The sequence below is a fragment of the Psychroserpens sp. genome, from assembly GCF_036960315.1.
GTDB lineage: Bacteria > Bacteroidota > Bacteroidia > Flavobacteriales > Flavobacteriaceae > Psychroserpens.
This window is the reverse complement of sequence record NZ_JBALVR010000005.1, coordinates 115,344-173,014: the sequence shown is the minus strand read 5'-3', so window position 1 is coordinate 173,014 and position 57,671 is coordinate 115,344. Positions and strand designations below refer to the sequence as shown.

Annotated in this window: 49 protein-coding genes (1 of these 49 only partly in view); 35 read left to right on the top strand and 14 right to left on the bottom strand. The window is 33.1% G+C overall.

What is annotated here, in order from left to right; all coding sequences use genetic code 11:
• Positions 1–116 precede the first annotated feature (116 nt).
• A complete protein-coding gene (locus V7719_RS10480) occupies positions 117–2,954 on the top strand; it encodes a triple tyrosine motif-containing protein (RefSeq protein ID WP_335729856.1) in 2,838 nt (945 codons plus the stop codon).
• A 236-nt stretch (positions 2,955–3,190) separates the two neighbouring features.
• On the opposite strand, the gene V7719_RS10475 is transcribed toward V7719_RS10480, so the two are convergent.
• Both V7719_RS10475 and V7719_RS10470 read right to left on the bottom strand, forming a co-directional pair.
• Positions 3,191–3,712 (bottom strand): DinB family protein, encoded by a 522-nt coding sequence (locus V7719_RS10475; protein ID WP_335729855.1) that lies wholly within the window; start codon positions 3,710–3,712, stop codon positions 3,191–3,193.
• 30 nt (positions 3,713–3,742) lie between these two features.
• Positions 3,743–4,579, bottom strand: a complete 837-nt coding sequence (locus tag V7719_RS10470) for a hypothetical protein (protein WP_335729854.1) — start codon at positions 4,577–4,579, stop codon at positions 3,743–3,745.
• Positions 4,580–4,774: 195 nt separating this feature from the next.
• Here V7719_RS10470 and V7719_RS10465 point away from each other — a divergent pair, with 195 nt between their 5' ends.
• Positions 4,775–5,761: a helix-turn-helix domain-containing protein gene (locus V7719_RS10465; protein WP_335729853.1), complete on the top strand. Its 987-nt coding sequence runs from the start codon at positions 4,775–4,777 to the stop codon at positions 5,759–5,761.
• Between the two features lie 318 nt (positions 5,762–6,079).
• On the opposite strand, the gene V7719_RS10460 is transcribed toward V7719_RS10465, so the two are convergent.
• The 6 genes from V7719_RS10460 to V7719_RS10435 form a co-directional block, all read right to left on the bottom strand.
• Complete coding sequence (locus V7719_RS10460; protein ID WP_335729852.1) at positions 6,080–7,819, bottom strand: amidohydrolase family protein; 1,740 nt, start codon at positions 7,817–7,819, stop codon at positions 6,080–6,082.
• A 110-nt stretch (positions 7,820–7,929) separates the two neighbouring features.
• Positions 7,930–9,183 carry a ComEC/Rec2 family competence protein gene (locus V7719_RS10455; protein WP_335729851.1) on the bottom strand — a complete coding sequence of 418 codons (1,254 nt, stop codon included), beginning with the start codon at positions 9,181–9,183 and terminating at the stop codon, positions 7,930–7,932.
• 249 nt (positions 9,184–9,432) lie between these two features.
• Complete coding sequence (locus V7719_RS10450; RefSeq protein ID WP_335729850.1) at positions 9,433–10,857, bottom strand: TolC family protein; 1,425 nt, start codon at positions 10,855–10,857, stop codon at positions 9,433–9,435.
• A gap of 26 nt (positions 10,858–10,883) precedes the next feature.
• Positions 10,884–13,226: an ABC transporter permease gene (locus V7719_RS10445; protein WP_335729849.1), complete on the bottom strand. Its 2,343-nt coding sequence runs from the start codon at positions 13,224–13,226 to the stop codon at positions 10,884–10,886.
• Between the two features lie 11 nt (positions 13,227–13,237).
• Positions 13,238–13,921: an ABC transporter ATP-binding protein gene (locus V7719_RS10440; protein WP_335729848.1), complete on the bottom strand. Its 684-nt coding sequence runs from the start codon at positions 13,919–13,921 to the stop codon at positions 13,238–13,240.
• Positions 13,922–13,926: 5 nt separating this feature from the next.
• The gene (locus V7719_RS10435; RefSeq protein WP_335729847.1) at positions 13,927–15,183 is read right to left on the bottom strand and encodes an efflux RND transporter periplasmic adaptor subunit; all 1,257 of its coding nucleotides are present in this window, start codon (positions 15,181–15,183) and stop codon (positions 13,927–13,929) included.
• 202 nt (positions 15,184–15,385) lie between these two features.
• Here V7719_RS10435 and V7719_RS10430 point away from each other — a divergent pair, with 202 nt between their 5' ends.
• Positions 15,386–16,732 (top strand): sigma-54-dependent transcriptional regulator, encoded by a 1,347-nt coding sequence (locus V7719_RS10430; protein ID WP_335729846.1) that lies wholly within the window; start codon positions 15,386–15,388, stop codon positions 16,730–16,732.
• Here the strand turns inward: V7719_RS10430 and V7719_RS10425 are convergent.
• The gene (locus tag V7719_RS10425; protein ID WP_335729845.1) at positions 16,727–16,885 is read right to left on the bottom strand and encodes a hypothetical protein; all 159 of its coding nucleotides are present in this window, start codon (positions 16,883–16,885) and stop codon (positions 16,727–16,729) included. The genes V7719_RS10430 and V7719_RS10425 overlap by 6 nt on opposite strands.
• 40 nt (positions 16,886–16,925) lie before the next feature.
• Between V7719_RS10425 and V7719_RS10420 the strand changes: the two genes are divergently transcribed.
• The gene (locus V7719_RS10420; protein ID WP_335729844.1) at positions 16,926–18,089 is read left to right on the top strand and encodes a sensor histidine kinase; all 1,164 of its coding nucleotides are present in this window, start codon (positions 16,926–16,928) and stop codon (positions 18,087–18,089) included.
• Between the two features lie 112 nt (positions 18,090–18,201).
• On the opposite strand, the gene V7719_RS10415 is transcribed toward V7719_RS10420, so the two are convergent.
• The gene (locus V7719_RS10415) at positions 18,202–18,657 is read right to left on the bottom strand and encodes a GNAT family N-acetyltransferase (protein WP_335729843.1); all 456 of its coding nucleotides are present in this window, start codon (positions 18,655–18,657) and stop codon (positions 18,202–18,204) included.
• 707 nt (positions 18,658–19,364) lie between these two features.
• On the opposite strand from V7719_RS10415, the gene V7719_RS10410 reads away from it, so the two are divergent.
• The 13 genes from V7719_RS10410 to V7719_RS10350 all read left to right on the top strand — a co-directional run bounded on the left by V7719_RS10410 (position 19,365) and on the right by V7719_RS10350 (position 29,244).
• Positions 19,365–19,586, top strand: coding sequence for a hypothetical protein (locus tag V7719_RS10410; protein ID WP_335729842.1), 222 nt, complete (start codon positions 19,365–19,367; stop codon positions 19,584–19,586).
• Positions 19,587–19,597: 11 nt separating this feature from the next.
• Positions 19,598–20,167, top strand: coding sequence for a Crp/Fnr family transcriptional regulator (locus tag V7719_RS10405; protein WP_335729841.1), 570 nt, complete (start codon positions 19,598–19,600; stop codon positions 20,165–20,167).
• Between the two features lie 101 nt (positions 20,168–20,268).
• Positions 20,269–21,180, top strand: a complete 912-nt coding sequence (locus V7719_RS10400; protein WP_335729840.1) for a DMT family transporter — start codon at positions 20,269–20,271, stop codon at positions 21,178–21,180.
• A 114-nt stretch (positions 21,181–21,294) separates the two neighbouring features.
• Positions 21,295–21,711 (top strand): hypothetical protein, encoded by a 417-nt coding sequence (locus tag V7719_RS10395; RefSeq protein WP_335729839.1) that lies wholly within the window; start codon positions 21,295–21,297, stop codon positions 21,709–21,711.
• 74 nt (positions 21,712–21,785) lie between these two features.
• Entirely contained in the window at positions 21,786–22,148 is a 363-nt protein-coding gene (locus tag V7719_RS10390; RefSeq protein ID WP_335729838.1) for a carboxymuconolactone decarboxylase family protein, read from the top strand.
• Positions 22,149–22,256: 108 nt separating this feature from the next.
• On the top strand, positions 22,257–22,577 hold the full coding sequence (locus V7719_RS10385) for a YdhR family protein (RefSeq protein WP_335729837.1): 321 nt from the start codon (positions 22,257–22,259) through the stop codon (positions 22,575–22,577).
• A 77-nt stretch (positions 22,578–22,654) separates the two neighbouring features.
• Positions 22,655–23,407 (top strand): alpha/beta fold hydrolase, encoded by a 753-nt coding sequence (locus V7719_RS10380; protein ID WP_335729836.1) that lies wholly within the window; start codon positions 22,655–22,657, stop codon positions 23,405–23,407.
• A 67-nt stretch (positions 23,408–23,474) separates the two neighbouring features.
• Entirely contained in the window at positions 23,475–24,167 is a 693-nt protein-coding gene (locus V7719_RS10375; RefSeq protein ID WP_335729835.1) for a type 1 glutamine amidotransferase domain-containing protein, read from the top strand.
• A gap of 106 nt (positions 24,168–24,273) precedes the next feature.
• The gene (locus tag V7719_RS10370) at positions 24,274–25,431 is read left to right on the top strand and encodes a helix-turn-helix domain-containing protein (protein ID WP_335729834.1); all 1,158 of its coding nucleotides are present in this window, start codon (positions 24,274–24,276) and stop codon (positions 25,429–25,431) included.
• Positions 25,432–25,552: 121 nt separating this feature from the next.
• On the top strand, positions 25,553–26,773 hold the full coding sequence (locus V7719_RS10365; RefSeq protein ID WP_335729833.1) for an acyltransferase family protein: 1,221 nt from the start codon (positions 25,553–25,555) through the stop codon (positions 26,771–26,773).
• A 31-nt stretch (positions 26,774–26,804) separates the two neighbouring features.
• Positions 26,805–28,049: an acyltransferase family protein gene (locus tag V7719_RS10360; protein ID WP_335729832.1), complete on the top strand. Its 1,245-nt coding sequence runs from the start codon at positions 26,805–26,807 to the stop codon at positions 28,047–28,049.
• Positions 28,036–28,746 carry a DUF6090 family protein gene (locus tag V7719_RS10355; RefSeq protein WP_335729831.1) on the top strand — a complete coding sequence of 237 codons (711 nt, stop codon included), beginning with the start codon at positions 28,036–28,038 and terminating at the stop codon, positions 28,744–28,746. Before V7719_RS10360 ends, V7719_RS10355 begins: the two co-directional genes overlap by 14 nt.
• A 48-nt stretch (positions 28,747–28,794) precedes the next feature.
• The gene (locus V7719_RS10350; protein ID WP_335729830.1) at positions 28,795–29,244 is read left to right on the top strand and encodes a hypothetical protein; all 450 of its coding nucleotides are present in this window, start codon (positions 28,795–28,797) and stop codon (positions 29,242–29,244) included.
• A 177-nt stretch (positions 29,245–29,421) separates the two neighbouring features.
• Here the strand turns inward: V7719_RS10350 and V7719_RS10345 are convergent, their stop codons facing one another.
• The gene (locus V7719_RS10345; protein ID WP_335729829.1) at positions 29,422–30,525 is read right to left on the bottom strand and encodes an adenylate/guanylate cyclase domain-containing protein; all 1,104 of its coding nucleotides are present in this window, start codon (positions 30,523–30,525) and stop codon (positions 29,422–29,424) included.
• Positions 30,526–30,650: 125 nt separating this feature from the next.
• Between V7719_RS10345 and V7719_RS10340 the strand changes: the two genes are divergently transcribed.
• From V7719_RS10340 to V7719_RS10305, 8 genes are all read left to right on the top strand, one after another.
• Positions 30,651–31,775, top strand: a complete 1,125-nt coding sequence (locus tag V7719_RS10340) for a helix-turn-helix domain-containing protein (protein ID WP_335729828.1) — start codon at positions 30,651–30,653, stop codon at positions 31,773–31,775.
• 235 nt (positions 31,776–32,010) lie between these two features.
• The gene (locus V7719_RS10335; protein ID WP_335729827.1) at positions 32,011–32,568 is read left to right on the top strand and encodes a YSC84-related protein; all 558 of its coding nucleotides are present in this window, start codon (positions 32,011–32,013) and stop codon (positions 32,566–32,568) included.
• 93 nt (positions 32,569–32,661) lie between these two features.
• A complete protein-coding gene (locus V7719_RS10330; RefSeq protein ID WP_335729826.1) occupies positions 32,662–34,131 on the top strand; it encodes an amidase in 1,470 nt (489 codons plus the stop codon).
• Between the two features lie 2 nt (positions 34,132–34,133).
• Positions 34,134–34,262, top strand: coding sequence for a hypothetical protein (locus V7719_RS10325; RefSeq protein WP_335729825.1), 129 nt, complete (start codon positions 34,134–34,136; stop codon positions 34,260–34,262).
• Positions 34,259–36,625 (top strand): TonB-dependent receptor, encoded by a 2,367-nt coding sequence (locus V7719_RS10320; RefSeq protein ID WP_335729824.1) that lies wholly within the window; start codon positions 34,259–34,261, stop codon positions 36,623–36,625. Before V7719_RS10325 ends, V7719_RS10320 begins: the two co-directional genes overlap by 4 nt.
• A gap of 4 nt (positions 36,626–36,629) precedes the next feature.
• On the top strand, positions 36,630–37,475 hold the full coding sequence (locus V7719_RS10315; protein WP_335729823.1) for a DUF4249 domain-containing protein: 846 nt from the start codon (positions 36,630–36,632) through the stop codon (positions 37,473–37,475).
• 131 nt (positions 37,476–37,606) lie between these two features.
• Complete coding sequence (locus V7719_RS10310) at positions 37,607–37,795, top strand: hypothetical protein (RefSeq protein ID WP_335729822.1); 189 nt, start codon at positions 37,607–37,609, stop codon at positions 37,793–37,795.
• Between the two features lie 42 nt (positions 37,796–37,837).
• Positions 37,838–38,401, top strand: a complete 564-nt coding sequence (locus V7719_RS10305; protein WP_335729821.1) for a hypothetical protein — start codon at positions 37,838–37,840, stop codon at positions 38,399–38,401.
• A 55-nt stretch (positions 38,402–38,456) separates the two neighbouring features.
• On the opposite strand, the gene V7719_RS10300 is transcribed toward V7719_RS10305, so the two are convergent.
• Entirely contained in the window at positions 38,457–40,493 is a 2,037-nt protein-coding gene (locus tag V7719_RS10300; RefSeq protein ID WP_335729820.1) for an adenylate/guanylate cyclase domain-containing protein, read from the bottom strand.
• 114 nt (positions 40,494–40,607) lie between these two features.
• On the opposite strand from V7719_RS10300, the gene V7719_RS10295 reads away from it, so the two are divergent.
• The 4 genes from V7719_RS10295 (at position 40,608) to V7719_RS10280 (ending at position 46,871) form a co-directional block, all read left to right on the top strand.
• The gene (locus tag V7719_RS10295) at positions 40,608–42,458 is read left to right on the top strand and encodes a sigma 54-interacting transcriptional regulator (protein WP_335729819.1); all 1,851 of its coding nucleotides are present in this window, start codon (positions 40,608–40,610) and stop codon (positions 42,456–42,458) included.
• A 174-nt stretch (positions 42,459–42,632) separates the two neighbouring features.
• Positions 42,633–43,184, top strand: coding sequence for an OsmC family protein (locus V7719_RS10290; protein WP_335729818.1), 552 nt, complete (start codon positions 42,633–42,635; stop codon positions 43,182–43,184).
• 61 nt (positions 43,185–43,245) lie between these two features.
• The gene (locus V7719_RS10285; protein WP_335729817.1) at positions 43,246–43,374 is read left to right on the top strand and encodes a hypothetical protein; all 129 of its coding nucleotides are present in this window, start codon (positions 43,246–43,248) and stop codon (positions 43,372–43,374) included.
• A 26-nt stretch (positions 43,375–43,400) separates the two neighbouring features.
• Positions 43,401–46,871 carry a thiamine pyrophosphate-dependent enzyme gene (locus tag V7719_RS10280; RefSeq protein ID WP_335729816.1) on the top strand — a complete coding sequence of 1,157 codons (3,471 nt, stop codon included), beginning with the start codon at positions 43,401–43,403 and terminating at the stop codon, positions 46,869–46,871.
• A gap of 46 nt (positions 46,872–46,917) precedes the next feature.
• Here the strand turns inward: V7719_RS10280 and V7719_RS10275 are convergent, their stop codons facing one another.
• A complete protein-coding gene (locus tag V7719_RS10275; protein ID WP_335729815.1) occupies positions 46,918–50,058 on the bottom strand; it encodes a VPS10 domain-containing protein in 3,141 nt (1,046 codons plus the stop codon).
• Positions 50,059–50,318: 260 nt separating this feature from the next.
• Between V7719_RS10275 and V7719_RS10270 the strand changes: the two genes are divergently transcribed.
• The 4 genes from V7719_RS10270 (at position 50,319) to V7719_RS10255 (ending at position 55,461) form a co-directional block, all read left to right on the top strand.
• Positions 50,319–51,062, top strand: coding sequence for a hypothetical protein (locus tag V7719_RS10270; RefSeq protein WP_335729814.1), 744 nt, complete (start codon positions 50,319–50,321; stop codon positions 51,060–51,062).
• Positions 51,063–51,220: 158 nt separating this feature from the next.
• A complete protein-coding gene (locus tag V7719_RS10265) occupies positions 51,221–54,244 on the top strand; it encodes a sensor histidine kinase (RefSeq protein ID WP_335729813.1) in 3,024 nt (1,007 codons plus the stop codon).
• Positions 54,245–54,246: 2 nt separating this feature from the next.
• Positions 54,247–54,996 (top strand): LytR/AlgR family response regulator transcription factor, encoded by a 750-nt coding sequence (locus V7719_RS10260; RefSeq protein WP_335729812.1) that lies wholly within the window; start codon positions 54,247–54,249, stop codon positions 54,994–54,996.
• A 264-nt stretch (positions 54,997–55,260) separates the two neighbouring features.
• The gene (locus tag V7719_RS10255; protein WP_335729811.1) at positions 55,261–55,461 is read left to right on the top strand and encodes a hypothetical protein; all 201 of its coding nucleotides are present in this window, start codon (positions 55,261–55,263) and stop codon (positions 55,459–55,461) included.
• Here V7719_RS10255 and V7719_RS10250 read toward each other — a convergent pair whose 3' ends face one another.
• Positions 55,462–56,052 carry a riboflavin synthase gene (locus V7719_RS10250; protein WP_335729810.1) on the bottom strand — a complete coding sequence of 197 codons (591 nt, stop codon included), beginning with the start codon at positions 56,050–56,052 and terminating at the stop codon, positions 55,462–55,464.
• 60 nt (positions 56,053–56,112) lie between these two features.
• Here V7719_RS10250 and pdxA point away from each other — a divergent pair, with 60 nt between their 5' ends.
• Positions 56,113–57,162 carry a 4-hydroxythreonine-4-phosphate dehydrogenase PdxA gene (gene pdxA, locus V7719_RS10245; RefSeq protein WP_335729809.1) on the top strand — a complete coding sequence of 350 codons (1,050 nt, stop codon included), beginning with the start codon at positions 56,113–56,115 and terminating at the stop codon, positions 57,160–57,162.
• Positions 57,163–57,243: 81 nt separating this feature from the next.
• Positions 57,244–57,671, top strand: partial view of a YceD family protein gene (locus V7719_RS10240; protein ID WP_335729995.1) — the 5' portion only. 115 nt of this gene lie beyond the right edge of the window; the window shows 428 of its 543 coding nt (coding positions 1–428); the start codon lies at positions 57,244–57,246; its stop codon lies beyond the right edge, outside the window.

Sequence of the window (57,671 nt, the reverse complement as noted above, 5' to 3'; positions counted from 1 at the left end):
TCATCAGTAATTAAAATAAAACTCATCAAAACCTCTCATAAAATCAATTTCACATCGATTTTACAAGCATTAGTTAATTTTATTAATACATTAGATTAATTAATAAAACTCACGATATGTATTTTCGAATACTGAATTTGATTTTAATGCTTTTGTTTACCAGTGAAATTTTTTCACAAGCAAATGATTTTATTAACTTGAATAGAATACCCCTGAAATCACATTTTGATTCAGAGGATTATAAGGGAAGTATTCAAAACTGGAGTTTTGATCAGGATGAGAATGGCATTTTGTATGCTGCAAATAATGAAGGTCTTTTAGAATTTGATGGAAACAAATGGAATAAATACAGGGTTCCTTTGGCAACAAAAATTCGAGTAGTTAAAGTAGATAGTAAAAACAGGGTTTTTATTGGTGGTCAAAATCAAATAGGCTATTTTAATAACACTACAAATGGCTTTGAGTTTACCTCATTAGTTGATAATCTCGAGGCTAGTTCTAGGTCGATATCAGAAATCTGGAAAATTATTGAAGTTGATGAGAGTATATTTTTTAATACAGAAAGTAAACTCTTAGTTTTTAATGGTTCTGAAATAAAAGAATTGGAAACACCAGGTGTTTTGCATGCTTCGTTTAAATATAAAAATAAGCTAATTGTTCAATTTCATGAAGAAGGTTTATTTGAGTTTGTTAATGACGAGTTTCAACCAATCTCAGGGACAAATTTATTACCAGAACTAGTTGGTATATTAGAAAAAGATGATGATGATTTTTATTTCAGCAGAATAGGAATTATCTACAAGTATGGTAAATCGAATGTGCCTTTTAAAGATTATTCAAAGGAATTTGGATCTATTAATTCAGTTATAAAGCTTAACAACGGGGGTTGTGCTATAGGCACTCAAAATAATGGCTTGTTTATTCTTAATTCTAACTATACTATAAAGCAACACTTAACGAAAAATAATGGTTTATCTGACAGAACAGTAAATTCGGTTTATGAAGACAACTATAATAATTTATGGATTGCATTAAATAATGGGATTGATTACTTAAAAATGAGTTTACCTTTTTCTTTTATAAATGAAGAAGTAGGTGTTGAAGGTACAGGGTATGCCTCTCATAACTTTAAAGAAACGATTTATTTAGGCACAAGTAATGGTGTTTTTACACAAAACCATAAAGAGGAGCCTAAAAACTCTATTAAATACCAGTTTGTTTCCGGTAGTGAAGGTCAGGTTTATAATTTTTCGCAAATTGATAATGAACTTATTTTAAATCACCACCAAGGTGCTTTTAAAATTAATGGTAATAGTTTAGACAAATTTCATGATATTGGAAGTTGGAAATTTATTAGAACAAGTGATCCAAATCTCATAATGGGTGGAGACTATCAAGGCATTAGATATTTTAAGAAACTAAATGGTAAATGGAATAGAATAGGAGAAATCCCTAACCTAACAGAATCTTCAAGAATATTAGAATTTGAAAATGACTCTACGCTTTGGATGACTCACGGTTATAAAGGCGCATATAAATTAGAGTTAGATAGGAACATGCAACTTAAAAATGAGATTCAACATTTTGGTAAACATAGCGGGTTTCCGTCTAACATTTTAATAAGCTCATACAAACTGAAAGGAAAATTAATCTTTACATCTGAACAAGGGATTTATGATTTCGACCCTAACACTTTAAAATTTTCTTCTAACACCTTTTTTAATGAGATGCTTGGCAAAGACCATGTAAGTAAATTAGTAACTGCTGAAGATAATTCTATTTACTATATTCAAAATCTAGAGCTCGGTGTTCTTAAAGAGGAGAGTTATGGTAAATTTCAAAAAGAAACCTCAGTATTCAAGCATATTAATAAATTTATAAATGATGACCTTCAAAGTATTTCTATTATTAATGAGAAGAATATTCTAATTGGTGCTAAAGAAGGTTTTATCCATTACAATCCTTTAAAAAAGCATCATATAAATAAAGATTTTTCCGTACTGATCAGGTCTATTGAAGTTACTAAAAGTAAGGATTCAACTTCAACCATTAATCCATCATTTACAAAGGCCTTAGAAATAAACACAAACCAAACCATCAAAATAGAATATACTTCCCCATATTTTGATGGCTTTGAAGACCTAGAGTATAGCTATAGATTGACACCATTAGATGATAACTGGTCTAAATGGTCTCCAATGAGCGAAAAAGGTTACGAACACTTACCATATGGTCAATATACTTTTGAGGTTAAAGCACTTAATTTATATGGTTTAGAAAGTGAAATATCCACTTTTTCATTTGAAGTTTTAACACCATGGTACGCTACTCAAACAGCTAAGTTGGGATACTTTGGTATTGGTTTACTCACCTTTATTTTAATACCAGTAATTCAACGTAAAAAGTATAAAACAGAAAAATCAGTTATTACCGAGGAGAAGGAAAAAGAACTTAAGATTAAAGATGAAGAAATAGACCAATTACATACCGAAAAGTTACAAACAGAACTCGATCTTAAAAATGGACAATTGACATCTATTACTATGCAATTACTAAAGAACAAGGAATTTATACAAAATGTTCAAGATAAAATTGGCTCAACATTAGATGAAGGTGGCTCTAAACAAGAACTAAGACGACTAATTAAAACTATTGATCAAGAATTATCCGACAATGATTCTTGGGATCAATTTGCTTATCATTTTGATCAAGTGCATGGCAATTATTTAGAGAAATTATCAAGAAATAATATTCATCTTTCACCTAGAGAAATAAAACTAGCAGCTTTCTTAAGAATGAACATGAGTTCTAAAGAAATATCAAAACTTTTAAATATAACTACAAGAGGAGTTGAACTCGCTAGATATAGACTCAGAAAAAAACTCAAACTCAAACGCGAGCAAAATTTAGTTGAATTTTTAATTGATTTGGATAATAACTCGTTGGGTAATTAATATTTGAAAGCAATAAAAGATGGATAAATCAATGCTCAAACCTTTATGCATCCATACTACTCCATATCACTATTTTGAGATAGCTATAGTATATTGAAAACTCCGTATTACTCCACAACACTATACATTACTATAATATATAGTATTCCAAGTGGGACCACACTTAAAGCCCTTCTTTTTAGAAGGGCTTTTGCTTACGTCTTATTTCGTGCATTTATTCAGCATTTTAAGCTGGATTAGTTATAACCATATTGTGGAGGTTTTATATTATTTAAGCGCAAATAAAGCACAGCTTTTGCTCTATGGTTTGTAATATGATCTCCCATAAACAAAAGGGACTGCCATTTTGTTAATGAAAAAACACCTCCAGATTTCCCTATGGATTGTAAGTCTGAATCTTTTAAAGATTTTAATGATTCTAAAACGGTATTAAAGCTTTTTTCTAAATCATTAATAATCTGAGTTTTTGTCATTCCTGAAGCCCTTTTCTCTTTACCAATATAGCTTTCTTTTAGAATAAACCGTGTATGCATAGATAGCAAGCTATTGCTAATGTGAGTCATCTGTTGACCAAAACTCTTTACACCTTCTACAGGTGTATACTTATAATTATTTTCTGGCATTGCTCTAGCAACAGCAATAGTGTTTTCTTTTGCAAGTTCCCATACAGGGATTTGTTTTTTTGAAAAATCAAAATTCTCCTGTGCCCTTACATTAAGGCTCAACAGGCATAGTGTAAATAAAATAATGTGTTTCATCTGTTTGTGTTTATTGTTTTTAATTAATTTCTAAAATCCTAATTCGTACTGAGAAAATAATAAGTAAAGTGAAATTATAATTGTAATACATAATACCAAAGTGCCAATTACAAAATAACGTTTCATTTTATACCACATGATAAGGCCGGAAATAGCCCAAACTATCAGTAAGAATGCTAAACAATCTGCAAAAAATACCCACATCCACTTGACAGAGAATCCATTAGTTGGATATCCATGTACCTGATGAAGGTTTACAAGGAAATAATTCATTTTAAATTCTCGATTATTCAGATTTCTTACCCGATAATTACCATTTGTTAAATTGTACTCGACCTTATAATCTTTATCATTATGGCTTACATTGAATGTCAAATTGGGAATACGTTGAACTCTCGATTTACCAGGAATTAATTGCTTTTCCCTCAGAATATTTTCCATGTTTTCGAATAAATCATATGTCGAAACTAAGCTATCTAGCTTTATATGACCTCTTGACACCGTTGTATTATCAACAAAATCTGGAAGACTCATAATTTCTATTCGAGATGAAGGAATATCAACTTTAACGCGATAGTCTTCAAGGTCATTGATGTTTCTTAAAATCATAAGGTTGTCATAGTCAACATCAGTTATTTTTCCTTTAAACAGCTCCCCTTTATCAACCAAAGAGTCCTTCACCGAATTTGCTAATATGTCCAGATTTGGAAACATATTATTAAAACTATGTTCTTCGTTTAAAGTAAATGTTTCTGAATTCCGATTAATGAGCCATGTAGGATGATTAAATAAAAGGGCCGAAAGACCAAAAACAAAAAGGTATGGAATCATGATAAGACCTGCGTACATATGAACCCTTCTATTCATAACATGGAATTTATACTTCTTTTTAGTCATAGTTTCTTAGGCTGTTTTTCTATTATCTTTTTAGGTTTATTGTTCAAAACTAAAGTTTCAACATCAAGATAATCTCCATATTACAGGAATGTGGAAATAGATTTAAGAACATTTTAACAGATAACTGCTAGTGATAATAAATATCTTTGTACAAAGTTTAAACCGATGGATATTGCTTTAACGATTTTCTCAAGTATTGCAGTTGTGAGTTGCTTATTTATGACGACCTATTTTTTAATCGTTAGGAAGGAACATAAGATTAGAGACTTTAGTTTAGGGTTTTTATTTTTAGCTATAGCAATTAGAATATCAAAGTCAATTTTTTCAGATATTTTACTAGACATTTCATATTTAGTAATTGCTCTAGGTCTATTGGGAATAGCGGTTATGGGGCCTTTAATCTTGCTCTATTTTAAGCATTCAATTGTAAACACAAAGACTTTAAGTCCTAAATACTTATTGCACCTCATCTTTCCAATTGTTGGTTTTATAATTATGATATTACCCAATCGGAAAGCTCGAGATATTTATTTTATGGCGACTATTGGCTTAGGTATGTACCTAGCTGTTGTGGGATATAAATTTATTTATAACAGGAATGTTTCGTCATTATTAACGAAATGGCACAATGCTTTATACTATGCAATGTTTGGGTTATTCTCTTTGTTTTTGCTTCAAATAATTATTGGAACTGCACAATTTTACACTGTGAGTATCGCTTTAATGTCCTTAACTATTTATATACTGTTTTTTATAGCCATAAAATCTCCTGTTTTAACCCGAAAGGTGACGCCTGTTCAGTTTCCAAAGGGTTTATTGGACAATATTGTTAAGGCAATCGAAAAAGATAAAATTTATATACAGCCAGCTATAACATTAGCACAATTTTCTGAAGCTATTAACACACCTAGTTATTTGGTTTCAAAAGCCATAAAATCAATATATAGAAAAAATTTCCCTGAGGTTATTAATAGCTTTAGAATACAAGACATAAAAGCAAAACTATCTCATATTGATTATGCTAACGAAAAGATTGAAATTTTAGCTTACGACGTAGGATTTAATACGTCGTCAGCTTTTTATCTTGCTTTTAAAAAAGAGACCTCGATGTCACCAAGGGCATATCAAAAGGAATGTCGGATGAATTACTAGAAAGTCAATATTTTGATCGATGCTCAAACCTTTATACATCTATACTACTCCATATTACTATTTCGGCACTCAAAATATTACTCGATTACTCCGTATTACTCCACATTACTCTTTCTTACTATATTATAACGTAGAACAAGTGGGACCACAAGTAAAATTAAGCCTTGCAGAGATGTGGGGCTTTTTTATTTTGTTTGGGTCGAACAAATTGAGTTGTTTAGTGTTTTTATCTCATTCTCTTCTTTTATGTTTTTTGGAAGTGTTGAGTGAGTTCTGTTAAATATCTGTTTATGAAAAGTTGAGTTTTCAGAAGAGTATTTATTGAATAAAATACACCTTTTTAATTTTACTATTTTTAATATGGTAAATAGCAACTGCTTCAATTATTCTATCTCCCAATTGAACACGCTCTTTGTCTATGACAATGTTGCCTTGAACAATTCTTTCTTTTAATTCACAATGCAAATTAGGCGTGTCCTTAAACATCTTAGCATATTGTTTTCTCATCGTGTCTTTGCCTTTATAAAGCAACTTGTCAGGATATGAATAAACTTCAACATCCTCTGCATAGGCTTCTAAAAAAGCATCAAGATTTCTAAAGTTATAGGCATTTAGTTGTCTTTGTGCCAAATCTCCAGGAGTGTCTTTTCGCAATTCATGCGGATTAAAAACGATACCTTTATTTATGATAAGGTTAATTTTTGTAATATTTTCAATGTCGTCAATAGGGTTCGCGTCTAAAATAATGAGATTCGCTTTTTTGCCGATGCTAACTGTACCAAATTCATTTTCCTTGTTAAGGATTTTAGCACCATTAATAGTAGAAGCTGTTATAATCTGCCAGTTACTCATGCCGCTTTTATGCATGGCTTGCAATTCAGCTAAATAGGAGGAAGCATGTAAGGTTCCTATATTCCCGGCATCTGTCCCAGTGGCAATTAAAACACCAGCATCTGACAATATTTTGAGATTTGTCATCGTTGTCGAATTTAGTTTATTCATACGATCAACATTCGCTTTAGAATTTGAACCATTTTTATAATTATTGACTAGTAACGTGTCTGACAAATGTTTTAAATCTAACAAAGTACCCAATTGATAAGGATTTGCTTTTAGCAATTCGTGATTACTCATTTCTTCATTTTGACTAAACGTATTATTGTATCCATTATGTACAGTCAATGTTGGGCAAAGAATAGTTTTGGTTTTTTTCATTAATTGTACAAAATCATCCTTAATTATTTCATCCTCTACACTATGCACTAAGAAATCACAACCATTTTCCACAGCTAACTGAGCAGTAATTCTTTGAGTGGCATGTATGGCAACTTTTAAATTATTTTTGTGAGCCTCTTCAATAATGGCTTTAATAATAGGTAAACTCTTGCGTGCACTTTCTTCAGTAGGTAATTCATCTGCTCCAACGATATACCATATTTTGATAAAGTCTGGTTTGTAAGGGAGTTGTTCTTGTACCATTTTCACACCGTCTTCTATTGTTTTTACTAAACTAAAAGGTGCATTATTTTCTAAATCTTTATAAACGGGAGGCTCGAAGGTTGTTAATAAAGGGCCTGTCATATAAACAGAAGGAGTATTTGCGTTATCTTTATACTCATCCCTTTGGCCTAAAAAATTATAGGTTGCTCCTACATCTATCACATTCGTAATTCCGTTTTGCAAATATCGATACATCACGTTTTCCATATTTTGAAGGGCATAGTCAATTTCCTTATGATAAGGTCTCTCTTTACGTAAGTCTATTACATCTGGACGTGTATATAATCCGCCATTTTGAAAGAAATGAATATGAGCATCAGTTAAACCAGGAAATAAGAACTTTCCACTTCCATCTATTACTGAAGCATTTTCTGGAACCTTTATTTTTTTACTGATTTGAATGTTCGAAATCAAATCATTGGTTATTACGACAGTTTGATTAGGTGATAATTTTTGCTTTTCTACATCTGCTATAGTTACGTTTGTAATATAAGTTTGTGAGAAGGCTGAGAAAAAAGAAATTAAGGATAGGACGGTAATGCAGATTCTTATAGTCATTTAGATTTTGTTGGATTAGTTCAATTTTTATTATTGGATGTTGTTGATCGTTTTAATCACCTAAATGTTTACTTAATAACCAAAAGAGTAAATTTTTTTTGCGGTACTATTTATCGACAATTATACGGTCCATGGATAGATTTTATTTTACTGTTTTCCACATTATCATCTAGAACTATTATCTGGAAAGTATTTCCCCCTGGCGCAACACGGAGGACAATATGTCCCTGATCACTGGCTAGTTTGTCAAGCCCAACAGCCACTAATTTGTTTGCTTCGTGCATTCCGGTCGAAAAAATATCCCGCGGGCCAGGATAAAGCTCTTCAGATAGCAATCGTTTATATACCATTGGGCTTGGATGGGCTGAATCCCAAACAGAAAGTAGCCACACTTGAGGACGAAGCGTGCTCACAAAAAAGGTGTTTTGAGAATCTATATAGCCATGGTGGTTGAGAAGGCTGACCTCGACAGGTCCGATTGCCTGGGCAATTGGGGTTTCAAGATCCTGCCAATTAGCTGATCCAATCCGAGGGATACCCCGAATATCACCGCCGGTAAAATAGTCAAACTTACCATAGCTAAGCCGTAGGGCAATACTACACATGTTTTCATCTGGATAGTCCTCTTTTTCAAGATCATCAAGTGGCGGATAATGGCTACGTGTCACATTGCTCACTCCAGTCCAAACCTCCCCATTTGCGGCAAGGTTTCTTACTTCAAACCCTGGATAGTCTTTGGGTTTATATTGCAAAACAATTTGTTCATTACTCCCAGGTTGAAACCTTGCAACCTTCATCTTATTGGTTTCAATTTGGGAATTAAGAAAAGCGCGGTAATTAAGTATTGTGGGATTGCTTTGCTCCACTGGATAATTATAATCCGGCCATCCTCGATCAAAAATAGTTTTTATAGGGATTTGTTCCGCAACTCTGGTGATGCCGGCCTGTTTATAGGGACCATACTTAGATTGGGGTGAATTATCTGTGATTTGTCCCATGTGATCCCAATGAAAATGGGAAATCAGAGCATAATCAATTTGACGCGCGCGCGTTTGTTTCAAAAGGGGTTCAATATAACGGATAATCCATTCACCTGCAGCTCTGGTAGAATCAGGTTTTGCGTCTACGTACCTAGGAACTCTCTTGGGATCTGTAATTTCTGTGACTTCCCCTACATCATAAAGCATAGTAGTACCATCTGGCATTATAAAAAATGTAGAAGACCCTCTCCCTGTACTTATCTCGTGTATATCCAAAGTTCCATGGGTCCATTCAGGAAGTTTGTCGCCAACATTTTGAGCTATGATCTGATAGGAGAAAGAAATCATCAGAACTGGTAATATGAATTTGATATACTGTTTCATTTTTTGTTTTACTAAGTAAAATAACCTACAACGTTTCTGTGTATGGTTAGTTGCGTGTTTATGCAACTAATTTAGTAAATAAAACCCGAATATAAAATCCGCGGGGATTTTCGTAAGTAGGCAAGAACTAGCAATGAATTATACGCGTTGTTGTACTTGGTTTTTTACTTCGATTCGAAGTTATATCCTTTAAAAATTTCTGAATATAATTCCTGGTTTTTGTCTTTTGTTACTTAAAGCAGTTGTTTTTTAAATTCCTCTGTAGTAATCTAATATTTTAACGCGTAGTAAATACTCATACTTGGTTTGGCTTAAATTTAATTTGGAAGCCTCCATATTATTCTTTGATGTTATGTATTCTACAATATTTGAAACGCCATTATTAAACCTCACTTCGTTAACACGAAACGACTCTTCATATGCAACTACCTGATTTTTTAAAACCTGATATACCTTAAAGGAAGCCTCCATATTATTATAGGCTTCATAAATAGATTGTTTAAAAACAAACTGAGTTTGCTTCAAATTTACTTGGGCTTCTTCATGTTGTATTTTCTCAATTCTTATTTTATTTTTAGCTCGGAAACCATTAAATATAGGAACTCTGACTGCTATTCCAATCACAGAATTAAGGTTGTTATCAAATTGGTCTTTATGGTTGATTTTAGAGCCTTCAAATTGAGCCTCATTTCGCAAAACAGCATGTTCTTGGCCACTAATAGAAACAAAGTCTCCCGTTTCAACAGTAGACGTTCCTGTTTGTGTAAATAGTTGCGCGACACTAGAATAGTTTGTGTTTAATTGCCCAAACAGCGATACCTCAGGAAAGTAATTAGATCTGGCAATTTTAATTCCGGTTTTTGCAGCATCAACTCGCAATTGTTTTGATTTAAAGGTGGCTAAATTTTCAAGCGCATCATTATAAATATCATTAGCAGAAATTTGATACTTTTCTGGATTAATAATTTCAAAAACATTTTCGAACTCATTCTCAGAATCGACATCTATGCTTAACAGCTTAACTAGATTTAAAACTGCCGATTTTAAATTGTTCTCAGCGGTAATATTACCCGTTTGATCTCTCGTAAATTGTCCTTGCATATCTGTAAAAGAGGCAGGGTTACCTACACCATTGTTATATAGTGATTCTAATCTTTTAAGCTGAACTTCAGTCGTTTTGAGTCTCGCTTTTGAAAGTTCTAATAAATCTTTATTATTCAAAATTTGGATATATAAAAGCGTGACGTCAAGTGTTAAATTTTGCTTAGCTTCTTCAATTTCCATTTCCGAAGCCTGCAGATTAAATCGACTTTGCTTAATCTCATTTTTGATTCTAAAGCCATTAAAGATGGTTGCGTCTAGACTTAAACCTGCATTTGAAAATGTAAGGCCCTGATTTATAAAACTATTTGTAAAGGGGTCAATACTTCTACCATTATTAATTCCTAGGTTATAATTCATATTTAAACTAGGGAGTATTTTGTTTCTATTCTCTTTAAAGTTTACCTCAGAAGATTTTGCTCTTAATTCTTTAATTTTTAAGTCAAGATTATTTTCAATCGCAATATCGATACAATCCTGTAAGGTATATATGGTTGTTGATGTGCTTTGAGAAAAACCAAAACTAATCACACCCAACCAAAGACCTATAACTAGTGTTATCCTTTTGTTCATAATTATTAAATTATATGAATTGTACCTTAATCGTTTTTTAAACTTTTTATTGGATTTACCAATGCAATCTTTATCGATTCAAAACTTACCGTTACTAATGCTATGCTAATTATTAGAGATCCTGTCGTTACAAAAACCCACCATGGCATATCTATTCTGTACTCATAGTTTGTTAACCATTTATTCATGAAGTACCATGCAATTGGAATACCGATTGCTATTCCTAATAGGATTAACTTTATAAAGTCTCGTGTTATAAGTGAAGTAATCGCAAATACAGATGCTCCTACAACTTTTCTCATGCCAATCTCTTTCGTTCTTTGTTCTGCTGTAAACATGACCAAACCAAATAGACCTAAACACGAAATTAAAATTGCTAAAATTGAGAAGAAAGTAGATAATTTGTAAAACGTAGATTCACTTTTATACAATTTATTGTATTCGCTATCCATAAACTTATATTCAAACGGGAATGCTGGATTTAGCGTAGCATGAAGGGATTCAATTGAAGCCAATGTTTGCTGTACATTATCTGTATTATATTTAATGAAAGCAGTATTAAATTCAACATAACCTTCACTTCTAATGACTAATGGGAAAATTGATTCTTTTAATGAACTAAAGTGAAAATCTTTAACAACACCTACAATCGTCCCAGAATTACCCCAAAAAGAGATAGTTTGTCCTAAGGGGTTTTCCATTTTCATTTGTTTCATAGCGCTTTCATTAATCAAGTATTCAATATTATCAGGATTATTATGAATAAGATCTCTTCCCATAAGTAATTTGGCGCCATACGTTTTTATGAAGTCTATACTTCCTACCATTCCAGTAAATAAAGAACCATCATCATCAGATTTCCCATTCCAAATTACTTCCGGAGAGGTACCATAATCCCCTAATAAAATATGTGATGTTTTTGTTACCGAATTAACCCCAGAAATTTGCAAAGCACCTGTTTTAAATGCGTTATAGTTTTTCTGTAAATCTTCAGAAAGTGTTACTGCTAATAGATTTTCGCGTTCAAAACCGATATCTTTATTTTGAACATAATCTATTTGTTTTGAAATAATAAGCATGCAACTTATAAAGACAACAGAAATTGTAAATTGAAAAACGACCAAAGCTTTTCTAATCCATTTAGTTCTGGAACTGGTTTCAATCTTCTTCTTAAAAATATCGGTTACCTTAAAAGATGATAATAAAAATGCTGGGTAACTTCCAGATAGTATTCCCGTAAACAATGTAATAAGTAAGACCATTATCCAAGTAGAAATGGGTAAGTTTTCTAGGTCAATGTTCTTATCTGTTATTTGATTAAAAACCGGAAGCACTAAGGCGATGAAAATTAAAGCAAAAAACAAACTTGATAATGATAAGAGTATCGCCTCTCCTAAAAACTGACCAACTAAACTACCTTTCCCAGCTCCAAGAACTTTTCTTACACCAATTTCTTTAGCTCGTTTTATTGAGCCCGCAGAGGCCAAATTCATAAAATTAATACTGGCGATTAGCATTATTAAAAAGGCAATGATTCCAAATAAACGAACATATTCTATTTTCCCACTACCACTTTCAAGGTCTGCATATAAATAACTGTCCCCATAAGGTTGTAGCTCTATGGCTAATAGGCTCACTGATTCGTAATCTTTTAAAAATGTCTTTAACTTTTGTTCTACTTGTTTTTCATCTGCACCTTTTGTTAATTGAACAAACGTATACGTCCCTAAGTTTTTCCAATCAGTCATCCAAGGACTTTCAGCAAAAAGGGAATCAAACGATAAATAAAAATCACTATTTTCTGTTGTGTTTTTACTACCTAACTCAAACACCATGGTGATTTTTAATGCTTTGGAATTTTCGAAAGTTAATGTTTGACCAATAGCACTTTTTACATTATCAAAAAACAACTCTGCCATGTCTTTTGAGATCGCAATATCATTTGGGTTCCTTAATGCATTAGACGCATTTCCTTCCAAAATATTAAAAGAAAACATATTAAAATAGTCTTCACTTACATGCTTCCCTTTTTGTTTTAAAACCTTTTTATTGTTGGAGAATGTGTAGTTTCTATTATTATTAGACATCGCTACTACACCTTCAATTTCTGGAACTTTTTCTTTTAATTCCTTATATAGAAGTGATGGTGTTCCGTAGCCAAAACCTGGACCATCAGATGATGTTAGATATACAGAATAAAGGTCATCGATATTCGTGTGATATTTATTGACACTGTTTTCGCTTGAAATCCATAAATAAATAAGTAAAAAACAGAATAACCCAGATGTCAATCCTAGAATATTGAGAAATGATAAAACCTTATTCGCCTTAATATTTCTCCATGTCAATTTAAAATAATTCTTTATCATGATTAGGTTTCTTAATAGTTAGATAATAGGTTCTCTGTTACTTTTTCGCCATCAAGCATGCGGATAATGCGATTCCCGTATTTTGCATCATGCTCACTATGTGTAACCATAATAATTGTAGAACCTTGATTGTTCAGTTCGGTAAGTAATTCCATCACTTCGTTCCCTGTTTTACTGTCCAAATTACCTGTTGGTTCATCTGCCAGAATAAGTTTTGGGTCATTGACCAATGCTCTTGCAACTGCAACTCGTTGTTGTTGACCACCAGAAAGTTGTGTTGGAAAATGACTTCGCCTATGCATAATTTGCATTCTTTCAAGGACTTCGTCTACCTTTTCTTTGCGTTCACTTTTCTTTATTCCTGTGTAGATTAAAGCCAATTCTACATTTTCAAAAACGGTCAGTTCATCAATTAAATTAAAGCTTTGAAATACGAAACCAATGTTATGCTTTCTTAAATGAGCTCGCTGACGTTCTTTATAATTAATGACCTCTTCATCATTAAAAATGAAACTTCCCCCATCGGCATCATCTAAAAGGCCTAAAATGTTAAGTAATGTAGATTTACCACTACCTGAAGGGCCCATGACAGAAACAAACTCTCCTTTTTTTACTTCAAATGAAATTTTATTTAGGGCAATTGTTTTATATTCTTCAGTAGTAAAATATTTTTCTAAGTTGTTGATTTTTATCATGAGATTTATTTTTTGTTTAATATCAATTCGTTTTTGTCTCCGTAGTCTTGGTAACTAGAAGTAATAATTTTATCGCCAGGTTTAAGTCCTTGTAATACTTCATAATACTCAGTGTTTTGACTTCCTAATTGAATATCTATTCGATAGGCACTCTTATCATCATCACTAAGTTTAAATATCCAATTACCTCCGGTTTTTTGAAAAAAGCTTCCTTTAGGAATTAATATGGCCTGCTTCTCATCGCTTAATGCTAATCTTATTCTTAAAGATTGCCCTCGGCGTATACCTTCAGGTATTTCCGATTCAAAATGCATGTCTACTTGGAAACGGCCGTTGGTTACCTGAGTATATACTTTTTTAATAACTAATTTATAGGTCTTTCCGTTAAAAGTGAATGTTCCATTTTGTCCAGGATAAATTCTTGAGATATAATTCTCGTCTATATCAGCACGTATTTTAAAACCACTTAATACATCTACCTGACCTAAGCGCTCTCCTTTATTTTTAGATTGCCCTATTTGAGCATCTAATGATGTTAATTGACCATCAACAGGTGCTCTAACAATTAAATCTTCAACTTTTTTACGCATCAATGCCAAGGCACTTTGAGTTCTAGTGTAAGAACTTTTGGATTGAGAAGATTCTAAAGCAGTTGATAATGAATCTTGTTTTAAAACCTGTAAAGCTAATTCCATACGCTGTTTTTGGTAGTTATAGTTATTTTTGGCTTCTTCAAATTCTTGACTCCCTATTGCCTTTTCATGGTAAAGCGATTTATTAAGGTTATATTTTCTATCAGCTTCAATAAATGCATTTTCCACATCGGTTTTTCGGTTTAATTTATTTATCGTGTTTTCACGTGCCGCATTTTGAGAAATCTGCATTTGCGTTAATAAATTGTAAACTGAAGTTTCTTGATTCACTAGGTTTAATTCTAAATCGGTATTAGAAAGACGTAAAATGGGTTCGCCTTGTTGCATAATAGCACCATCTTCTACAAATATTTCTTCAACTCTACCACCTTCAAGCGCATCTAAATAGATTGTTGTAATTGGTAGAACAGTTCCATTAACAGGGATGTTCTCTTGAAACACACCATCCTTAACTGTGCTAACAATAATGCGTTCGGTGTTAATATTTAATGTAGAACTTCCTCCAAACGACGTTGATAAGTAAATTACAAACGAGATTAAAAGGATTGCTCCAACAGCAAAGGCGATTTTTGGTAGGCTAAACTTTTTCTTAGTAATTGGTATGTCCATTAATACATTATTTTATAAATCTAGTGTGATTACCATGCCAGAAACACAAACAACTGTTGGTTAGGGTCTTGTAGGTTTTGGTAAAATAAAATGTGTGCGGTTTTGATACAACTAGTGTGCGATTTAGTGACACTTTTCAGACTCTTAAATTATTACCTCTAAATACCTCAATTGAATATTAATATATCATATTTTTGTAAGTATGTTATTGAAAAACACCACCATACTGGTTATTGATGATGATACTGACGTACTGATAGCTATGAAAATGCTATTAAAGTCTAAGGTTAAAGAGGTTGTTATTGAGAAAAACCCAAACAACCTTAATTCAATATTAAATAAAAATAAATTTGATGTTGTCATTCTAGATATGAATTACAATAGCGTTATAAATACTGGAAATGAAGGTGTTTTTTGGCTCACTAAGATTAAAGAAATAGATAAAGACATTGCTGTTATTTTAATCACTGCCTATGGTGATTTAGACCTAGCAGTTCGTGCGCTTAAAAAAGGCGCTTCAGATTTTTTGGTTAAACCTTGGAAAAACGAAAAGTTATTAGAATCTATAGTTGATATTTTAGCAAATAAGATAACCAATAAAACAAAAAAATGGAGACCACATGTTAATGGAGTTAAGCTTTTAGGAGAAAGTAAGACTATGAATGAGGTATTCTTTAAGATTAAAAAAATCGCACCAACTGATGCCAATATTTTGATTCTTGGAGAAAACGGAACAGGAAAAGACCTTATTGCAAAAGCCATACATGACAACTCCTTAAGAAAAGATAAGCCCTTCATAAAAGTTGACGTCGGCGCATTAACTTCATCGTTATTTGAAAGTGAATTATTTGGTTATGTAAAAGGCGCCTTTACAGATGCAAGAGAGGATAGGCAGGGTAGGTTTGAAGCGGCAGAAGGGGGTACTTTATTTTTGGATGAGATTGGAAATATTAGCCTGCATCAACAAGCCAGATTATTAACCGTACTTCAGAACAGACAAATAACGCCATTGGGATCTAATAAGCCCATAGATGTTGATATCAGGTTAATTTGTGCAACTAATTCAAGTCTTGAAACTCTGGCAAATGAAGATAATTTTAGAAAAGATTTAATTTATCGTATTAATACAGTTGAAATAGTTATTCCCCCTTTAAGAGATCGAGATCGAGATATTATTTTATTGGCGAAACATTTTATTGAAGTCTATACCGAGAAATATTTTAAATCTAATATTTCTATCGATAATAGCTTTATAAAAAAACTGGAAGATTATCATTTTCCTGGGAACGTTCGTGAACTTCAATATGCGATTGAAAGAGCAGTAATCATGATGGATGCAGATGTTTTAAGTGCTACAGATTTAATGTTTTCACCCATAGAAAGTTATTCAGAAACCACACTATTAAAAGACTTAAAGTTAGATACTGTGGAGAAGAATACTATATTAAAAGTGATAGAAAAAAATAATGGTAACATCTCGAAATCAGCAAAAGAATTAGGAATTACAAGAACGTCGCTCTATAGAAGATTAAATAAATATGGCTTATAGGAAATATAAATTATCGTTATTGCTTAGAATCCTTGCTATTTTCTGTTTGCTATTGGTTTTGGTATTTGGCATTCTCACTTTAGATTTTAAGACAAAGGCTTTAATCTCTACAATTACTATAGTTCCAATTGTCTTAATTATAGTTTTAGTCATAAATAATCTGTTTAAATTTATCATAAAGAGGCATAAATCGATGCATGATTTTTTTGAATCTGTGAAGTACAACGATTTTTCTCAGTGGTTTAATGAAGGGTCTGCCCCAGAAGATATTAGAGAGCTTCATCAAGGTTTTAATACCATTAATCAAAAAATCAAGGACATTAACAAGGATAAGGAAAAACAATATTTGTATCTGCAAAAAATATTAGAATTAATTGATACTGGTATTGTGGCTTATAGCATAAATACCGGAGATATTATATGGATTAATGAATCATTTAAAGAACTTTTAAAAACCCCTACTTTAAAAAATATTCAATTTGTAAAAAAGAGAAGCCAAAGCATCTTTAAAACTGTTTTTGAAGCGCAACATGTCAATGGCAGTACAATAACTTTAGACACTGAAAAAAATAAAACGAAGCTATTAATATCCACTGCTCATTTTGAGATGAATAATGAGGAATTTAAGTTAATTGTGTTACAAAATATTGATAATACATTAAATCAGAATCAATCCGAGGCATGGAATAAATTACTTCATATAATGACGCATGAAATCATGAATTCAATTGCTCCAATTTCTTCTTTAGCCGAAACCTTGCAAACTGAAATTAAATTGAATATTGAAGATTCAGAGAAATACCCTTTAGATACTAACGATCTTTACTTGAGTATTGATAGTATACAAAAAAGGAGCGAAGGCTTAATGAATTTTTCAAAATCCTATCGAGGACTTAATAAAATAACCACAATAAACGCAAGCAAAGTTTATGTTAGAGGACTGTTTGAAGGAATTAATAATCTATTAAAGACCTCTTTAAAAAGTAAGGGTATTGACTTGCAATTTAAAATAGATAACCAGAAGCTTCAAATTAATATGGATACCGCACTCATTGAACAAGTATTAATTAATTTAATAATCAATAGTGTTGATGCTTGCGCAGAAACAGTTCAACCAAAAATTACTGTTTCTGCAAAACAAAGTAACGAAGGTTATGTCATAATTAAGGTTTCAGATAACGGAAAAGGCATTCCAGATGAAATAGTAGATAAGATCTTTATCCCGTTTTTTAGTTCCAAAAAGAAGGGTAGTGGTATTGGTTTAAGCTTATGTCAACAAATTATGTTTCTTCATAAAGGTAAAATTCAAGTTAACTCTATTGAAAATAGTGGAACTGTTATTCGATTAATATTTTAATTTGCTCCATTATTTCACAATTCTATTGCGTTTAACTTTTTTAAATTACGTACAACGTGTTTGTTTATGGTTTTTTGCGTGGTTAAACCATTAATTTTATACGGTGTTGTTCTTATTTATTTATTCTCTTTTCAAATTTTATTTTTCTAATTCCGTGGTCAGTATCCCATTGTTTAACTTCTATAAAACCAAATTTCTTATATAATTTAGTTGCTGGACCATTCGCAAGTCCAGTTTCAACTACAAAAAGATTCGAATCAAATGTGTTGAAAACAAATTCTATTAATTTTCTTGCTATTCCACGTCTAAAAAATTTCGGGTTTACTACCAAACTATTGATATCTGTACATTTATTGTTAAATTCAATCTCAATAATTCCTGCTAATTCGCTGTTTTCACGATACCCAAAGAACATATTATCACTATTTAGATAACTTTCAATGGGTCTTTTAAGAGGAGGGAAATCGGTTGCATCTAATAATTTAGCTTCAACTGCATACGATAATTGAAAAACAGAATGTATTTGATTTGATATTTCTAACTCGCTATTTTGTAGCCTTTCAATCATTTTTCAGTATTTTATTTTAATTAAGCACAACGTATTTTTATAGGTAATGGTGTCGTTATATTCGTAATATATCCACCTACAAATCTAGCGGATTTTTAATAGAACCAAAAGCTACTTTTGGCTAAAAGCAAGCGAAATTGGAAAGCAATTAGAATGGATGCTCAAACCTTTATATATCTATAACACTCCATATGATTATTTTGACAATTAAAATAATAGCTTAATAACGCTATGTTACTTCACATTGCTCCATATTGTTATACGATATTTAGGTACAAACGGCCCCCTTTTTTATATTGAGCTCAATTATACAAGCGATATTTTTCTTGTATGATGGTTAACCAATCCCGAAGATCATTAAATTTTGCGATTACAACTTTTATCTATTTACTTAGATAACACTTCTAGGTGATAAAAGAAGAAAATTAGATGGACTGCATTTTACCACATTCAATAATATACTATATAAAACATTGTCATATGACAACTTTTACACTTTCATAAGCTCTCATCTTTGTACTGTTGATGAGCAATAAAGTTTACGACTTAAAACAAAGAATCATGAAACAGTCCATTACACCAAGTGTGAATTCATTTTTCCAAAGGAAATTTGAAATCGCTAACGTGAGCAAAAGGGCTCGTTGGAATCTTAAAAGACATTACACATTATAAACCAATAATAAATAAATATTAATAAAATTGAAGCAATGAAAATTGATAATTATTTAGTCCCTACAATAATATTAGGTATTATTATTGGGATAACTGTAGGAATTGTGATTGACGACCTAGGACAAAGTATAGCCATGGGAGCTGTTATAGGAATAAGCGTTTGGGTTCTTTTAAAAACAAAAAACAAAATATTAATTTACGAGAAAGATAATACTAGATTGTCTTTTGGGAATAGTTTGATATCTTACAATAAGTAAACCACTACATTATGTATAATCAGCTTGAAAATTACTTAAAAGAGCGTACCGATATTAATGACACTTCACTTCAAGAAGTGACCTCGCATTTTAAACCTTTAAAAACAAAGCGTAATGAAGTATTATGCCGTACGGGACAGGTGTGTAAGAACTTTTATTTTATAAATGAAGGATGTCTTCGCATGTATGAAATTGACAATAAAGGGAATGAAGTGACTGGTTATTTTGCGTTGGAAGATCAAATTATGTCTGCGATAACAAGTTTTGTCCTTAATAAACCATCTAGAGACTTTTTGGTATCTGCAGAACCCTCTAATTTATTAGTTATAAGCAGAGATAGTTTTTTTAAACTTATCGATACCATTCCTGAATTTAGATATGTATATAATCAATTTATGGAATTTGCTTTTATCCACTCTCAAATGCGGATTTATAGTTTTTTAGGAATGGAAGGTATAGATAAACTGCGATGGGTTATGGAACATGAACCCAAATTATTAACCAGAATTTCAAGCAAAGCAGTGGCGTCATATTTAGGTATGACAAACTCTACACTTAGTAAATTGCGTGCACAACTTTAAAAATTGAATCTATTCTAATGAAAGCGTTGTCATAAGACCATTTTTCTTTTTTCAAATCTTCTAAACTTTGACGTATTATTAAAACTTAAATTTTATAATACATGAAAGCCAATATCTATTTTATAATTGCGACGCTATTTTTAGGACTAAATTTTCATCTTTCTAAAATTGTGTTAGCCGAAGTTAGCTTTATTGAAGCTATTTCATGGCGCTTTACTTTAGCAGGCATAACCTTATTTCTACTAGCATATAAAAACTTAAAGTCTTTGCAATTAAAGCGATCCAGCATAAAAGGAGCTGCCCTTGTTGGCGGTATTGGTTTACTTGGATTTAATGTATTCTTATTTCTTGGTTTAAGGAATAGTTCAGCCATTAATGCAGCACTTATAATTGGTCTTAATCCTGCAATAACAGTACTGCTTTCAAGTATTATATTAAAAACCTCATTAAAGACAAAGCATCTAATTGGAATTATAATTTCATTTTCAGGTGTTATGTATCTAATTTCAAAAGGCAATATTACCAGCTTTCAAGATATTGACTTTAATTATAGTGATGTCTTAATTTTAATTGCCAATATCTTTTTTGCATTACATCATGTTTGGGTGAAAAAGTATTCTTCAGAATTAGAAAATACGAGCTTCACTTTTTTAGCAATTCTTTTTACGCTTATTGGAATCCTGGTCTTTTTGCCCTTTGTTGAAATACAAGAAATTGCATCTCATTCTACCAAATTTTGGTTCGCCATAAGCGGATTAGGGATTTTAGGAACAGGGGTTGTCTTTTACTTTTGGAATTATTCAGTTCAGAAAGCGGGCGCAGATCAAGCAGGGATTTTTATGAATATGGTACCATTGTTTACGGCACTATTTGCGGTATTTTTTAATGAATATTTATACAGATACCATTTTATTAGTGCCCTATTTATTATTTCGGGAATGCTAATAATGAAAATTAATAATAGAAAAATGTCATACTACTCCATGATTTTAAAGCGAAAATTAAAAATGTAATTATAAGTATGCTTTTCTAAAACGTTGTCATATGACAACTTTTAAACTTTCATATCCTCGCATCTTTGTACTGTTGATGAGCACTAAAGTTCACAATTTTAAAACATTTATATTATGCCACTTACTTTAACATTAACAGAAGGTGTTTTGCCTGTTGGAACAGAAAAAAAAGCCGTTCAACAAATTACAGACTCCTTCTTAAAAAATCATGGTTTAACGGGTAATACCGTTATGACACCAAACATCACAGCCAATGTACATATTGTACCTAAAGGCATGTCCTTTTCTGGAGGTAAAGAATTCTTAGGTGCATGGGCAGAATGGAAAGTTCCTTCATTTGCACTTGCAGATAGAGCTATTCAAAAACAACATTTTGCAGAGGTTACAGACATCATTTATAAATTATCAGGAGGGAAACAACCCAAAGATAATATCTATGCAAATGTTGTTCATGCCGTAGATGGTGGATGGAATTTAGACGGAATTGCAATGACTAATGAAGAAATAGGAGAAGCCATCTCTAAAGGGTAATAAGTAACCAATTTAAACAGTATTAACAACTCCGGCTCATGGTCGGAGTTGTTGTTTAAACAACTAATAGAAACATGAATTCTACCATAGAAATTCGACATTTAGAATTAGTCAGACTTAGAATTGGCTACCTAAATAATTGTAACTATTCTATCAGCCTTCACTTTAATGAGCTTAAAAATTTTGGAGAAACAGACTTAAGACTTTCCCTAGTGTCAGTTTGGAATCACGTTCCACATTTTTCAGTAAAAGAACGCGCACTTTTTGCTTTAACAGATTATATCATTAGTACTAATAACGACGACGAATTAGAAAGCATTCACACCCTTTTAGAACCACACTTTTCTAATGATCAAATTACAGATTTATCAAATGCTATAAAGCAAATAGATCTATGGACGCGTTCTATGAAGCACACCAATGATGCGTTGTCCTAAAAAAAAGCATAAAGCTCAAAGCGTTGTCATATGACAACTTTTAAACTTCAAATATGCCTCAAATTTGTACTATAATTATAACACAATATAAATTTAAAAACAAAAATTATGAGTAAATCAAAAAGAGTTTTCCTATACGGAGAATTACAATCAAATGTACCGAATTTCACACCAGAAATATGGGAACCAGTAAATGAAAGATTAAAAACAGTACCAGGATTAATCCGTAAAACGTGGTTAGTAGGAATGAATACAAACACTTTAGGGGGTTTGTATGAATTTGAAAGCGAAGAAACGGCATGGGACTTTGCAACTGGACCATATGTTGAAGAAGGAAGAGCGATTAATGCATCTGTAACTGTCAAATTATTTGATGTTGACAAAGGTGAAGGGCCAAGTAGAGGAATGAATTCTCCTCACTACGATTAATAGCAATTGTAGATGGGCATCAAAATCATGGTGTCCATTTTTTTTAAACAAATTACTAAAATTAAAAAACAGAAATAATGAATAATTCAAACAAAACATTTTTATTAATCCATGGCGCATGGGAAGGTGCTTGGTCATGGGAAGAAACAACAGCTTATTTAGAAAAAAACGGGCATACTGTAAACGCTATCGATTTGCCAGGACATGGTGATGATAAAACACCAATTTCTGAAATCAATATGGCTCTTTATGCTAATCGCGTTAAAGCAGAATTAAACAACACAGCCGGTCAAGTCGTATTAGTAGGACATAGTTTTGGGGGCTTTGTAATTTCTCAAGTAGCTGAAGAAATGCCAGATAAAATTGAAAAATTAGTGTTCATAGCTTCAGCAATGCCTTACGATGGAAAAACAGCCGTTGAGGTTTTTGAAGAAGATGAAGGAAGCGAATTTCTAGAGAATCTAATCTTCTCTGAAGACAAAAGTACAGCAACGATGAGTAGAGAAACTATTTTAAACGTTGTATTTGGTGGAGCCACAGAAGCTCAAATTGATGAGGTATTACCAAAATTAGTTCTTCAGTCAACAACTCCATTTTTTGAAAAAGTAATTACAACAGATGAGAATTTTGGAAGTGTTCCTAAAGCATATATTGAAACAACTTTAGATCGCGTCATTACATTGAAAGCTCAAAGACACGGACAAAAAATGTTGGGAATCGAAGAGAGCGTGACTCTAGAATATGGTCATGTACCATTAGAAACGGGTCCAGAAAAACTTGCAAATGCATTGCATAAAGTAGGGACCTCAGGAAACACAGTATTAGCATAAAAAGCAATCAAACTAAAGGGAGCTGTTTTAAACCTTCCTTTAGTTTTAACTATAAACAAGCAATACAATGAAACACATATTATTTATAGTAACAAGTACTAACGTTACAGGCACTGGAAAACATGCTGCAGGTTATGAATTCTCAGAAGTGGCAGATCCTTATTTTGAATTCGCAAATAAAGGATACAATGTCGACTTTGCAAGTATTCAAGGGGATGCTCCTCCATTTGTAGGCTACGACAATACCCAAATATTAAGCAAAAATTTTAAGGAAGGGAACGGATTTAAACGCCTCAACTTTAGTCATAAATTAAGTGATGTAGATATTGACGCCTACGATGCCATTTTCTTTCCAGGAGGTTTAGGTCCTATGACCGACATGGTAACAAATCCTTTAGTTAAAGACATCATAAAAACAGTCTATGAAAGCGGACGTGTTGTTGGTGCTGTTTGCCATGGTCCTGTAGCATTGCTCAATGTGACTTTATCAAACGGAGAGAACCTTCTAGAAGGGAAACGCATCAATTCATTTACTGAAGCTGAAGAAAATATCGACAAACATATATTGGGCGATGTTATTCCATTTATGCTCGATGCCGAATTAATAAAACAAGGTGGCCAATTTTCATATACAACACCATTTGATCCTTTTATAGTAGCTGATGGGAATTTGGTAACTGGGCAAAACCCAGCTTCTGCATCTGGTGTCGCTATTGAAATGATGGCTCTAATGCATAACAATATAGAAACAGCATCGTAACATGTAGCGTATCGCATCGTTTTATTTAAAGCACTTCAAAACATTTTAATCAATGCTCAAACCCCTTACATCTTAACAGAAAGGAATAAATTGTTATTTTTGAAATATGCAAGACATTCCTTTAAATATCAATTTTATTGCTGCTGTAATTTTTATAGGCGTATTTCTTGGCTTTTTTCTGTCCTATTTTTATATACGAAAGTCATGGAGACAAAGTTTACCAAATTTGATAATGGGATTTTTTATTTTAGCTTTGACACTAACAATGTTAGAAGGCTGGATGAACTATACAATGTTAATTTTTAAATTTTTATCGATTACTAATTTTGCTGAACCCTTTAATTTTATCATTGCGCCTCTTCTTTATTTATTTGTTGTTTCTCAGTTTAAAGACGTAAAAAAACCTGTATATTGGTTGCATTTTACACCGTTTATAATTTGGACATTATATTGTGTTTTCTTCTTTATTCAGCCTGATGCAGTTAAATACAATTCAAATATTGAAGTGATGCAATTGGATATTCCTTATATCTATACAACTCAATTGATATCAGATAGTCCTTTAGGGATTAGGCATTATGTAAACGTATTGACAGGAGCTTCATTTATTATTTATATTTCACTAATTGTTAGACTGCTCATTATTAAATCAAGGGAACTTAATCAAAACCTGTGGAAAACCAACAATAAAACATTAATGGCTCTACGCAATTCGTTATATCATTTTTTAGCGATTATAGCGATATTTGTAATTGTTAAATTGATATTTAAAAACGATGTTGGCGACTATTTCATCTATTTATATTTATCATTTATGCTGTTTATGGCAACTGTTCAAATCATGAATAGTTCTAATTACTATGAAGAAGTTTCAAGTTTTTTGGAAGGGCCTGTTTTAAAGTATCAAAAATCATCTTTATTAGACGATCAAAAAAATGATATTCTTGAGGCTATAATAAGCCAAATGAAAAGTGAAAAATATTATAAAAGTAGCACGGCATCATTATCCGGGTTATCTAAAGCAATTCATCAAAGTTCACATCATGTCTCTCAAGTTATTAATGAAAAGCTCGATCAGTCTTTTTTTGAGATGTTAGCATCCTTCAGAGTCGAAGAAGCCAAAGCCATTTTAAAAACTGATTTAGGTAAAAAATTAACCATTGAAGACATTGCAGAACGCGTTGGTTATAACTCTAAATCGGCCTTTAATACCGCTTTTAAGAAGTTTACTTCACAAACACCATCAGCATACAGGGATTCGTAATCTACTGATAATCAGTCATAATTAGTGCTTCCTTATAAACTCGAACATCGAGCTTATAGGCTGATTCGTCCAAACCTTCATGGTGTTCTTAGATTTGTTTCATAATTAAATAGTAATTATTATGAATTCACAGATCAAATCAACAAACGAACGTAAACATTATATAGATTGGCTTAGGGTTTTAGCTTTTGGCTTGCTCTTTCTTTTTCATTCATGGAGACCTTTTGACCAATTTCCATGGCACATAAAAAACGAGGATCAAAATTTCATTTTTGACTTACTTACTATGTTTACTCATGGATGGCGTATGTTTCTTATATTTTTAGTATCAGGCGCTGGAACATGGTTTGCTTTGAGATCTCGTAAGAAAGCATTCGTAATGGATAGAGTTAAACGATTAATCGTTCCTTTTATATTTGGAATAGTATTAATAATTCCACCACAACGATTTTATGAATGGGTTATGTTTCGTGATTTTTCAGGAAACTATTTGGATTTTCTAATTGCGTACCCTTCTCAACAACTAGGTGCCAACATGGGGAGCAGTTTGTTGCTATGGTTTGGCCATTTAGGGACTCATCTTTGGTTTCTACCATTTTTATTTGTTATGACGATGTGTGTAATTCCATTGTTTAAAAAGATCCAAAAAGGACAATTGAAATTTTCTTGGTTGAAGCGTATTATGCAAAGCAATTATGGCGTATTCATTTTGGTGTTACCTATGATTCTTATACGTGTTATCTTAAAACCTATGTATTCAGAATATACAGATTGGGCAGACTTTTTGATATATATGTTACCTTTTATTTATGGTTTCCTTTTTATGAGTGATCCTGAATTTATTAATATCATAAAGAAAAAAACATATCTTTTTCTTGTTGTAGGTCTTATCAGCTCAATTTACTTTATATACTCTGCTTTTCTAGATCCTCTAAATATTCAAGAATATATGAACCCGAGCTATTCTTTAAAACACATTGAATTAAGTGTTGTTTCTATGCTGATTGCTTATAGTTGGATTTTATTCTTCTTAGGATTTTTTGCAAAACACATGAACTTTAAGCATTCAATCCTTGTACCAGCAAACATTAGTATACTCCCTATATATGTGCTTCATCAGTCATTGATTATCGTATTTGGGTACTATATCGTAGGGTTAGAACTAGGCACATTTACAAAGTTTATCATTATTGCATGTACAGCTATTCCTGCATCGATATTATTATACAAGCTTATACAAACTAATAATAGTTTACGATTTCTGTTTGGGATGAAAAAAAAGACGAATAAGAAGGGTAGTCAGGTCAAGCAAGTTAGTAATGCTATGGCATTTGATAAATAATAATAGGCAATACATCAAAAAACGAATAGATATGAATTCTCAAGAACAAATAAAAAACGAACGTAAATATTTTATAGATTGGTTAAGAATCGGACTTATAATAAGCGTATTCTTTTTCCATATAGGCATGATTTTTAGACCAGAAAATTGGCATGTTAACAGTAAAATGACATTTGAGTTTTTAGAGCCCATTATGTGGTGGCTTCATGTTTGGCGCATGCCATTGCTGTTTTTAGTTTCTGGAGTTGGTACGTATTATGCTATTGGGCACAGAACAAGCTGGCAATATTTAAAAGAACGGTTTACAAGATTATTCATTCCGCTTTTAGTTGGTTTTTTTACATTGGTTCCATTAATGGTTTATGTGGAACGTATTGATAATTACAACTCGCTTTTAGATTTTATTCCTCACATGTTTGATGGAGGACCTTATCCTGTTGGGAATTTTTCATGGCATCACTTGTGGTTTATTGCATACTTATTTGTCATTTCTCTTTTAATAACACCCTTTTTAAATTATACTAAAACCGGACATTACAATATGGTACGAGGTAAATTAATAGCAATATTTTCAAAAAGAAAGGGATTAAATTGGTTATTACCAATCATCATTATATCGCAACTAATTTTAAGGGAATATTTCCCTAAAAGCACACATGCACTTTATAATGATTGGGCCTATTTCACGTATTATGTAATTTTCTTTGTAAGTGGCTTTATGTTGTTTACGAGTCCAAAAGTGATTAATGCACTTGCTAGAGATAGACGATCATACCTATATCAAACAATCCTATTTACGATATTGTATTATGTAAATATATATATGGTGGAAAACAGTGATGTAAGGCATTATTTATATTTAGGTACTAGTTTAACATTAGCATGGTCTTGTGGATTAACTGCAATAGGGTATTTCAAACGATATTTTAATAAAGACCATAAGTATAGAAAAATAATGAATGAAGCTATTTACCCATTCTATCTGTTACATCAGCCAGCACTTATTTTTGTAGGTTATTTTGTGTTACAATGGGATATTTCTTTTGGATTACAGGCTTTATTAATAACAGTATTTTCTTTGTTTTCAATACTAATTACGTATTGGTTTATTATTAGAAAATTCAATATTCTTAGACTTTCTTTTGGTATGAAAAAGAAAGCCCCAAGAAAAACTTTGGTACCTCAAAGGAGTTTTGTAAATTCAATTGAAGGGCAACTACAACCAATAGTAGTAGATACTCCTTCCATAGAACCAAAGCGAAATGAAATTATTTAGAGGTGTACGGCAATCATTAATTAAAGAAAAAAACTTAAAGCGCTATTTATTATATGCTGTTGGTGAAATCCTATTGGTTGTGATAGGTATTAGTTTGGCCTTTCAGTTAAGTAATTGGGATGATAATAGAATTAAAAAGAACGCTGAAAACAAATATTATGAAAGCACAAGAACTCAAATAGCAGACGACAGCCATATAATATTAGAACAAATTCATTTTAACAATCGTTATTTGGCTGAATTTAAATATATCAATGAAATTATTGAAAATAATGATCGAAGAAAAATGGATACACTCGGACTTTTAGTTCGAAATCTAACTCAATATTCAGACTTTGATAGGCAAGGTAATATTTATGAAACCATGGTGAATAGTGGACAAATAAATTTACTTCAAAATGATAAGATTGTTAATGGCATAAGAGAGTTGGAAGAGATGTATATTTATATTAACAGAATGGAATCTATCCATTATGATGCCATGATGAATTATACAGGCCCAGTCGTAGCTTCTGTTTTAAAATACTCAACACTTGAGATTAAAAAACCGGATGATGTTTTTACCTATGAATTTCAAAACCTAGTAATCTCACTTATACAGATTATGGAAGAAAAAGACAGAACCTATAATCAAGCAAGAAATAAAATTGAACACATTCTTAAATCAATTGATGAAGAATTAGATACTAAAGGATAAAAACTTTCAATCATGAGAAAAATTAGTTTCCTACTATTCGTTCTTACTATGGGCTGCGCTTCCCAAAAAAGTGACAATGACTCACTCGAGCATCATATTGGTGAATTCGGAGATAGTATGGAGACCATTAGAAGGAATCTCGAAGGACGTTATGGTAAATTGGAAGAGCGTGAGCTTCGTTTGATACTTTCAACAGCAAATAAGAAACAAACCCAGTTAGAATGCTATGATTTTATGTACCACGGAAAAAAAAGGTTCGTTGAGTTAATGTTTAGTGATAATAAACTGGAGATTATTCATATTATGAACACCGAAAGTGACCATGATGAACTAAAAGCTATTCTGACTAAAAAATATGGAAAGCCTAGTTATTCTTCTGAAGTAGTCGATTATTATGCAGCTCCAGGGATTTCTCTAAGGACTAAACCTCGTGAAATATCTTTCCATTCGGATAAGGTGAGTTTGGAATATGATGGGTACATGAAAAGCCTTGAATAATTTGATTCTTAAAGAGAAGGGAGACATAGAACTTAAAGGTAAGGCAGAAAAGCTTTCACTTTATGGCGTCCAATTGGCATAACAATATATTAATATTCAGTAATATTTAATAAACAAAAATTTAAAGTTCGGCTTGCGTTTGTCTGAAAGAATAATTTCTATTACCTGCACTACGTTTTAAATAAGACCATTGTAAATAACATCGTACAATTGTATATGCTCTTTTTTTCCTTGAAGGAGCAATTTGTCAATTTTATTAAATGAATAGCCATCGGCTTCTTTTAATTTATTGAATAGTTCTTCGGAAATAAGCGTTTTTGAATTGTAGGTATTACACTCTGATTGAATACGAGCTGTTGTATTTAAAACATCTCCAGTATAAATAATATCTTTTTTAATGATTCCTATTTCACCAGCTGTGACCTCACCAATATGGTAACCAGCTTTAAACTCTGGAACTAAGCCAAATTGCTTCATGTAGTGCTCCTTGTTTTTATGAATTGTTTCTGAAATCTTAATAAAACAATAAATACAATTGTTTTTTTCAATACCCTTTTTTTCTTTCCAAGTCACTACTATTTCATCACCAACATATTGATAAACTTCTCCAGAGGTTTCTAATATAGCATTCGTCATATCTGCATAATATGTTTTTAATAATTCGAAATAGCGCTCATGCCCAATACCTTCAGCAATAGTAGTAGATGATTTCATGTCTAAAAACATGAAAATTCGTTTTTCTTGGTTGGGCGTATGATATTTTCCGAGGTAATTCATCAAAACGTTGCTACCTAAGTACGCTTCAATTTCAGAATAGAATAACGCAATATCAAGGATGACACCTGTATAGATAACAATAACCCAAAATGAAAATTTAGACATAAATTCCAAGAGACTTTCAAAGATTTTCTGGCTAAAAACAGGACTGTCTAAAAGAATGGCATTGAATATAATAGTTAAAACGGAAATAAATAGAATAATCAATACAAGGTAAAAGATACTCTTATACACGAATTTTTTCCATAACGCCAGTTTACTAAAGTATGCTCTCATCCATAATACTTCAATACACCCTTGAAACAATCCCATAAACAGGCTTCCAATATTTACAATAAAAAAGGACTCTTTAAAACTGTATCTGTTTCCGGTTGTTGGGTAATGCTCGAGCTCTCCTAAAAGTCCAAATTCTAATAAAATATAGATGAATCCAAACAATAGCCAGATGACACCAAATACTAGAATTTGTCTTATTTGCCGCTTATACTTTGAATGTAATATCATATAGTAAATATAAATAAATCATATGGCTTTCATTTATAACACCTATAAAATCAATGTTAAACGCAATAAATTAAGTGACTCAAAAAAATATTCCGTTATTTTGCAGTCATATAACTAAGCACTGCATGTTTTTTATTGTTGGAATCTTCATAGCCATTTTTCTTTCACTTCTTTTACTACTAAAAAAGAATAAATCGCGCGCAGATAAAATTCTTGTTATTTGGCTTATTTTTATTTCTATTAACCAGATATTGCGATATTTTGCGTTTATAGAGTATTTTTATGAACATCCACATTGGTTGGGAGTTGAGTTAGGCTTACCGGTATTACATGGGGTTTTATTATATTTCTATGTGATTGAAATTACTGGAAACACCATTAAAAAGAACAGTATTGCATTTCTACATTTTCTGCCCACCATTATTTTAATTTTATTGGCCATCCCTTTTTATCAATTAACTGGTGAAGGAAAAGTGTTTGTTTATCAAAACGACGGCGAAGGTTTTGAATGGTATACAGTGATTGAAGTTTCAGTAATAACCATTTCTGGTTTAACCTATTCAATTTGGTCTTTAGTGATAATAAACAGATATCAAAAAATAATAAAAGATAGATTTTCGAATACGGATAAAAAGGAACTGCAATGGCTACGACTACTGTCAATTGGTTTTGGTATTATATGGATTTTAGCTATTTTTTTTGATAGTAATATAATTTACTCTGCCGTTGTTATTTTGGTACTCTTCATGGGCTTTTTTGGAATCAATCAACTTAATATATTTTATTCTAATATTGATGCAGTCGGAAATTCAGATAAAGAAATTAGCGCAGAAAATCAAAAATCAAATACAAAAAACACCTCTAAGGAAAGCGCTTCAATCGGAAAATATGCAAAGTCTGGATTACATGAAAATATGGCTTCACAGATTTACACCAAATTACAAGGGTTGATGGCAGACAATTCTTTTTATAAAAATGAGGAGCTTACTTTAGTGGAGTTATCTAAAAATTTAAAAGTTCACCCAAATCATTTATCGCAGGTTATTAATGAGATGGAAGGAAAGAATTTTTATAACTACATCAACGCCCTTCGAATAAATGAGTTTATCAAAATGGCATCGCTTCCAGAAAACAAAAAATACACGATGATTTCTCTAGCTTATGATTGCGGATTTAGTACAAAATCTACTTTTAATAAGCATTTTAAATTGCAAACAGGAAAAACTCCTACAGAGTTTTTTAATTCTTAGTCTGTTTTATTCAATTATTCGTTTTTGCTTGTAAATACACACCTCTTTTATTAGTGTTTGTAATTTCCTTGAAACCTTTGTAAACACTGAATTTTTTAGTGCTTACCTATAAGCACGTACCCCTGTTTTTGCCCGCCTTGTAAACTTGACCTTTCAGGAGCCATAACTGCCACATCTTTGTCGAAGAATTAGACGCATGAAATAGTTCATTCGTTAATATTAAATATTCACAAAAATGAAAACAGGACAATTAAAAACAGGAAAAATAATAACCACTGTCTTAGCGCTTATTATTTCAATGACAATGAATGCACAAGTAGGAGGTTGGAATCCAGAATTAACTAGTGATTCAAACGAAGCGTTAAAAACAATGCTTGAAAAAACACCAAAACTAGAATCATTTCACAATGAATCTTATGGCTATGTGGTTTTTCCGAAAATAACAAAAGCAGGTATCGGAATTGGCGGAGCCATGGGAAAAGGCATTGTTTTTGAAAATAATCAAGCTGTAGGAGTATCTAAATTAAAACAAGCATCATTTGGCTTACAATTTGGCGGACAACAGTACAGCGAAATTATCTTCTTCGAAAACAAAGAATCCTTTAAAAGATTCACCAATGGAAAATTAAAATTTGACGGCCAAGCATCTGCTGTAGCATTAAAAAAAGGAGCATCTATTAATATGGCCTATCAAGAAGGTGTTGCAGTTTATACGCTTTCAAAAGGCGGTTTAATGTACGAAGCTTCATTAGGCGGACAACATTTTAAATACGAAGCTAAGAAAGACTTGTAGGTCACCAACTTCTAAAAAAAGTGTTCCGTTTTATAAAATGGAACACTCAAAATGGAATCAGAATATACCTTTGCCAATCTTAAATTCAATACGATGAAACCAATACTATTTCAAAGCGCAACAGAAATAACAAAACTTATAAGAGATAAAAAGATCTCTTGTGAAGCTGTTGCGATCGAATTCTTAAATCATATTAAAGCATTCAATACAACAATAAATGCCATATCTGATATCAAAGATTATGACGAGATCATTTCTGAGGCTAGAGTTAAAGATATGTTGTTAAAGGATGGTATTATTTTGGGGCCTTTACACGGTTTGCCAATAACGGTAAAAGACAGCTTTAATGTTGAGGGTTTAATTTCTTCTAACGGAAATCCTAAATTAAAATCAAACATTGCTAAAACTGATGCAGAATTGGTTGTGCGATTAAAAAAAGCAGGCGCCATCGTTATTGGCAAAACAAATTTGGCATTATACGCGCTCGATTGGCAATCTACAAATCCGTGGTTTGGTCAAACCAATAACCCTTATAATCTTAATCATGTTGTAGGCGGCAGTTCTGGAGGTTCTGCAGCAGCATTAGCTTCAGGGTTTACGGCTTTAGAATTAGGTACTGATGCGGGTGGATCCATTCGCGTGCCAGCTCATTTTTGTGGTGTTTGTGGTATTCGTACCACAGAATCGGCACTATCAAACAGAGGAAATATGGTAACACCAGGCCTACCTAAATTAGGGAGATACTTGGTGAGTAATGGTCCTATGGCTAGAAATGTAGACGATTTAATTTTAGCATTAGAAGTCCTTTGGAATGGTGAACAGCAGTGTTCTGAAAACCCTCCAGTACCTCTAGAACAATTTCAATATAGAGGAGAAAATTTAAAAGTAGCCTATTCTGAATCTCTAGATGGTTTGTATCTAGATGAAGACTACACAGAAGTATATCAACGATTTTTAAATAAAATACATCATTCAAAACATGAACTAGTTCAATCAAAACCAAATTATAGTTCACATACACTTATTAATCTTTGGGGTAAAATTGCAGGTTATGATTTCGGCGCAGCTATGAAGAAGATGCCTTTTAAAGGATTGCTTTCCTACCTATTTATAAAATCAAAATATCGAGATAAGCAATGGGCAAAGGGCATGTGGCAAGGCGCAAAAATCTCTAAACACGGGTATTCAGAAGCTTTACAGCTCAAGGATGAGGTCTCAGATACATTTATAGATTTTTTTAAAAAGTATGATGTTTGGATAACACCAGTTTCAATCGCGCCAGCTTTTAAACATCAAAAACCAGGAGTTACTTTTGAAGTAAACGGGAGAAAAGTTCCTTATACAAAAGCATTTATTCCGTTTAATTTTCCGTCAACAATTCCAGGGCATCCTATCGTAGTTATTCCAATTGGATTAACAAAAAAGGGACTACCTGTCGGTGTCCAAATTCATGGTCAAAAATGGCATGATTACAAGCTGCTTCAAATAGCAAAGGAGTTAGAAAAACTAACAGATGGTTTTCAGATTCCAAACCTGTTTAATCAAGAATATAAAACAAACTAAGAATGAACTACACGATAGGCTCCTCAATAGGTCTAGGTTGGTTTACTGGGGCTAAAACAAGCTTAAAATCAAACCAAACCAATAATAAGTATCAATCAAAAAACGAACAATCAAAACAATCAAAACAATGAAAAACGGAGTATTACTATTTATGCTATTTACAACGCTCTTGTCAGCACAAGAAACGTTTACAATAAATGGTATTGTCAAAGAAGCTAATAATGGCGAAACAGCCTTTGGAGCGTCAGTGTTTCTTAAAGGAACAACAAATGGAGCAATGAGTAATGAGTATGGGTTTTACTCTATTACTGCGCCAAAAGGAAATTACACGCTTATAGTATCTTATATTGGATTTGCCGATGTCACTAGAGAGATTACTTTAGAGAATAACATAAAGATAGATTTTGAAATTACAGAGGAATCGATGCAATTAAACGAGGTTGTTATCACAGCCGAAGAATCGGAACGCGCAAGTCTTAGAAACCCACAAATGAGTGTCTCTAAAATTAAAGTATCTACAATTAAAAAAATGCCAGTTGTTTTGGGTGAAGTAGATGTTGTGAAAGCTATTCAAATATTACCAGGTGTAACAAACACAGGTGAAGCCTCTGGAGGCTTTAATGTTCGAGGTGGTGCAGTAGATCAAAACTTAGTGTTGTTGGACGAAGCGATTATTTATAACACATCACACTTGTTAGGCTTTTTCTCGGTATTTAATGCCGATGCGATTAAAGATGTAAAATTATATAAAGGCGCTATTCCAGCTCGTTTTGGAGGTCGTGTGTCTTCAGTTTTAGATGTGCGTCAAAAAGATGGAAATAGTAAAAACTTTAACCTAACAGGAGGAATAGGCATTATTTCTAGCCGTTTAGCAGCAGAAGGGCCATTGTTTAAGGATAAGGGCTCGTTCTTAATTGCAGGTAGAAGTTCTTATGCGCATCTTTTTTTGAAAGCATCCGGTGAAGAAAATAGTGCTAATTTTTACGATTTAAATTTAAAAACCAATTATAATATCAACGACAATAATAAACTGTATTTATCAGGTTATTTTGGGCGTGATAATTTTGATTTTGAAGGAGGATTTAGCAGTGGTTATGGTAATCTTTCTGGAAACTTAAGATGGAATCACATCTTCAATGAAAAACTATTTTCAAACGCATCATTGATTTATAGTAAATATGATTACAACCTAGAATTAGATGCTTTTCAGTTTGATTGGGTCGCTTCTATTAAGAACTATAATGCTAAATATGATTTAAAATATTATGCAAATGATAAACTTAAGTTAGATTTTGGAGCCAATGCCATTTATTATGATTTTGATCCTGGTGCAATTGAACCAACGTCTGATACATCACCTATAAATTCGTTACAATTAGACAAGAAGAAAGCTTTTGAAAGTGGTATATATATTAATGCTGAGCATAAATTAACAGATAAACTGACAGCACAATACGGAATCCGTTACAGCAATTTTACGAGACTAGGCGGACAGTCATTAGTTGATTATCAAAATAATCAACCTGTAGTTTACAACGAAACATTAGGAATCTACCAAGCAGGAACAGCAATAGGTGAAACAGACTATAGCAAAGGCAGTGACATAAAAACTTTTAATAATCTTGAGCCTAGATTAGGACTATCGTATCAATTAAATGATGTATCATCGGTAAAAGCTGGATATTCAAGAACAGCACAATACATTCATTTATTATCCAATACCACAGCGGTAACACCAGTGGATGTGTGGGCACCTAGCGGAAAGTTTATTAAACCACAACTATCAGATCAATTTGCTTTAGGGTATTTCAGAAATTTTAAAGATAAAACATATTCGTTTGAAGCAGAGGTATACTATAAATCAGTAGATAATAGGATTGACTACATAGATGGTTCAGATCTAATTGGTCAAAATACAATTGAAACCGAAATTCTTAATGGAGAATCTAGAGGCTATGGTTTAGAATTATTATTTAGAAAGTCTAAAGGGAGATTTACAGGTCTCTTGGGTTACACTGCTTCTAAATCAGAACAGCGAACATTGGGAGGAAGCGCAGGCGGTCCCGGTATTAATAATGGAAATTGGTATGATACAGCCCAAGACAGAACGCATGATTTTTCATTTACAGGAAGTTATAAACTCAATGAAAAATGGACCTTTGGATCTAATCTTGTTTTTCAAACGGGTAGACCTGTCACCTATCCTAATGGACAATATCAATATGAAGATATTTCAATTGCAAATTATTCTGATAGAAATTCTAATCGATTGTCTTCATATCACAGATTAGACTTATCAGCAACATATGTTCCAAACAGAAGACCACATAAACGTTGGAAAGGTGAATGGGTTTTTGGACTTTATAATGTATATAATCGAAAAAATGCAGCTTCAGTTTCATTCGGTCAAAACAGAGAATCTGGTGCAAATGAAGCTACAAGAACAGCTATTTTTGGTATTGTACCATCAGTATCATATAACTTTAAATTTTAATAAAATGAGAACGATTTCAAGAATTATAATAGCAACAATACTATCAAGTTTAATATTTATATCATGTACAGATGTCATAGATGTAGACGTCCCAGAAGCAGTATCTAGATTAGTAATAGAGGCCTCTATAGATTGGGAAAAGGGAACTATAGGAAACAATCAAACGGTAAAGTTGAGCACATCAACGCCGTTTTTTGATCAAGAATTTGATCCTGCTCTAGGAGCTTCAGTCATTATAACTAATGATAATGACGGCTCACAATTTATGTTTGTAGATCAAAATAACGGAAGTTATACAACAAGCAATTTTATACCACAAATGGGACAATCTTACACCTTAGAAGTGGTTTACGAAGGCGAAACGTATACAGCAACTGAAACATTAACTTCAGTTGTTGATATTGAAGAAGTATATCAATCTACAGATAAGGGGATAAGTGATGTTTTAGAAATTAATCTCGATTTTCAAGATCCTGCAAATGAAGAAAATTACTACTTCCTTAAAATACAAGAACTGGCAGATGCATTACCTGCACTTTTTGATATCAAAGACGAATTTGTCGATGGTAATTTAATTAATCTGTATTATGAACGTGATGAAGATGAAGACATTAATCAAGAGGAATACAAAGCGGGAGATGTTGTAGACCTTGAACTTTATGGCATTTCTAAGCAATATTTTGAATACATAAGTCTGCTTATTACGCAGTTTGATGCCGTAGATAACCCCTTCGGATCCATACCCGTGCCTTTAAAAGGTAATTGTATTAATGAACTAAATAGAGAGAATGATGCTTTTGGCTATTTCAGATTAACAGAAGTAGTTAAGATAACTTACACATTTCAATAACATAAGTAGTTAGTTGGTTAGCCAACCCTTTTCAAATGATGACGATTTTGATGATTGATAGCAGTTTGTTTAAGTCAGATGTTGGAGGGTTGGGTTTTCCTTTTTTGAGATGAAATGTAAAAAAAAAGACAATGAAAGGGTTACAATTAAATATGAAGTCAACATTGGTTAGTGTCATGGAATTTGAGCATTTAAAATTTGAGCATCAAAGTGATGAACATATCGTGACCTTAGTCGATGCTGATGGTTATGAAATCACTCGTGGTTATGGTTCGTCTATAACTGAAGCCATTAATGATTTACATCATAATTTGATATAGTGTTCTACGCCTATATAAACGGAGGACATTCCTTTAAAAAAAATGAAAAAACTAAACAAAGATCATAAGGCTTCTATACTCTTTTTTACGCTAACACTTTTGTTTATTCTAACAGTAATGACAAATAAGTCGTTTTTCGAATGGGTGTTTGACAGGCATCATAACCAGTGGAGTTGGTATATAAGACCCCTATTTTTAATACCCTTTTGTTCTTTTGCTTATAAACGCAGTTGGTCTGGAATGGCTATAACTTTATTTTGCTTGTTTACAAGTATGTTTTGGTTTCCTATACCGGAAGTTATTAGTGATCAAGTGAAAACATTTCTTCAATTTGAAAAAACCTATCTCTATGGAGAATGGGATATCAAAAAAATAATGATGACGTTTACCATTCCCGTGTCTTTTTTTCTATTAGGACTTTCTTTTTGGAAACGAAATTTGAGAATGGGACTAAGTGTTTTAATATTAATAGCGACTGGAAAAATAGTGTGGAGTATTCAAAATGCTGGAGAATCGGGAACATCAATATTGATACCGGCTATTACTGGATTATTAATCTGTTGCGTGGTATTGTTTTATGGATTTAGAAAAATGGGAAAGGAATAACGAAAGACTTTCAAACCACATTGTTACATATTAAGGGAAGAATTGCATGGTAAGCTTACTCAATCCCATGAGATTTTAAAATAGCTTGATACTGTTTATTGTCTTTTAAGTAGTCAAAAAACTCGTCGTGCTCTCTTTTCAAGGTTCTAGTTTGTTTGTTTCTTATTGAGTCTAAATGAAACAAAACACTATCATTCATTTTTAAACCAGCAAAAACAACAGCTAATTGATGACTTTTTTCTCTAGGATGTCCATTTTTGCGAATAGAATCTAAAACGTTATGAGCTTTTAGCGTGTCGCCAGTTTTGACATAACAATAACCTAAAAAGCGATTAAAAACATTTTCCTTTTTTACCATTTGCTCCAAATATGGTATAGCTTTCTTGAATTTTTTTTGATCCATAAATAGCCTAAAGTATGATCTATTAATAACAAACTGATTGCTATCATCATCTCTACTTTGTATTTTATCCATAACGGCTTCTGCTTGTTCAAATTCTTCGTTTGCTGTTAACGCATTAAAGTAACTATTGGCCGTTGGAAATGAAAACGGGTCTAAACGATAAGCGATTTCTGCTTGTTCCAGTTGTTTTTTATATTGTCCCGTATAAAAAAAGTAAGTTGAATATTGATGTCTTGCTGTTAAGTCGTTTGGTGATAATTTAATGGCTTTTTTAAAAGCAATATCTGCAGCTTTGTGTTTTCCTTCAATATTATTTATAAGCCCTTTAACAGAATATATTCTAGATATTTTATCATTAATTTTTTCTGCTTTATCTAGATACTCATTTGCAAGTTGAGAAGCTTCTTCTGGGTCTCTTCTTGAATAATAGGTTTCTAAATATATAGAGTTTGCAATTTCTGCATAGGCAACCGCATAGTTTGGGTCTAATGCAATAGCTTCCTTATAAAGTAAAATGCTTTCGGCTAAGCTTTCTTTATTTCGTTTATCAGCTTCATTTCTACCTTTTAAAAACAACTTATAGGCTTCAATGTTTTGAGTAGGAATAACAGTTAATCCTTGCAACTCTTCAAAAGACAGATTAAGATGTAAGGCATCAACAATTTCTTCAGAGACCTCGGTTTGTAAACTAAAAATATTGGTTAATGTTTTATCATAGTTTTCAGACCATAAATGCTCGTCTGAAGTCGCATCAATTAATTGAGCAGTAATTCTAATAGCGTCACCATATTTGCGAATACTTCCTTCTAAAATATATGACACACCTAATTCTTTAGCAATTTCAGGAATTGTTTTTTCAGTGCCTTTGTATTGCATGACCGAAGTTCTGGAAATCACATGTAAATCTTTAATTTTAGATAATTGTGTTAAGATGTCTTCGGTAATTCCGTCTCTAAAAATCTCAGAATCATTGTCATTACTCAGGTTATCAAAAGGTAAAACAGCAATAGATAACTCTTTTGAGGGTAGATCATTTTTAATGAAGTATGGATAGAATAAAAAGACGGAAAACAAAACTACAAGTGCAAAGGTTGCTAAAACTAAAGCCTTCTTTTTAGTAATAGTTTTACTGGTGTCATTTGATGTCGCTTTTAATTTCCCCTTAATGTTTTCGCGTTTTGGGACTATTAATCCCTTGTTAGCTATAGCGAATATGGGTATAGCGTCATCAATATTTTTTAACTCATAAGCATCTAAAAACTGCGCCTTGATGTCTTGGTGGTTTCTAATTTGATCATGGACTTTGTCAGAAACCAATACACTTCCTGGTACAGCACAAGATTCGATTCGTGAAGCCACATTTACAGCATCACCCAGAATATCATCTCTTGAATATATAATATCACCAACATGAATTCCAATACGAACAGGAATCATAGGTTCTATAAGGAATTCATTTTGAAGCTCTATGGCACATTTAACCGCTTCTACGGCGCTAGTAAAAATACTTAAAGTGCCATCGCCAAAATATTGAATAATCCTGCCATTAAATGCTTTGGTAGTAGAGTCAAACGTATTGCGATGACGTTCGCGTATGTTAAACGCATTTTCTTCATCATGACCCATTAAAGTAGTATAGCCTTCGATGTCAGTGAACATGATTGCAGCCAGAAGTCTTTCTTTTGACATTGAAGTGGGTTAGATTGTTGTTTACCAAAGTTAATTAAAAATAGTTTGTAGTTAAAAACGGTTTTTGTGATGGTATAATAATTAATATCTTTAACACTATTATCATACATTATTATGGCTAAAAAAGAAACAAGTACATTAATTAACTTCTTATCGAACGTGTCCTTTTTTTCTGAAGTCTCTAAGCCATCATTAAAACATTTGTGTGAAAGCGCAGAAGAAGTCACTTTTAGGAAAAACGAAACCATCTTCAAAAAGAATGAAGAAGGCGATTCAATGTACGTTATTCTTAAAGGTAGTGTGAAAATTCATGAGAATAATTATGTTTTTAGTACCATGATTAAAGGCGATTGTTTTGGTGAATATGCGCTTATAGATGATAAAAAACGCTCAGCTTCTGTTAGTACTTTGGAGAAGACTGTCGTTTTAAAAATAGAGCGCCATCGCTTTTTGGACATTATGTCTAGGGACAGTGGTTTTTCATTAGGTATCCTAGCTGTTTTAATAAAGCGACATAGAAATATCGACGCAATACAAGAGAATTTATCTAACTCTAAGCAAGCATTAGAGTTAGCAAACTCTAAAATGAAAGGGCTTATTGAAGGAGCTATGGATGCCATCGTTATGTTTGATAGTAATTTCAGAATAGTGCTCACAAACCCTTCGGCTAATAAACTATTAGAAAATGACGATGCTTTACAGCGCAATGTGCTGTACTTTTTTGATGAAGACAGCGCTAATATTATAGAATCCTTGGTTAATAAAGGTTTGGAAGACGATAAAAAAGCAATTAATAATTATCTGCCTAATGTTGTTAAAGTAATTGGGTCTGATGATACTGAAACTTTAAATGAAGGAACTATTAGCAAGTATGGAAACGAAGCCGAAACCTTTTATACCTTAATTCTTCGGAATATCGAAGAACGTCTTGAAGCTGAAGATCAAATTAGTTTTTTAACCAAGCAAACTCAGTACTTAGAAGAAGAAATCAAGGAGCTTACTAGTGACTATGGTATTATTGCTGAAGATAAAAGTATGCGGAATGTACTAAATCTTATAGAGCAAGTGGCAACTACAGATGCGAGTGTTTTGATTAATGGGGAAACAGGAACAGGAAAAGAGTTAGTTGCCAGAGCAATACATAAAGCCAGTAACAGAAATGACAAGCCTTTAATTAGAATCAATTGTGGTGCGATTCCAGAAAACTTAATCGAAAGCGAATTGTTTGGTCATAAAAAGGGAGCCTTTACTGGCGCAACTTCAGATAGAAAAGGACGTTTTTTATTAGCAGATAAGGGCACGATTTTTTTAGATGAAATTGGCGAGATGCCTATTAATCTTCAGCCTAAATTATTACGGATCATTCAAGAAGGCGAATTTGAAGCCGTGGGAAGTTCCGAGACTATAAAGGTCGATGTGCGTATTATAGCAGCTACACATCAAGATTTATTGCAACACTCTAACGAAGGCAAGTTTAGAGAAGATTTATATTATAGACTGAATGTGTTCCCTATTATTGTCCCGCCTTTACGATTGCGTGGGAATGACATCTATATTATAGCCAATGAAATGATACAACAGTTTTCTAACAAGCTAGCAAAACCGATGGTAGAACTAACCAAAGCCGATAAATCACTTTTAATAGCTTATTCTTGGCCAGGAAATGTTCGTGAACTACAAAACCTGATTGAGCGTGCTATTATTATTTCGCAAAATGGAGTCATAAATTGGGAAGCTATTATCCCTAGCACAACTAATAACGAACCTGTGTTTCAAGAAACGCAACATGAAAAAATTCACACGGGAAAAGAACTTCTAAACCTCGAAAAAGAAAACATCTTAAAAGCCCTTAAACTTACACGGTGGAAGATTTCCGGAAAACATGGTGCTGCCGAGTTACTTCAAATACCAGCAACTACTTTAGCGTCAAAAATTAAGGCTTTTGGCATACATCGACCTGTGTAATTAACGAGATCCCGTTAAATTGTTTACTTAAAATCGTTAACTAACGAAATCTCGTTATAACACGAAGCGCTCAAATTATATATAATATATTGTAAATCAATGCTTTAATATGTTTGGCATGCGTTTGGCTTAATGTCAGTCAAATAAAATGTTTAACAAATAAATTTTAAAACAATGATTACAACAGCAAACATTAAAAACGGAGTAAACGTAGACCAATTAGTAGACACTATTGGAGCAGTACAAACAAATCCAGAATTAGCAAAGTTCCAATTCAGATCTAAAAATGACTGGATTACAGGAGGACATTGCGTCACTAGCATCAAAGGATTCTATGGTGTAGGAGCAGAAGACGAATCTCGTCAAGAAACATTCACTATGGAATGTGATCACCCAAATGTATTATTAGGTGAAGACAAAGCAGCGACACCGCCAGAGGTTGTGTTACACGCTTTAGGTTCTTGCTTAACAGCAGCAATGACTTATCATGCTGCAGCAAATGGGATTGACATTGATAGTATATCATCTACCTTAGAAGGAGGTGTAGATTTACACGGTTTCCTAGGGCTAGATCCAGAAGTACGCAAAGGATTTGATGGTATCAAAATGGTACTTAAAGTAAAGTCTGATGCGTCTGCAGAACAACTTGAAAATTTAGCAAAGTTTTCACCTGTATTCGATATGATTACAAATCCAACTCCAGTTTCAATTGAAATTGTAAAGTAAAATTAACTGAAAAAGGCTACTCCAATAATTGGAGTAGCCTTTTTTCAAAAAATCAACAATTATGACAACTTTAAAAATAGCGCCATCACTCGCTTCAAATATGGAAAACCTATATACAGGAAGACTGTATTCATGCATTAAATGTTCTAGAGGAGAAAAGTGGCAAAGTAGAAGACGATTCAAAAATTGATAATTAATGACAATTTTATACCAACAATGAAACCACAACAACATAGCATCATTAACGCAAATCAAGCGGCAGCACATATTGCCTATAGAACCAATGAAGTGTTTCCTATTTATCCAATAACACCCGCTTCTGAAATGTCTGAATTAGTAGAAGAATGGAGTGCAAAAGGACAATCTAATAGTTTTGGTACAAACCCTTTAGTTTTTGAAATGCAAAGCGAAGCTGGAGTTGCTGGTGCAATGCATGGAGCGCTTCAAACAGGTTCATTGTCAACAACATTCACAGCATCACAAGGTTTGTTGTTAATGTTGCCAAACATGTATAAAATTGCAGGAGAATTGACACCAAATGTTATTCATGTGGCAACGCGAAGTATTGCCACACATGCGTTATCAATTTTTGGTGATCATAGTGATGTTATGGCTATAAGAAGTTCTGGATACGCAATGCTTGGCGCTGCATCTGTTCAAGAAGCCCATGATTTTGCTTTAATTTCTCAAGCAACCACATTAGTGTCAAGAATTCCATTTGTTCATTTTTTTGACGGATTTAGAACCTCCCACGAAACGTCTAAAATTGAAATGATTTCTGATGATACGATTTCAAAAATGATAGATTTGAATATGATCGACGCACATCGCAATAGAGCCTTAAACCCTAATAACCCCTTTTTGAGAGGTACTTCTCAAGGTTCCAATGTGTTTTTTCAAAGTAGAGAAGCTATAAATTCATTTTATTATGCTTGCCCGGAAATTGTTCAAACAAAAATGGATGAGTTTGCAAGTTTAACCGGAAGACAATATCGACTTTTTGACTATATAGGTCATCCAGAAGCTGAACATATTATCATAACCATGGCTTCGTCTTCTGAAACAGTTGAGGAAACAGTTAAGGAATTAAATACCAAAGGGAAAAAATACGGACTTATAAAAGTGAGGCTATTTAGACCTTTTAGCACAAAGCATCTTATTGAAGCCTTGCCAACCTCATGCAAATCAATTGCCGTTTTAGACAGAACAAAAGAACCAGGAGCATCTGGCGAACCTCTATATTTAGATGTGAGTCAATCGGTTTTTGAAGCGTTTCAAAATAACGAACTAAAGACATTGCCTAACGTTATTGGTGGTCGTTATGGCCTATCATCAAAAGAATTTACACCAGCAATGGTCAATGCTATTTTTGATAATTTAAAAAGCACCAAACCACAAAATAACTTTACCATTGGAATAGACGACGACATCACTCATTTGAGTTTACCTATCAACAAGGACTTTAAATTAGAAACTAGTGCATTTCAAGCATTGTTTTATGGCGAAAAATCAAACGTTGAAGGAGCTGAGGTTGCTAGCTTATCTGAATACATAGGCGACAAAGGGCCTAACTATGTGCAGTTTTATACCGAGTTAGACTATAAAAAATCAGAATCAAGACAAGTCCATCATTTACGTATTGATACCAAACCCATTAAAGCGCCTTATTTAATTTCTAGAGCTGATTTTGTTGCTTGCCAAAATGTATACTTCACTGAAAAAGACAACGTACTAGATAGCCTAAAACCAAACGGAACCCTGTTGGTTAACTCTTCATTTTCGTCGAAAGCATTTTGGCAAACACTTTCAGCAAACACACAAAAAGGGATTATTAAAAAAAACCTTTTATTATACATCGTTAATGTCAAAAACTTAAAAGCAAGTTATAGCATGGGAAAAGAGAAAATTTCAGCTTTTGATGCTTGTTTTCTATTCCTTAATAATGGTTTTGTGTATTCTAATAATTTAATCGAATTATATACGCAAATTATTAAAGTGGATACTACGGAACAAGCGAACTTCAGTAGAGAAATAATTGATGATATTGATTTTCAATCAACGCTTTTGGGGAAATTATTAGGTGGAAAAAACTATCCTGTATTGGTTAGTGATATTCCTGTTGATGGTACATTTCAGACGAATACATCTCAGTACAATCCCAATAGAAATTCTGAAATGATAGCCGAATGGAATCCAGACGCTTGTATTCAATGTGGTGCTTGTAGTATGGCTTGCCCTCTAGGCGCGCTTCGAATGAAAGTCTTTAACGATTCAGGGTTAGAACAGGCACCATCAGGTTTTGATGCAATAGCTTCAAAAGAATTTGACCTCATGAATTTTAGCATTCAAGTGAATAGCAACCAATGTAATGGATGCAACAATTGTGTAGAGGCTTGTGATGTGAGCGCACTTGAAATGGTTGAAAACAAACATAATAAAGACGATAATTGGAGCTATTTTAAATCGCTACCGGAATTTAATCGCGCTAAATTAGATGTGACAAAAGTAAGTGAGCAACAATTACAAGAACCCTTATTTAAATACGCAACGGGTGATGATGGGTGTGGCGAAGCACCTTATTTAAAATTATTATCACAATTATTTGGAGATCGCTTATTGGTAGCGAATGCCACTGGAGCCAGTTCTATTTTTGGAGGAGCGCTGCCAACGACACCATGGTCTAAAAACCTACAAGGAAACGGACCTGCTTGGTCAAATTCACTATTTGAAGATAACGCCGAATTTGGTTTAGGTTTTCGATTGTCTTTAGACCAACAAGAGATTGAGGCAAAGCGATTACTTAAAGAGATGATGAACACCATAGATTTTGATTTGGTTCATGATATTATTTCTGCTAAGCAGCATACCGAAATAGAAATTATTCAGCAAAGAAAACGCGTTAAGGAGCTAAAAAATATCTTGAACACAATAAATTCAAAAGAAGCAGAAGCACTTCTAAAAGTAACTGACTGTTTAGTTAAAAAAAGTGTGTGGTGCGTTGGTGGAGATGGTTGGGCTTATGATATTGGTTTTGGAGGACTAGATCATATGATTGCTTCTGGAAAAAATGTAAATATTTTGATCTTAGATAATGAAGTCTATTCAAATACTGGCGGACAAATGTCTAAAGCAACACCATATGGAGCAGCAACGAAATTTGGTTTTAATGGAAAGTCAAAACAAAAAAAGGATTTAGGCTTAATGGCCATGACTTATGGTGATGTGTATGTCGCATCAGTAGCTATTGGAGCAAATCAAGAGCAAACATTAAAAGCTTTTATAGAGGCCGAAAACTATGATGGGCCTTCAATAATTATCGCGTATAGTCATAGTAAATCACATGGTATTGATATGAAAAACCCAAGTCAGTATCACAAAGCGGCTGTGAATTCGGGACAATGGTTACTGTATAGAAGTGATCCACGACGAGAAGGAAACCTAAACACATTACAATTAGATTCTGATGTTCCTTCTATAAGCATTCAAGAGTATTTGAAACTAGAAGGCCGTTTTTCAAAATTATTCGATACTAATAAAGAACAACTTGATGAGTTGATGCGACACATTCAGAAACAAGTGGACAAACGTTTTGATACCTATTTAACAATGGCTTTATCTACACCTATAAATAGAAATCAGCTGCTTCAAAATAATAGAATGAAGCGACAGTTGGTATATGGTAGATAAATTTCAATAAACAAGCCTTAAAATACTGTAAGGCTTGTTTTTAGTATTAATCCTCAATAATCAATGCTGGAATATCTAGTGATTTATGCAATTTATTATAAGCACTCATTTCAGTTGTAATAATAGCATCACGCTCGTTTTTATATACTTGCCAATCTTTCATTAAATCATCAAACCGTTCTTTAGCGCCTTTCGTAACTTTTGGGTCTGCTTGATCTATGTAACCCAATAACTGCATGAGTTGCGAGTTGAACATATTATTAAAATTAATGACGTCCTGAAAGGTTTTTTGTTTGGCTTGAATTAGGTTTTCCTCCCAAATATTTATGCGTTCAATTAATTTGCCTCCTTTATCTAAAAGTGGTTTAGCGTTTTCGTTGTCTTCTAAAAGCGAGGCATAATTATTAAGCTGTTTTTTTGCAGATCGCATTTGATTAACAGATTCATGAATTTCTCTAACTGTATTTTCAATAGTAACTAATAACTCTTGTTGTTCTCCAAAATCTTGAGGTGTTGATTTTACAGATGGGTTTGGTAAAATAGTGACCTCAGTTTTAGAAGAGCTGTTTTCAAGTGTTAATCTTAAGGTATATATTCCTGGAGCTACACTTGAACCACTATGGCCGCCAAAAACGAAAACTTTGTTTATTGATGGAAGTGCTTCGCGATTAAAATCCCAAGTAAATCGGTTATAGCCCTTTTTTGAAGGTAATACTTGTGGCGCTGATGGTCCGCCAGGCCACAAGGCAAAATCTTTAGGTTTTTTGTTAGTATAAGTTCGAATAACCTTAGAATCCTGAAGCACTTCAAGTTTTAAATCTAATGTATCTGCATCTCTATCTAAGTAATAATCAAAAGTAACTCCGGTTTTGGGGTTTAAGCCTTGTCCAGTTGCTTTAGATGTGCCACCAAAAATGCGATACGTTGGTTTAGGTTGAAAAATGTTTAATTCTTTTTGATCCGAACTCATGCTTTGGAGCGCACCCAAGTCGCTTAGAATCCAAAAGCCACGACCAGATGTTGCGGCTACCAAATCGTTATCTTGAATAATCAAATCATTGATGGCAACTACAGGAAGATTCAGTTTAAATGCTTGCCAATGCAACCCATCATCTAGAGAGAGATATAAACCAGTTTCTGTTCCCGCATATAATAATCCTTTTCGTTTTTTGTCAGCTCTAACCACGCGAGTAAATCCATTAGGATCATCAAGTCCGTTTACGATTTTAGTCCATGTTTGTCCGTAATCAGTAGTTTTGAAAATATGAGAATTCAAGTCCATAGATTTATATCGCATAACCACAATGTATGCCGTGGCAGGATTGTGTTCTGAAATATCAATGCTGTTAACAATACCATCGGCCAAACCTTTTGGTGTTATATTTTGCCAGGTTTGTCCGCCGTTTTTTGTAATATGAACTAAACCATCGTCACTACCAGCATAAAGCACACCTTTTTCATGCTGAGATTCTACCAAAGTGGTCAGTGTATTATAGTTTTCTCCTCCTGCAGCTTCGTTAGTATATGGACCGCCACCTGAACCATGTTTGTCTTTTTCGTTTTTAGTAAGATCTGGACTTACAGTAGTCCAATTAATTCCTCCATCAGTTGTTTTAAAAACCACATTTCCTCCATGATAAATCGTGTTTCTGTCATGTGGAGAAGAGATAATTGGTGCATTCCAGTTGTACCGATATTTAGAGTCTTTAGGCGCAATACTTAAACCTAGTTCTGGATATTCTTTGATTGATTTTTGTTCTCTAGAACTTTTGGTCCACTTACTAATATTACCTTGATACGTTCCTCCATAAACGGTTTCAGGACTGTTTGGATCGAAAGCAATAAATGCACTTTCACCACCAGCAACCGAATGCCAATCTTTCCAATCGATTCCAGCATCATTGGTTCTGCTTGCAATAGCGATAGCCGAATTATCTTGCTGACCACCATACACATGATAAGGAACAAGATTATCGGTTATTACACGATAAAACTGGGAGGTTGGTTGATTTCGTTGTGTACTCCAGCTTTTTCCAGCATTAAACGACACATTGGCACCTCCATCATTAGAATTGATGAGATTGTTATTGTCATTCGGATTAATCCATAAATGGTGGTTGTCACCATGAGGTACAGGAACATTGCTAAAACTTTTCCCACCATCGATTGATTTCATCACAGGCGCATTCAGTACATAAACAATATTTTCATTTTGCGGATCAGCAAAAAGCTCCATATAATACCATGAACGCGCAATATTGACACGATTGCCATTAATTTGTTTCCATGACTTCCCAGCATCATCAGAACGGTAAACACCTCCTTTTTTACCTTCGGCTTCAATGACCGCAAAAACACGTTCTGAATTTGCTCGCGATACCGAAATTCCAGACTTCCCGAAATCTTCTGGAAGCCCATCCTTTAATTGTTCCCATGTATCGCCACCATCAATAGACTTGTATAAACCTGATTTTTCTCCACCAGATTCCATATACCATGGATAACGTTGATGTTGCCACATAGAAGCATATAAAATGCGAGGATTATTCATGTCCATAGATAATGAAGAGGCTCCAGTAATTGTATCTATGTATAGTATGTTTTTCCAAGTTTTCCCGCCATCGGAAGTTTTATAAATACCTCGTTCTTTTGATGACGCATATTGTGCGCCTTGAGCGGTTATATAAATGATATCTGGATTTGTAGGATGGATAATAACATCTGAAATATGGCGTGATTTTTCTAAACCTAAATGCGTCCAAGTTTTTCCAGCATCCATAGACTTGTATACACCATCTCCCATTGAAGTCATTACGCCTCTTGCTGCATGTTCTCCCATACCAACAACGATAATATTAGTATCGCTTTCTGAAACGGCTATAGCTCCAACAGAACCTGTTTTTAAAAAACCATCTGAAATGTTTTTCCAAGTGATTCCTGCATCTGTAGTTTTCCAAACCCCTCCACCTGTAGAACCCATATAATAGATTTGAGGCTGACCTATAACACCAGTTGAAGCAACACTTCTTCCGCCTCTAAACGGACCAATATTCCGCCATTTTAAGCCATGAAAAAGACTGTCTTCTACTGTAGTCGTTGATGTGCTAGCCTTCTTATTTCGTTTTTGACTATGACTGGAAAAAGGAAGCATTAGGATGCAGAAGAGAATGATTTTAATAGTTTTCATGTGGTTAGCTTTTGTTAGTAGTATCTAAAGATATGATGAATATTTTATATATGTCATTTAAGGGTTTTTCAAATGCATAAAAAGCGAAATATCTACGAATTCTAAACCATCCTTAACGAATTCTAGAAGCACCCAAATTTTACTCTAATACCAAGATATCTTTGAAGTATCAGACACCAATTATAGTTTCGATTTGTTGATAAAGAAAATGAATTTCAACTATAAGTGGTGTAAATTATAAACCCATAAAACAAAATACTATGAAAACTTTAAAGAACACCAAAAGCGAAAAAAACCCACAAACAACAGTATCTAAACTCTTTCAAGCAGTAATGATTTTGGCAATGCTATTTATCGCATCAGATATTTACGCTCAAACAAAAGAAGTAGAGTTTGATGTTTATACCAATTCGGCAGCTAAAGCGTCTCAATATCTATTAGGTGACGATGTAGCGATGAGAGATTGTGCTTCTGTACACTGCGAAAAAGTAGCAACGATTAATATTGGCACTAATGTAAGATTATTAGCAAAAAGTGAAATACCTCAAACTATTAATGGTGTAACCAGTAGATTTTACAAAATAAAAATGGGACCTCAAGTAGGATGGATTTGGGGCGGACTCGTCTCACAGAAGACAATGGTGAGCCAAATAAACCCAGAAATTAAATTCGTGTTTGGTGAAGCAGGAGTTGATTATAAAGGGTATAAGCGTTTCCAGATAAGAGCCGTTAGAAATGGTACTGAGATCGACAAAATCTTCGTAAAGTCTGAAACCTTAAGGCATGATTTAGTGAGCTTAATAGAAAAGAAAGACAACACATACGGAACAGATGTAATAACATTATGTAGTAATGAAGGTGAAAGCTGCGAGACTACAGATAACAAATCATATATCGTATTTAAAGACAATAAGTTGATGCAAACAAAAAGCCTTGTTGCTCTAGAAGAAGTAAAATTCGCAAAAACGAACTACGCTTTCTCTTGCGAACTTGATAACCAATAGAAAACAATAATGATAATTAGTTGATGTTGTGATTCATGTTTTGAGCGCTGTATATCCTTGAGAGTACAGCGCTTTTTGCCGTTCATAAAAAACAATATACTTGAAGTCAAAAAACTGCGTTCAAAATTGTAAGTTGCAATAAGATAATATGACCTAAATTGAAATTAAAAACCACATATAACCTCTTTGTTGTTTTCTTCGGAATAACACTAACACTCAACGCTCAAAACAAACAATTGAGAGCATTTACGCTTGAAGATGGTTTACCCCAATCCCAAGTGTATGCAATGACCCAAGATGAAAAAGGGTATTTGTGGTTAGGCACACAAGGTGGTGGTTTAGCTCAATTTGACGGCAATACATTTAAAGTGTTTAATGTAAGTCATGGCTTAGCATCCAACTATATTAATGCTTTAAAAACAGTTGGAAACACTCTGTATTTAGGTACAAAACGCGGATTGTCAATTAAACTTAAAAACAAGTTTTTAAATGTTGAAACACCTGAAATCAATAAGATTTGTCAAATTGATTCTCAAATCTTTTTATTGACTAAAGCAGGTGTTTTTAAGGTTCAAGACGATTTTTCCGTGGAAAAAGTGGTACTGCATCCCGAAATTGACGACCTCCAAATAAACGATTTAATAGCCTATAATGATTATTATTGGTTAGCTATGCAAGATGGTTTGTGGGGGTTTAAAGGGCCATTATCTAACCCTGAAGATATTCAAAAACTGGAACGAGGCAACTTTAAAGCCCTAGTTGCTCATAACAACAAAATCATTGCCTCTACTTTTAATGATGGTACCTTGGTGTTTGAATCTGATGATTTTGATAACCGAATTTTAATTCGTGAGCCCTTGCGTATAAACAGTGCGTCGATATTGAACACCAATCAATTGTGGATAGCGACAGATAATAGTGGTGTTTCTGTTATTGATACCGAAACGAATAATGAATTGTTTACACTTGATGGATCTAATGGACTTTCGGTTCCTAATGTGAAACAAGTACTTCAAGATCGTCAGTCTAACATTTGGATTGCAACGTCAGGTGGTGGTTTGTATAAGTACTTTCAGAATAACTTCAAACATTTTAATACTGAAACAGGGCTTAATGGAAATCGTATTTATGCGGTTCACCATGCTGACAATGCCATATGGATTTCCAATTCTGAAAAAGGATTAATGCGAATCGATAACTATGGTATTCACGATATCGAGATTCCTGAAGCATTTTCCGAGGTGAAAATTAAAACCATTACAAGTGACCAAAACGGAAATATTTGGGCCGGATCTGATGGTCGCGGATTATTATTCCGAGGAAAAGTAAGTATAGATTCTTTTGCAGTCGATATTTTAAAAAGGAGCAAAAAAGCGATTCCTAAAATTGTTGAGGTTACCAAAATATTAAATACTGACAATGGATTTCCAGATGATTGGATTCGGAAAATATATAGCGATAAAAAAGCCATTTATGCAGCAACCTATTCTAGTGGTATTGTAAAGTTTAATTACAATGCAAAGACCGATAGTTTAACAGTTTATAAAATGTATGGAACAGATGATGGTATCCAAGACTTGTATCTAAAAGACCTGGTGAAAGACAGCGGAAATAGACTTTGGTATGCTACTCAAAATGGGCATTTAGGGTATTTACAAAACGATAAAATCACTCATTTAGGAGTTGTTTTAGATTTAAACGTGCCAATTAACACCATTTTATTTCACCAAAATACGATGTTTTTGGGAACTGCCGGAAAAGGGATTTGGTGGTCAAATGATGAGGATTTTAGCACGTTCAAAAAACTGAAAGGTTTAAAAACTGGGTCCTCAGAAAACATCTATCAACTTATTTTTGATAATCAAGGCTACCTTTGGGCTGGAACCGAACGAGGTGTTGACAAGTTAGAATTGGACAAAGACAACGAAATTAAAGATGCTTTTTTCTTCGGAAGAAACGATGGGTTTTTGGGTATTGAAACGTGTTTAAATGCAGTAGATAAAGACGAAAAAGGTCATTTGTGGTTTGGTGCGCTCTACGGACTTACAGAATATCAACCCACAAACACTAATAAAGAAACCGAAAAGCCAACCATCTATTTAGAAGATGTAAAAGTTGCCTATGAAAGTTTGGATTCTATACATCTATCTGCTTGGACAAATACCGATAAGGTGTTGCAATTAACGCCAGATCAAAAACAGGTTAGCTTTTCATTTAAAACGGTAGATATAGGTCATCCTAATGGTGTTGAGTATCGCTACAGATTAAATGATAACGATTGGAGCCCTTGGTCTACAAGCGAAACACAGGACTTTTCTGAACTTAATTTTGGAGCTCATGATTTTATGGTGAAATCCAGAAACCATAGATGGAAAGAGAGTGAACCACTTCGGTTTTCCTTTTATATTGATAGTCCGTTATACAAAAAAGGTTGGTTTCAATGGACTATCATTGGCTTAGGTGTTTTAGTATTAGTAGCAATCGCATTTCAATACATTAAACGCATTAAGCTCAAAAATGCACAAGATAAGGAACGCTTAGAACTAGAAAATCACCTACTCACATTAGAGCAAAAAGCATTGCGTTTGCAAATGAATCCACACTTTATATTTAATGTGTTAAACGGAATTAAAGCCATGGCTCCAACCAAGCCAGAAAAGATGAATGAGACCGTAAATAGCTTTGCGACCTTGTTAAGAGAGACTTTGGTGAATTCTAGAAAAAATACGATTGGTTTAGATCAGGAAATAAAAACCTTAAAACACTATATTGAGGTTGAACGTTTGATGACTGAAAAAGTATTTAACTATAATATCAAATTGAATGCCGATGTAGATGCAGAGGAAATATTAATTCCACCAATGCTCATTCAGCCTTTTGTTGAAAATGCCATTCGCCATGGGATTTTAAAAGGTCCACGAGAAGGCGAATTAAAAATTCAGTTTGATACAATTGAAGACGTCTTAAAGGTGACCATTTCAGATAATGGGATTGGGATTTATAGCTCACAACAACAAAAGCCCAAAACAGATCATCAATCTATGGCGTTAAAAGTGACGAGAGAGCGATTAGAGTCCATTTCAGGTAAAGATGCTTTAGAAATTAAAGAAATAAAGAATAATGATGGAACAATTGGTGGTACGACTATTGTATTTAAAATTCCGTTAGAAACCGATTATTAATTATGTTAACAGCAATTATAGTAGAAGATATGTTGGATGCAATGCAACTTTTAAAGAGTGACATTGAAACCCATCATCCAGAGATAAAAATTATTGACACAGCACAAAGTGTTGTGCAAGCTGCTAAAGCGCTTCGAAAAACAGAGCCAGATATTTTGTTTTTGGACATTATGTTAGGCGACGGAACAGGGTTTGATGTTTTAGAAATCTTTCCAGATTTGAAGTCGAAAATAATTTTCGTAACAGCTAGTGACGAATTTGCCATTAAAGCATTCAAATTTGCAGCGATAGACTATGTGCTTAAACCTTATGCAAATGACGAATTAACTCAAGCCATAGAAAGAGCAAAACAGCAGATTGAACCAAGTAAAGAACGCTTAGAGATTTTAAAGAAAACCTTATCCGCACCAGAAAAAAAACCTGATAAAATCTCTTTACATACGTTAGATAAAATTATAATTGTCAATTTAGATGATATTGTTCGTTGTGAGTCTGATAGTAATAACACCATGTTTCACCTTCAAGACAAACGCAAAATATTTGTAACTAAAACCTTAAAATATTTTGCAGATATGTTGAAACCTTATGGGTTTTTAAGAATACATCAAAGTCATTTAGTAAACTTGCAATGCATTAGCGCATTTATTAAAACAGATGGAGGATATCTTATGCTTAAAAACGGAGAAAACGTACCAGTTTCGGTACGGAAAAAAGCTGAGGTTATTGAAATTTTAGACCAAATGCATCGCTAAAAGCACTTTAAGCTAAAAAAATAATAAAACCAAAGGGATAAAGTTGTCGTAAGTAGTTATGTAAAATGCATGATAACAATTATTTAAAACTAAAAATATTCAGATTTTCTTTTGATTATCGTAAAAAAGCATATATTTGATTTTAATATAAATTTAGTGAATAATCACGAAAACATGCTGTTCGTCGATTTTTTTTGCGTTTTATGGATATTATTTTGCTATTAAATTTTGTTGAGACCCTTTTTTTTATACATTTACGCCATAATGAGAATACAAAACAAGAAAATCCTAGCCTCGATCTTATTTGTATTAATAAGTTTTGTATGCGTAGCTCAAGGTGGTCAACCACCACCACCTATGCCTCCACCACCTCCAGGTTTACCTATTGATGGGTTTACTACTATTGCTTTAATTTTAGGAGCTTTCTTTGGGGTGAAAAAGACGATTGATAATTCTAAAAAGTAATTATAATCTCGCTTCGTGAAGTTTTTGAATATATTTTCCTAAGACATCAAACTCAAGATTTACTTTTGAGCCTATTTTAAAATGCTTGAAATTGGTATGCTCATAAGTATAGGGAATAATAGCAACACTAAATCTATTTTTTTCTGAATTGACAACGGTTAAACTTACACCATTTACGGTTGCAGAACCTTTTTCAATGGTTACATTTCCAGAGCTATCATCATAACTAAAGGTGAAAAACCAACTACCATTTTCTTCTTTTATGTTTTCACATGTTCCCACTTGGTCTACATGACCTTGAACAATATGACCATCTAATCGATCGCCAAGCTTCATTGCGCGTTCAAGATTAATAGCATCACCAATGTTTAAATCGCTAATATTGGTTTTGGTAATAGTCTCCTTAATAGCAGTAACGGTATAATTATCTGCAGAAATATCCACAACCGTCAGGCAAATGCCATTATGAGCAACGCTTTGGTCAATTTTTAATTCTGAAGTCATTTGACTCGCTACTGTTAAATGTAGATTGCCCTGTTCGTTTTTAAGGTTCGTAACAGTGCCTAAACCTTCAATAATCCCTGTGAACATATTGTCGAATAATTGGTTAAATTTGTGACCATAAAATTACGTACAATAGATAATATCTTAATGGAAAAAGACAAAAAAATAAAACTGGGTATTTCAATAGGCGATTTGAATGGTATCGGTTCAGAAATTGCAATAAAGACATTCGAAGATAATCGCATGTTAGAGTTTTGCACACCCGTTATTTTTGCATCCATAAAAGTGATGTCTTTTTTCAAAAAGCACTTCGATAGTAGTATTAACTTTCATGGAATAAACCACACTGATCAAATTATTGATGGAAAAATCAATGTGCTTAATGTGTGGAAAGAAAATGTGAACATTAATTTCGGGGAAGAAGATATAAAGATTGGAGAGTATTCCGTAAAATCATTAGAAGCAGCGACACAAGCTTTAAAAAATGATGCTATAGATGTTTTAGTTACTGCTCCAATACACAAACACAATATCCAATCGGATAGTTTTAAGTTTCCTGGACACACTAATTATCTCGCAGAAAAACTAGGAGGAAAAAGCTTAATGTTCATGGTTACTGATGCTTTAAAAGTAGGCTTACTTACCGATCATGTTCCTGTAAAAGATGTGTCTGGTCATATTACTTCCGAATTGATAAACGAAAAAATTGACACAGTTTATAACTCTTTAAAGCAAGATTTTAGAGTAAGTAAACCTAGAATTGCGGTTTTAGGTATCAATCCTCATGCAGGAGATAATGGAGTTATAGGAGAAGAAGATGACAAAATATTGAGACCGACGCTAGAAGAAATCAAAGAAAAAGGAAAAATGGTTTACGGACCATATTCTGCAGATAGCTTTTTTGGTTCTGGAAACTACAAGAATTTTGATGCGGTCATTGCTTCCTATCATGATCAAGGTTTAATTCCTTTTAAGACCATTACGTTTGGGCATGGTGTAAATTATACTGCAGGACTCAATAAAGTGAGAACATCTCCAGATCACGGAACCGCTTTTGAAATTGCTGGAAAAGGAGAAGCTGATAATGGTTCTTTTAAAGAAGCTGTATTTACGGCGATTCAAATTTTCAGAAACAGAAACGAGTATGGAGAATACTCGAAAAATCCTCTAAAAAAAGCACCTAAAAAACCACAATAAATCTTGTGAACATTTTTTGTTTATAAGAATAGTTTAATTAATTAAAAGTTATATATTTGCAGGCTCAAAATGAATGCGATGATGAAGCCTTTAAAGGAATACGCGATACCATTTATTGGTCTCAAGGAAGGGAAGCACCATTTTGATTATCAAATTGATAAAGCGTTCTTTGAATATTTTGAGTATGATGATTTTAATGATGTTAACGTTAAAACAGAGTTGCTTCTTGAAAAGAAGTCAACCTTTTTGGAGTTGTATTTTGAAATTTCAGGTATTGTAAATGTTAACTGCGACCTAACAAATGAACCTTATGACCAAAGTGTTAAGGGTGAATTTAAATTGGTAGTTAAGTTTGGTGACGATTACAATGATGAATTTGAAGACATCCTAATCATTCCGCATGGACAATACGAAATTATTGTGGCACAATATATATATGAATTAATCATATTATCAATGCCAACTAAACGTATTCACCCTGGAGTTGAAGATGGTACATTAGACTCAGA

Coding starts and splice junctions, on each gene's coding strand:
- V7719_RS10480 (WP_335729856.1), top strand. CDS start 117: ATGTATTTTCGAATACTGAATTTGATTTTAATGCTTTTGTTTACCAGT.
- V7719_RS10475 (WP_335729855.1), bottom strand. CDS start 3,712: ATGAAACACATTATTTTATTTACACTATGCCTGTTGAGCCTTAATGTA.
- V7719_RS10470 (WP_335729854.1), bottom strand. CDS start 4,579: ATGAATAGAAGGGTTCATATGTACGCAGGTCTTATCATGATTCCATAC.
- V7719_RS10465 (WP_335729853.1), top strand. CDS start 4,775: ATGGATATTGCTTTAACGATTTTCTCAAGTATTGCAGTTGTGAGTTGC.
- V7719_RS10460 (WP_335729852.1), bottom strand. CDS start 7,819: ATGACTATAAGAATCTGCATTACCGTCCTATCCTTAATTTCTTTTTTC.
- V7719_RS10455 (WP_335729851.1), bottom strand. CDS start 9,183: ATGAAACAGTATATCAAATTCATATTACCAGTTCTGATGATTTCTTTC.
- V7719_RS10450 (WP_335729850.1), bottom strand. CDS start 10,857: ATGAACAAAAGGATAACACTAGTTATAGGTCTTTGGTTGGGTGTGATT.
- V7719_RS10445 (WP_335729849.1), bottom strand. CDS start 13,226: ATGATAAAGAATTATTTTAAATTGACATGGAGAAATATTAAGGCGAAT.
- V7719_RS10440 (WP_335729848.1), bottom strand. CDS start 13,921: ATGATAAAAATCAACAACTTAGAAAAATATTTTACTACTGAAGAATAT.
- V7719_RS10435 (WP_335729847.1), bottom strand. CDS start 15,183: ATGGACATACCAATTACTAAGAAAAAGTTTAGCCTACCAAAAATCGCC.
- V7719_RS10430 (WP_335729846.1), top strand. CDS start 15,386: ATGTTATTGAAAAACACCACCATACTGGTTATTGATGATGATACTGAC.
- V7719_RS10425 (WP_335729845.1), bottom strand. CDS start 16,885: ATGACTAAAACTATAATTAAGACAATTGGAACTATAGTAATTGTAGAG.
- V7719_RS10420 (WP_335729844.1), top strand. CDS start 16,926: ATGCATGATTTTTTTGAATCTGTGAAGTACAACGATTTTTCTCAGTGG.
- V7719_RS10415 (WP_335729843.1), bottom strand. CDS start 18,657: ATGATTGAAAGGCTACAAAATAGCGAGTTAGAAATATCAAATCAAATA.
- V7719_RS10410 (WP_335729842.1), top strand. CDS start 19,365: ATGAAAATTGATAATTATTTAGTCCCTACAATAATATTAGGTATTATT.
- V7719_RS10405 (WP_335729841.1), top strand. CDS start 19,598: ATGTATAATCAGCTTGAAAATTACTTAAAAGAGCGTACCGATATTAAT.
- V7719_RS10400 (WP_335729840.1), top strand. CDS start 20,269: ATGAAAGCCAATATCTATTTTATAATTGCGACGCTATTTTTAGGACTA.
- V7719_RS10395 (WP_335729839.1), top strand. CDS start 21,295: ATGCCACTTACTTTAACATTAACAGAAGGTGTTTTGCCTGTTGGAACA.
- V7719_RS10390 (WP_335729838.1), top strand. CDS start 21,786: ATGAATTCTACCATAGAAATTCGACATTTAGAATTAGTCAGACTTAGA.
- V7719_RS10385 (WP_335729837.1), top strand. CDS start 22,257: ATGAGTAAATCAAAAAGAGTTTTCCTATACGGAGAATTACAATCAAAT.
- V7719_RS10380 (WP_335729836.1), top strand. CDS start 22,655: ATGAATAATTCAAACAAAACATTTTTATTAATCCATGGCGCATGGGAA.
- V7719_RS10375 (WP_335729835.1), top strand. CDS start 23,475: ATGAAACACATATTATTTATAGTAACAAGTACTAACGTTACAGGCACT.
- V7719_RS10370 (WP_335729834.1), top strand. CDS start 24,274: ATGCAAGACATTCCTTTAAATATCAATTTTATTGCTGCTGTAATTTTT.
- V7719_RS10365 (WP_335729833.1), top strand. CDS start 25,553: ATGAATTCACAGATCAAATCAACAAACGAACGTAAACATTATATAGAT.
- V7719_RS10360 (WP_335729832.1), top strand. CDS start 26,805: ATGAATTCTCAAGAACAAATAAAAAACGAACGTAAATATTTTATAGAT.
- V7719_RS10355 (WP_335729831.1), top strand. CDS start 28,036: ATGAAATTATTTAGAGGTGTACGGCAATCATTAATTAAAGAAAAAAAC.
- V7719_RS10350 (WP_335729830.1), top strand. CDS start 28,795: ATGGGCTGCGCTTCCCAAAAAAGTGACAATGACTCACTCGAGCATCAT.
- V7719_RS10345 (WP_335729829.1), bottom strand. CDS start 30,525: ATGATATTACATTCAAAGTATAAGCGGCAAATAAGACAAATTCTAGTA.
- V7719_RS10340 (WP_335729828.1), top strand. CDS start 30,651: ATGTTTTTTATTGTTGGAATCTTCATAGCCATTTTTCTTTCACTTCTT.
- V7719_RS10335 (WP_335729827.1), top strand. CDS start 32,011: ATGAAAACAGGACAATTAAAAACAGGAAAAATAATAACCACTGTCTTA.
- V7719_RS10330 (WP_335729826.1), top strand. CDS start 32,662: ATGAAACCAATACTATTTCAAAGCGCAACAGAAATAACAAAACTTATA.
- V7719_RS10325 (WP_335729825.1), top strand. CDS start 34,134: ATGAACTACACGATAGGCTCCTCAATAGGTCTAGGTTGGTTTACTGGG.
- V7719_RS10320 (WP_335729824.1), top strand. CDS start 34,259: ATGAAAAACGGAGTATTACTATTTATGCTATTTACAACGCTCTTGTCA.
- V7719_RS10315 (WP_335729823.1), top strand. CDS start 36,630: ATGAGAACGATTTCAAGAATTATAATAGCAACAATACTATCAAGTTTA.
- V7719_RS10310 (WP_335729822.1), top strand. CDS start 37,607: ATGAAAGGGTTACAATTAAATATGAAGTCAACATTGGTTAGTGTCATG.
- V7719_RS10305 (WP_335729821.1), top strand. CDS start 37,838: ATGAAAAAACTAAACAAAGATCATAAGGCTTCTATACTCTTTTTTACG.
- V7719_RS10300 (WP_335729820.1), bottom strand. CDS start 40,493: ATGTCAAAAGAAAGACTTCTGGCTGCAATCATGTTCACTGACATCGAA.
- V7719_RS10295 (WP_335729819.1), top strand. CDS start 40,608: ATGGCTAAAAAAGAAACAAGTACATTAATTAACTTCTTATCGAACGTG.
- V7719_RS10290 (WP_335729818.1), top strand. CDS start 42,633: ATGATTACAACAGCAAACATTAAAAACGGAGTAAACGTAGACCAATTA.
- V7719_RS10285 (WP_335729817.1), top strand. CDS start 43,246: ATGACAACTTTAAAAATAGCGCCATCACTCGCTTCAAATATGGAAAAC.
- V7719_RS10280 (WP_335729816.1), top strand. CDS start 43,401: ATGAAACCACAACAACATAGCATCATTAACGCAAATCAAGCGGCAGCA.
- V7719_RS10275 (WP_335729815.1), bottom strand. CDS start 50,058: ATGAAAACTATTAAAATCATTCTCTTCTGCATCCTAATGCTTCCTTTT.
- V7719_RS10270 (WP_335729814.1), top strand. CDS start 50,319: ATGAAAACTTTAAAGAACACCAAAAGCGAAAAAAACCCACAAACAACA.
- V7719_RS10260 (WP_335729812.1), top strand. CDS start 54,247: ATGTTAACAGCAATTATAGTAGAAGATATGTTGGATGCAATGCAACTT.
- V7719_RS10255 (WP_335729811.1), top strand. CDS start 55,261: ATGAGAATACAAAACAAGAAAATCCTAGCCTCGATCTTATTTGTATTA.
- V7719_RS10250 (WP_335729810.1), bottom strand. CDS start 56,052: ATGTTCACAGGGATTATTGAAGGTTTAGGCACTGTTACGAACCTTAAA.
- pdxA (WP_335729809.1), top strand. CDS start 56,113: ATGGAAAAAGACAAAAAAATAAAACTGGGTATTTCAATAGGCGATTTG.